Raw genomic sequence first — 52,144 nt, 5'->3', positions numbered from 1 at the left:
CCGAAAAGCGAGAGGGGGCGCGAGGGCCGGAAAATGTCTGGGGATCTGCCCTGACGGGAGCTGCCTGTGCGGTGGGATATGCGCTTTTTGCCCATCCCCTCTGGTGGTTGGGGTATAGCGCCAGCTTCGCCGCCAAGTTGGCCGATACCGTCAGCAGCGAGGTGGGAAAAGCCTACGGACGTCAGACCTTTTTGATCACCACCTTGCAGCCGGTGCCAGCAGGCACTGAGGGAGCCGTCAGCCTGGAGGGATCCCTGGCGGGGGTGGCGGCAGCAGGAGGGATGGCCGCCTTGGCCTGGGGCATTGGCGGAGAATGGGTGGGAGGGAATCTCCTATGGTTGGGAATCTGCTGGCTGGCCGGGATCCTGGCCACTTTGGCAGAAAGCTGGATGGGGGTGGTGTTGCAGCCTCGCTTGGCTTGGATGAGCAATGAAGTGGTGAACGGCATTCAAACGACCCTAGCAGCTCTTTTAGCAGTGGGTCTGGGGGCGCTTTTGGGGATCGGATCCTAAAAAGATGCCCAAGCGCTCCGCGCCGCTGCCCTCACCCCCAGCCCTTCTCCCTCTGGGAGAGGGGAGTTAGAGCGTTGCGTAGCAATAACGAGGCAAAGAACCGTTTCGTTGCTGTTTGAAATGACTGTATTTTTGAGATTGAGAATGGCGCCGTTGCCATTGGGAATGGCTATGCAAAGCAAGAAATTAAAGAGGGAGAAGCTCTCCCTCTGCGCCGATTGGCTGGGAACTAGACCGATTGCTCTGGACCTCTCCTAGCGCAGGCCGCTGGGCTTGTAAACCAAGAAGCTGAGCACCTGGCACTGCTTAATGTTGTCGAAACCCACCACACGGATGAAGCAATTGGGGTAGGCGCTGCGGCAGGCCTGTACCTCGGTCAGCACCTCCTGGGGAGAAGTGGCGCTGAACAGGGGCAATTTCCACAGCGTCCAGTAGTGGTCGGTGGGCTGCGAAGACTCGTTGAATTCGATGGCAGGAATGTAGCCTTGATCCAAGATGTACTGCACCTGCTTGAGGATCTGCAGATCCGTCATCGGAGGCAAGTAGGAAAAAGTTTCGTAGCGGCGCTCTTTCGGCAAGGTTTGCATGACTGAAGTTACTCCGTTTCAGGTGTAGGGTTCTGAAGAGGGGATCCCGCTTCCGGGTGCGTGGCCAGCGGGGATCCCGCTGCTGAGGTAAGCCGTTCCAGGTGGCTACGGCGGTGTTCCATGTTGGCTTGCTGGATGCCGGTCTTGGCCATCTCCGGCAAGTAGTCCACCACCTCCGCCGCAATGTGCTCGCGAACGGTCATGATGCGATAGGCCAGGTCAGGACACTCTGCCAGCAAAGCCCGCAGGTAGGTTTCCCCCTCCTGAAGGTTTTGCCGAGCCGAGAACTGCTGCAGCCACAGGGCCCTGGGAGGATCCGTCTCGCTCAGTTGGGCCAGCACCGTGCGCATTGCCTGATAGGTCAGGTAGCTGATCAAGGTTTTGGCCGTATCTTTGGCGATCTGTTTCAGATCCATGGCCAGTCCAGGGGTAAGCCGAAGCAGCGGGGCAAGAGAACTCTGGGGATCCCTTGCCCCCGGCAGATCTCTAGAGCGTATCGACGGGCTTGAACTCGAACTTGATCTCCTTCCACAGCTCGCAGGCAGCCGCCAGTTCCGGCGACCACTTGGCCGCTTCGCGGATGATCTCGTTGCCCTCACGGGCCAGATCCCGACCCTCATTGCGGGCCTGGATACAGGCTTCTAGGGCCACCCGGTTGGCAGTGGCGCCTGGCGCGTTCCCCCAGGGGTGTCCCAGGGTTCCGCCACCAAACTGCAGCACCGCGTCGTCGCCGAAGATCTCCACCAGCGCCGGCATGTGCCAGACGTGAATGCCACCGGAGGCCACCGGCATCACCCCAGGCATGGAGGCCCAATCTTGGGTGAAGAAAATGCCGCGGGAGCGGTCGGCCTCCACGTAGTTTTCCCGCATGAGATCCACAAAGCCCATGGTGATGGCGCGGTCGCCCTCCAACTTGCCCACCACCGTACCGGCATGCAGGTGGTCGCCGCCGGACATGCGCAAGCACTTGGCCAGCACCCGGAAGTGGATGCCGTGGTTTTTCTGGCGGTCAATCACGGCATGCATGGCGCGGTGAATGTGCAGCAGGATGCCGTTGTCGCGGCACCACTTGGCCAAGCTGGTGTTGGCGGTAAATCCGGCAGTCAGGTAATCGTGCATGATGATGGGGGCACCGATCTCCTTGGCAAACTCCGCCCGCTTGAACATCTCCTCACAGGTGGGCGCCGTCACGTTCAGGTAGTGCCCCTTGATCTCGCCAGTCTCTGCCTGCGCCTTGTGGACAGCCTCCATCACAAAGAGGTAGCGATCCCGCCAGCGCTGGAAGGGCTGGGAGTTGATGTTTTCGTCGTCTTTGGTGAAGTCCAACCCGCCCCGCAGCGCCTCGTACACGGCCCGTCCGTAGTTTTTGGCGGAAAGGCCCAGCTTGGGCTTGATGGTGCAGCCCAGCAGCGGACGGCCGTACTTGTTCAACTTGTCCCGCTCCACCTGAATGCCGTGGGGAGGGCCCTGGAAGGTCTTCAGGTAGGCCACCGGGATCCGCACATCCTCCAGCCGCAACGCTTTCAAGGCTTTGAAGCCAAAGACGTTGCCTACAATCGAGGTGAGCATGTTGGTGACCGAGCCTTCCTCGAACAGATCCAGCGGGTAGGCGACGAAGCAGAAGTATTGATTCTCTTCGCCCGGGACCGGCTCGATGTCGTAGCAGCGGCCCTTGTACCGATCCAAGTCGGTGAGCAGATCCGTCCACACGGTTGTCCAGGTGCCGGTCGAAGATTCAGCCGCCACAGCCGCCCCGGCCTCTTCGGGGGGAACGCCCGGCTGAGGAGTAACCCGGAAACAGGCCAAGACGTCGGTATCCTTGGGCGTGTAATCGGGCGTGTAATACGTGAGTCGGTAATCCTTTACGCCGGCTTGATAGCCCTTTTTGGTTTGGGTTGCTGAGTAGGCCACGTTGATCTCCCTCTAAACGAATCACAAAACCAGAAAATGCCATTCACGGATGCAATCAAGAGGCAAAACTCAGGGCCAAAACCACAGACCACCGAGTTTTCGTGAATGAACTCGCCTCACAACTGTGAGGCCCTACTTGGGCTTCGAGACAGTCTTCATCCAAGCGGATGTAAAGTCCTAAACCCTCCTTTTCAAGCGCTGCCAATCGCTAGCCTCAACCGCCTGGATTTTGGAAATCCAGTGGCGAGATTTCTATACACTGTCTAGGCTAGAACTTTGACAAACACAAGCCTACATTGGTTTAATCCTAAGCTATCATCCGCAAAGACAGGCTGATCGTTACTTTCTTTATGAGTTCGATTAGTTTGATTAAAGTAAGCCCCCTTGGTTGGCGCCGAAAATATAGATTTCTTTGGCTTTCTTAATATCCCTGGGTGGGATCCCTGGAAAAGGCAAAAGCTCCCTTGAGAAGGGAGCTGGGTGGGTTTGTCTGCAGCGGCCAGAGGGGCTAAGAAACGGCGGCCAAGGATGGTTGGGGTCTCCTGGTGATCACCTGGTCGATGAGGCCGTATTCTTTGGCCTGCTCTGGAGTCATAAAGTTGTCGCGGTCGGTATCGCGCTCGATGCGCTCCAGGGGCTGGCCAGTGTGGTAGGCCAGCAGGCTGTTGAGACTGTTTTTGATAAAGAGGATCTCTTTAGCCTGAATCTCGATATCGGTGGCTGGCCCCTGGGCTCCACCGAGGGGTTGGTGAATCATGATGCGGGCGTGGGGAAGGGCAATGCGTTTGCCTTTGGCACCTCCTGCCAGCAAAAAGGCTCCCATGCTGGCGGCCAAGCCAATGCAGATGGTGGAGACATCCGGCTGAATGTGCTGCATGGTGTCGTAGATGGCCATACCGGCATAGACGGAGCCGCCGGGAGAGTTGATGTAGAGGTAAATATCTTTCTCGGGGTCTTCAGATTCCAGGTAGAGCATCTGGGCCACGATCAGGTTGGCAATGTCGTCGTCCACCTGGGTGCCCAAGAAGATGATCCGATCCCGCAATAGACGCGAGTAGATATCAAAGGCGCGCTCGCCGCGTGCAGATTGCTCAATAACGGTGGGAATCATGCCAGTCCAAGCGATGGGTTGTTACTTTTTAGTGTAGTGTAAGCCACTGGACGGCTGCTCCGCCTAGGACGGTTTGCCGCCCTGAGGCTGTGCTGCGTTGCTCGGAGCCAGCAGCCTGTAAAGTTGACAGCTTGAGGCCTAGCATGGATGTGATCCCGGATGAACCCCTCGTGATTGCCGGCTTGCTGGGCCTGGCTCTGCTGGGGATTTTGATCCTGAACTTGGCAGAACGGGACTCGGGAGACGCCGACTAGGAGAGGACATAAGTTTAAGTTGACAAAATTACACCTCTCTCTTTACAATCAGGATCGCGTCACTTCTGGGATGCCCCCATCGTCTAGAGGCCTAGGACACATCCCTTTCACGGATGCGACAGGGGTTCGAATCCCCTTGGGGGTATGAAGGCCGGTGACAAGTGTTGGAGGGGGAAGGTGCTCGGGAGGCGCCTTGAGTCTAGCTTAGCTTCGGCTAGGCCCAAAGGGCCGTAGGCTAGGCTTCTCATCCAACTGCATGGGAATCAACTGCTGGCAGCTAGAGCTTCTGCCGGCGCGGCAGCAGCAACCAGATCGTCTTTGATCAGCTCTGCCAGATCCTGGAGTTGGCGAATGGCTTCTGCCCCTTCTAACTTCATTAGCTCCCGGTCATCCCGCATCTCCGTCCAACTGATGGAGCATTCGGAAACCAAAAAGCGAATCAAGTGCCCCTCCCGTAAGCTGACCATGAAGGAGGCGCTCTCAAATGAGGTGCCGCAGGTGTAGCAAGAAGCCGGGTAGCCCCGCTTCTCCAAAACAATGGCCAGAGCCTGCAAACTCATCACCAGGTCTTGAACGTAGCTGCGGTATTGTTCCGCCAACCGTGCGAACATCACACTCCTCCCATAGCGAGTTGGCCCATCGGGGCGCGTTCTAGTAATTTATGCCTAGTCACTTAGAGTCATATCTAGCATAACGATCGACAAATCCTCAAGAAAGGGATCCGTTTAGCATCTCTCCAGAGACTAAGCAAGACTACTGAGGGCCAAATAGCATGCTAGGCAAAGTCTAAGGCAGGAGGATGTTGTATTTAACACTCCTCTCAGAACAGACATTAAAGTTTACCCTAATTCAAAACTCTTGCCCGCTGGGATCCGATCCCTGCCGAGAACCGGTCAGTTTTCCTTTGGCGGGGCTTGGGCCTTGATCCCGAAGTGCTTTATCGGTGAAGATTTTGCCCACCCTTTGGCCAGGACGATTGTGGCACGTCTAGAAAGGGTTGACCCGTTTGCGAGGTCAAGTGGGCTAGGTCTTACAGACGGATGGAGGTAGGGTAGGTTCCCGAGGAATTGTGGTGGGAAAAGGCTGAGGAATATCACGGATAACTAGAGGGAAACACTCGATGCTGTGGCCTGGGGATTGGGAAGAAGGGAGACTGATTGCTCAAAGAGTCTCAAAGCAGTTGGGGATCGCTGAAGCCTGCTATCGGAGCGGATTTTGAACCCTGAATGGCGATCTTTTCACTGATCTGCTTTGAATCTGCTTCCAGAGCAGGGCGGCAGCTTTTTTAGACAATTGCCGGAAAGCGGCTAAGGCGGACGCAGCAACGGGAGACTGGGGCTGCATCGCTGCTTTATTTTAAGCGGGATCAGGAGCACCTTGAGCAATTCTTAAGAAATTCTGGAGTAGCCGCACTGCCAGATCGGGACGGGATCCCCAGTGAAGGTGCAGATAGGAGGCGTGCAGGCGCTGGCCGGCCCAGCCTTCCCGGTGGGGCGGGGATCCCCAGCTGTAGATTGGGCTGGGGGAGGTGGGGGTGCTGCGGGAGCGGTGAAATTCGTGCCCGCGTAGGCGATCCCCGGCCTCGACCAGCAGGGTGGGGCGCAAAACAGTGGCCTCGCGGTAGCCCAGACACAGCCGGCTGCCCATGTCCACCGTGATGGGCAGCAGCCCGGCCATGGGGTAGGTCTTTCCCTGCAAATCGGTGAGAGATCGTCCCAGCACCATCAGTCCGCCGCATTCGGCATACAGGGGTGGGTGGGCGGGCGGCGGTGGCTGTCGGGCTATTTTCTCAGAGAGGGTGGCGGCAAACAGTTCTGGGAACCCGCCCCCCAAGAGCAGGCCGTCGCAGGGATCCGGCGGCCACAGCCCCACCTGCAGGGGAGAGTACGCCAGCAGCTCGGCGCCACAGGCCCGCAGCAAGTCCAAGTTGTCGGCGTAGTAGAAGTTAAAGGCGGCGTCTTGGGCCACCCCTACCCGAACCCGTTCACGGTGGCGGGACGGAGTCCTTTCCGCGAGAGAGGGGATCCCTGGCCATAGCTCTCCTGCTGCCGGGGGAAGCGTTCGAATCAGCGGCAGCAGCTTGTCCCAATTCAGGTGCTGCTCGGCCAGGTCGGCCCAGGCCTCCTGCCAGTGGGGGAAGTGATCCAGCTCTGAGACGGGCACCAGCCCCAGGTGGCGGCTGGGCAGGCGCAGATCCTCACGGCGGGGCAATTGGCCCAAAACCGGGATCCCTACCGCTGCCGCCGCTTGCTGTAAAATCTGGCCGTGCCGCTCCGAGGCCACCTGGTTGAAAATGACGCCGGCGATGGCCAGGCCGGGATCGAAGCGGCTCAGGCCGTAGAGCAAAGCGGCCACTGTCATTCCCATGCCGCTGCCGTCGATGACCAGCACCACGGGGATCCCCAGCAGGCGGGCCACATGGGCGCTGCTGGCAAAAAAGGGCTCCGTTCTGCTCGTGGGATCTGGCGGGGATGCGGGCGCCCGCCCATCGAAGAGGCCCATCACCCCCTCTACAATTGCCCCATCTTTGCCCTGGCAGTGGTGGCGAAAGCAGCGCTGCACAAAGTTCTCATCGGTTAAAAAGGGATCCAAGTTACGACAGGGGATCCCGCTCACCGCCGTGTGGAACAGGGGATCGATGTAGTCAGGCCCCACCTTGAAGGGCTGGATGCGCAGGCCCCGCCGCCGCAGGGCGGCCAACAGAGCCAACGTGACGGTGGTCTTGCCGCTGCCGCTTGTGGCTGCCGCCAGCAGAATGGCCATCTTGCCCCACCCAAGGACTAGAACTCGATGCCGATTTGCGCTTTGATCCCTTGGTCGCGAAAGGGATGCTTGATCAAGGTCATCTCGGTAACCAAGTCGGCCCGCTCGATCAGGCCTGCCGGCGCGCCCCGCCCAGTTAGGATCACGTGCACTCGCTCCGGTTTCTCGGCCAGGCCGGCCAACACCTGCTCCAGGGAGAGATACCCCAGCTTGAGGGCAACATTGATCTCATCGAGGAGCACCAGGTGGTACTCGCCGCTGCTGAACAGCTCCCGCCCCTTTTCCCAGGCCGCCTGCGCGTGGGCGATATCCCGCTCCCGATCCTGAGTTTCCCAGGTAAAGCCCTCCCCCATGGCGTAAAAGGCAATTTTCCCCAGCTCCAGCTCGGGATGGGCGGCCAACTTGCGCAACAATTTGGCTTCGCCCGGATCCCAGGCCCCCTTGATAAATTGCACCACCCCCACCGATAACCCTTGGCCGAGGGCACGGAAGAGGGTGCCGAAGGCCGCTGTGCTCTTGCCCTTGCCCTGCCCCGTATAGATGATCACCAAGCCCTTGTCGTCGCGCATGCTCGCCAGGCGCTGCCGCTGGATCTGCTGGCGGCGTTGCATCCTTTGGCGGTGTCGCCGGTTTTGTTCGGCTTCCGGCTCGGGGGCCGAGGTGGGCAGGGATCCGGGCGTTTCCGGCAGGGGAGAGGGGGGCATGGCTATGGAGGGTTGGGAAGCCGCAGGAGGGGTCTGGCAGGCCGAAGTTTTCGCTCAGCAGACTGCTCTTCATCCTAATCTGGCTTTCAGGTTTTCAGGTTTCAGGAGAGTTGGGGCAGATGGGTTAGGATCCCTGTCAAGCCAGAAGTTGGGTTTTGCTGCATACTCATCCCCAATTGGGCTGGGATCATGAAAGAGCCGGCTGCCGCTTTTCGAGATAGCCTGCTGATGTACTCTTTCATCTGGGCCGTGCTGGCGATAGGGTGTTTTCAAGTCTTGCCACGCCTGGAAATTGCCTCTGCTGCCCAGTTGCAGCCGTGGCTGGGGCCCGCCTATCTGGCTGGGCTGGGTGGATCCCTGTTGGCGGCTTTGGGATCGATGTTGGCCGTCTTGGCAGAAACAGCCGCGGGCGCTGCCAGCAAAAGACACCTGCATCGCCTAGCTTGGGCGCTGGGGACGGTCGGTTTTCTCGGCGTCCTCTTTCCCTTGGGCTTGGCCAGCGTCTTTTTTCTCAGGGCCGCCCAGTCCACCGACTGGTGGCAGAAGCTGTTGGACTGAGGCTCACTCAGCAACCATTTTTTTGACAAATGCGTCGAGGTTAGGGGTACGATAAGGACAAGTTCCGTTCTTTATCCAGAGCAGACTGAGGGATCAGGCCCAACGAAGCTGCGGCAACCGGCGGAAGCCTCCGCTACGGTGCCAACTCCTGCGGTTAGTCAGTAACCGAAAGATAAAGGAATAAAGCTTTCTCTAGAGGACAGTCCTCTTGCCAGGGGGACTTTTCTGACGACTTCGCCCTTTAGCGCTTCCCAATAGCTCTGGTTGCAGCAGCGGAGCGAGGCTCTATTGCTTCGGCGGCAAAGTCCTCGGTGCGATACGGCGCTCTTGCTCCTGCGTCGGCCACGGCCTAGGTCTGTTCTTCTGCTCGGCTGAGGTGGAAGGGATCCCTGCTCAGGCCGGCGGATGATGAACGGCAGCAGCAGGCTCTGCTTTCTGGGCAGTTCTTGGTTGTATCTGTTTCGTCTTAAGGAGAGGTTCGTTGTCCAAGTCGTTTTTGTTTTCCTCAGAGTCGGTGACAGAAGGGCACCCCGACAAAATTTGCGACCAGATCTCTGACGCCATCGTGGATGCCCTCTTGACGGCGGATCCCTTAAGTCGAGTGGCGGCAGAGGTGGTGGTGAATACAGGCATGGTGATCCTGACCGGGGAGATCACCTCGCAGGCGCATGTCAACTTCACCCGACTGGTGCGGGACAAGGTGGCCGAAATTGGCTATACCGACGCCAAGAACGGCTTCTCTGCAGAAAGCTGCGCGGTGTTGGTGGCTTTCGATGAACAATCCCCCGACATCGCCCAGGGGGTGAACTTGGCTCTGGAAAGTCGCACATCTCAGGAAGATGAATTCGACTTGATCGGGGCCGGGGATCAGGGCTTGATGTTTGGCTTCGCCTGCGACGAAACCCCCGAGTTGATGCCACTGCCCATCAGCTTGGCCCACCGCCTCAGCCGCCAGTTGGCCGCGGTTCGCAAAAACGGCACCCTGCCCTACCTGCGTCCGGATGGCAAAACGCAGGTGACTGTGGCCTATGAGGAGGGGCGGCCGGTGGGCATTCACACCCTGCTGATCTCTACCCAGCACACGCCGACCATCGGTGCCATTACAGAAGAGGCAGCGGTGCAGGAGCGGATCCGCGCCGATCTCTGGGAGGCGGTGGTGCAGCCGGTGTTTGCCGAGCTGCCCATCAAACCCGATGGCAACACCCGCTTCCTCACCAATCCCACCGGCAAGTTCGTCATCGGCGGACCCCAGGGGGATGCCGGCCTGACCGGACGCAAGATCATCGTCGATACCTACGGCGGCTATTCCCGCCACGGGGGCGGGGCCTTCTCCGGCAAGGATCCCACCAAGGTGGATCGCAGCGCCGCCTATGCCGCCCGCTATGTGGCCAAGAACATCGTGGCCGCCGGCCTGGCGCAAAAATGCGAGGTGCAGGTCAGCTACGCCATTGGGGTGGCTCGTCCCATCAACCTTTTGGTGGAAACTTTTGGCACCGGCCGCATCCCCGATGAAGCTCTGCTGCGGCTGGTGCAGCGCCACTTCGACCTGAGGCCGGCGGCCATTCTGGCGCAGTTCCAACTGCGAGAGTTGCCCCGCCAAAGGGGAGGGCGCTTCTATCAAAACGTGGCGGTCTACGGGCACTTCGGGCAAACCCATCTGGATCTGCCCTGGGAGCGCACGGATAAGGCTGCCCTGCTGCGGGAGGAAGCTTTCGCCGGGGCGACCGCCATCCTAGGCTAGGGGGATCAAGGGGGACAGGCTGGGCTCAATGCCTGCCCTGGTGCAGTTGCTCGACAAGTGGGATAGCTCCGGCAGGATAGGCTGTGCACAGCCAGTTCACTGCCGCCGTGGAGCCTGGCGTCGAGAACTCCCGCTCAGCCCTGATAGGCTATGGCGGGAGCTTGACCTTCAACGCCAGTCTTGACTAGACCTGACACTCCTATCCCCCATCCCGCCAAGCTCTGCTGGGGTGGGAGCAGGCCGGAGTTTGTGATGGCAAGGATCCCTGAGGCAAAATCGCAAACTCACCCAGGCTGCCCTTGGGATGGCTGGTCAGGATCCACAGGGTCGGCAAGCTGCAGCTCCAAAGTTACCAAAAGCTCCGTCCCACCAGCGCGAGCCGCCGAGGAGGTCGGCGGGGCAGGATGAACATGAACGAGCAGGTGGCGCAGCTTGGGCGGGAGATCCTGCAGCTCATCCAACAACAAGTCGAGAGAAATGGCCGATTCTCCGGAGAAGAGGGATCCTCTCCTGAGCGGGGCTGGGAGCGGTGAGGGAGGGCGGGCAAAAGAGCTGGCGGCAGTCGAGACCAAAGACCGGATCAGCTCCTGTTGTTCCCGCCACAGGGATTGGCTGATTTCGGGGGGAAAGGTGAGGTAAGGAGCGCCACGGCGCTGCCAGAGGCGGAGGATCTGTTCCACAGAGGTGGCCTTGTAGCGACCCTGGTAGAGGGCTTCCAGCAGGGCCGCCGGGATCCAAGAGGCTGGGAACTGTTTGCTCCAGCGCTCCACCCAGGCCTGACTGGCTTGCCCCTCTAGCTCAAACCCGTAGCGCTCCAAAAAGGTCGCGGGATCCATCAGGGCCCAAGGACACTCAACCCAAGGCTAACCCAGATCCGGCGAGATAAAAGGGAGATAAAGCCTTATCCCCGGATCCCGCAAGACAGCTCCCGTCAGAGGATGCCGCTGTTGGCCTTCCATGCAGGCTCTGTGAAGAGGCCATGAAGCTGCAGTACGGTGAAGACTCAGTGGTCAACAGGCCCCAGCCCCAGCGCTGCCTCCAGAGCGCGATCGCTGTCGGGAAATTGCGCCAGCAGCCGCCCTAGGAAGGCAGCCTCTCCCGTCAGGCCGTCCAGACTCATGAGCACATCCCCGGCATAGCGGCTCTGCGGGAAGCGGGCCAGCAGCTCATTGCCGGCGTAGATTGCCTGGCGGGCATAGCCGTCCCGCAAGGCTTTGGCTTCCAGAAAGTAGCGATCTCCAGGGTCGCCGGGATCCACGTAGTCGGGCAGCGGCGTGTCAAAGGCGTAGCTGCGGCGGCTTGGGTCGGCGGATCCTCCCCAGCGAGCCAATACGGGGTAGGTGAGCGGAAACCAGCGGTCGCTTGGGCCGGGATCGAACGCTGTCACATCTCCATAGCCGGAGAAAGCGGCGTACCGATAGAGGATCAGATCCCGGTGCATCTGCAGCCGTAGCCGCTGCAGAAGGGCGTAGGCCCCGCCAGGAGGCCGGCGGCGAGGGCCAGCGTTGCCACAGGACGAACGGGGAAGCGGCGGGACGAGGGCGCAGCAGGCGGGGTGTCCGGATTCATAAAAACCCAATCCAAATCCAGGCGGGCGCCCCCACTCTACTCGATTCTTTCCGGGCGCGGATAGAGGGCCTACAGCCATTTCGGGCCAGCCGCTTTCGATCACGGCTGCCGACGTAAACACCACACGGCTCCGGGCACGTCGGTTTCTCCCTCTCGCCGCAGGGTAAAGTTCTGGTGATAGACGGGATCCAGCCCTGCCCGTTCTGCCTGCTGCAGCACGTAGGCGGCGGAGTGGGCAGAGCGCCCCGTGGTGGATCCCAGCTCGTAGCCGGGGGCGGATCCCTGCTCGACGGTGAAGGCCAAAAGCCCGCCGGGATTGAGCACCCGCCCACAGGCCGGCAAGACCTGGGCCAGATCCCCCAGATAGATAAACACATCTGCCGCCAGGAGCAAGTCGTAGCGCTCTGAGGTCTGCTGCAGCAGCTCCAGCAAGTCCCCCTGAATCAGGTGGTCGTAGATGCCCTTTTGCCGGGCAATCTCCACCATGCGGGCGGAGAGATCCACACCCCGCAACTATCCAACGTAGGAGCGCACCTGGGATCCCGCCAGGCCGGTGCCACAGCCCAGATCCAGCGCCCGCTCAAACCAAGGAGACGCTCCCCCTGCGGCAGCCAGGATCCCTTGCCGCACAGCCTGTGGCCCCTGGTAGTTCAGTTTTTCCAGCAAATGCTGCTCAAAGCGGGGCGCATATTCGTCAAATAGACGTCGCACCCACTCCGGAGGAGTCCTGTCGGGCAGGGGCAGCTCCCCCACAATGGCCAGCATGTAGCGGGCATCGCTGTGTTCGGGCTGCAGGGCGAGCGCCCGCCGAAACCAAGAGCTGGCCACCTCCACTTGTCCCTGCTTCCAAAAGCCCATGCCGATCTGCTAAGGAATGTCTGCCTCTTGCTGGGATCCCTGCCAGGCCTGCAAATAATGGGCCAGAGCCGCCTCGTATTCTCCTCGCATCTGCAGCAGGTCGGCCAGCTCCACCCGCCCCATCAGCAGCGCTGGATCCCGGGCCAGGGCTTGCTCGAAGAGCCGTTGCGCCTGCTTTTTCTCGCCCATCTGCCGCAGTACTCCCCCCAGCAGCGCATGAACCTCAGCGGCCAAGCTGGCGGGAGCGACAGGCCACGATGGCCTGTTGGTAGTGCAGCATGGCGGCAGGGTAGCGACCGGATCCCTCCTCGATGCGCCCCAAAAGAGCATGGGCTTGCGTCAAGGCAATGGCCTCTTCCAGATCAGACCGGTCGGCAGCGGCGAGGATCTGCTCACAGAGCTGCCGGCAGCCAGCCCATTCCCCCCGCCGGAAGCGGCCTGCCGCCTGTCGGGCCGAGAGGAGCGGCTGTTTTTTCGCCGGTTTTCCAAAGCCCTTAGCCATCTCCCCAGTGTAGGAGAACCTAGCTTTCTCTCACGATATGCCCACGATAGGGGCATTCCAAATTGGCGACAATCTTGAGCACTCCCCAGTTGGGGATCGACACAACAGACAGCTTCGCTATGCTCTGGAACCTGGGTCTGGTTGCGGCTTGGGATGGGTGTAAGGTTGCTCCTCTCAGGCTGTGGCCATGGCCTTCGCGGCCTTTAAAATGAGGTAATCCAACATGCCGGTGTTCTCTTCGCCGCGGTAGTTAAAAGTGGAGCGCACCAGCCACAGCCCCTTCCGAGTTCGGCAACAGAGGTTGAGCAGCGTGCGAGCCAGGATTTGGTGACGTGCCTGTAGGTCTTGGGCTGCATTGAAAACCTCCCCATCCCACTCCGGCGTCAGCACACGGCTGTTGTAAAGCACACGCCAAAGAGAACGGGACCAAAGCGGATTCGTGATGTCGAACCAGAACTGATAATCCGCCTGCAAACCTCGGTTGATATAGGCCACCGGCGTCGCCACCACGAGGTAGCGGGAATAGTCGGGCTCGAAGCGGCTGTTGCTGGGGGTTTGTCCCGAGCGGATCATGGCCAAAAAGGCACGATCCTCTTCCGCAGGAAAGGCCCGGCGAAACCGTTGTGCCGCGTCGATCAGCGCTTGCAGCAGCTCTTGGTCTTGGGGCAAATCCATCCCCTGGGCTAGGTGCTCGGCGAAAAACCGCTGGAAGAAAGCGGCCAGGGAGGGCCCGCCGCGGTAGCTGCGCAGCCAATCCAGCAGCTTCTGGTAGCGCTCCAGGTTGGCAAACCCCACCCGCTCCGGCTGTCGCACGGCGGTCTTGGGCCGCAGGGAACGCCCTACCGGGTCAAGGGTATCTTCGGCCAGCAAAGCCGCCCGGATGGGATCCAGATCCAACACCCTGCCCAGGAGCAGTCGCCAGGCCGGCAAGGTGGGAAAAGCTCCCCACTCGGGATGGGCCACTTCCGCCGCCGTCAGCAAAGCCCGCACCAGTGGGTAGCGGATCAACGCCGGGAAAGGGGCGATCGGCAAGACCTCCGGCAACTGCTCCTGCAAGCTCAAGCTCACCCCCGCATCCATGCGAGGCAGCAGGACGGCGATGCGAGAGGCCGGGATCCCGGCCCGCAAAAGCTGCCGGATCTGGGCAACCATCGCCTCCACCGCCGCGAATTGGGTCTCGCCCTCCAGCACCTGCACCCTTGGCAGCCTCTCTGCCAGAGGCTCCGTCAGGGGATGGTCAAACCGCGGATCCAGCACCCGCGCAATCTGCAGTCCCAGGCGGATCATGCCGGCTGAGCCGCGGTAGCTCCCCTCCAGAAGCTGAACCTGGGTGTTTTCCCTCAGAAAGCGAGCCACGGCCTCTGGGATCCCCGTCAAAGAGACCCCGCCGCCGATGGTATAGCTGAAAAACTGGCTTTGCAGATGGGCTTGCCCTTGCCGGTAAAACTCCAGCGCCACCCCGCAACTGTCCTCCGCCTGATCCACGATCAGGTGATCCCACTCCTGCCAAAACTCCGCCAGCGGCAGGATGTGCTCGCCAAACAGCCGGATTTGCAGGCCGAAGTCCAGGGATCCCAGCCGCAACCCCACCTCCCACAGCCGCTCCACACAACAGCCCATCGCCTGCAAGGCCTCTGCCCGCCCCGGATCCCCCTCCGCCGGCCAGGCCGCCGCCAGCCGGGATCCCACCGCTTCCGCCGCCAAACCCGAAGCCCCCGCAATATAGGCAGCGCTGCTGATCTGATCCCAAATCTGGAACTCCTCCAGCCCAAGATCGGCAAAGACCTCCCCATGCCGCGGACACAAAGCACAGGCTCGCCCACAGAGAAATTGGGCCAGATCCTTGGCCAAGGGAATTGGCTCAAACGAGCGCGGCAACTGGGGAACCCGCTCGCACACCTGCGGCCAGTGATCGGCCAGAGAGCGCCCCACCCGCTGCAAAAACGTCTCGATCCGCCACGGGCCCACCCAGCTCGAGCTGAGCTGCTGTAAGCGCCGCAACACCCCCTCTGCCTGCCGCTGGCTGCGCACCAAAAACAAGATCCGGCCCGGATCGGTTCCCGCCCGCAACAAATCCAGGTAGCGATCTACACAAGCCTGGGTCAGCCCGCTGCCCGCCCACCCCATCACACTCCTAAAAGGAGGTGGCTCTTGCCGTCGATAGCTCTTTTCGCCCACCAGAGCGGCTTTCACAGTCGCTGCCCCCCGACCGAGCCATTTTCTCGGCAAAATCTGGACAAACAGGTCTTCACCTCATTATGATGTACTACTGTTGCCAATTAAGTCCGCCCGCTCTGACGACGGCTCTCGGCAACCTAGCGTACTGCTAAACCAGATACTGCCTCTTTGCAGGTAAGTCTGAGCAGTCTTTGAAAGCAGTTTGGCGTGTGATTTGAGGGTGAATTAAGCAAAGGGAGCAGCGCTGCTGGCGCTGTTTGGCCTGCGGGGATCCAAAGATTCCTTTTCGTTGCTTTTTCGCCTGAGCGGGCAGCCTCAGCTAGTCCTGAGCTTCCTGCTGCCGCGCCGTTGCTGCCTGGATCCGGCTCATTGAGCCAGTTGCAAGCTGACAGAAGCGAGTCGCAGAGGCTCGAGAGGAGGTTCTCGTGGCGCTTGGCATCCTTGGAAGAAAAGTCGGCATGACCCAGATCTTCTCTCCGGAAGGGTTGGCCATTCCGGTCACGGTCGTGCAGGCGGGGCCTTGCACGGTAACCCAGATCAAGACCCAAGCCACAGACGGCTACAACGCCGTGCAGTTGGGCTACTGGCCCACCGCCGAAAAGCACCTCACGCGAGCCCAGCGGGGCCACCTGAGCAAAGCGGGGGTGACGGAGCTGCTGCGCCACCTGCGCGAGTTCCGGGTCGACCAGCCAGAAGCTTACCAGTTGGGGCAAAAGATCACCGTCGAGATCTTCTCTCCGGGCCAGTTGCTGGATGTAGCCGGCACTTCCATCGGGCGGGGGTTTGCCGGCTACCAGAAGCGGCACCACTTTGGTCGCGGCCCCATGTCTCACGGCTCCAAGAACCACCGCCGACCGGGTTCTGTTGGCGCCGGCACAACCCCTGGCCGCGTGTTTCCGGGGCTACGCATGGCGGGCCGGATGGGAGGCTGCCGCGTCACCATTCGCAAACTGCAGTTGGTGCAGGTGGATCCGGAGCGGAACTTGCTGATCATCAAGGGCTCTGTGCCCGGCGTGGAAGGGGGGCTGCTGGAGATTACCCCTGCCAAGCAGGTGGGCAACAAACGCTAGGAAAGGAATCCCTGGCAAAGGCTGACCAGCATCTGCAAAGACGAGGAAACCATGGCAAGTTGTGTGGTGAAAAATTGGCAAGGGGAAACGGTGGGCAGCGCGGAGCTAAGCCTCAAAGTTGCCCGTCCCGAAACGGCCTCCCACATCCTCTATCTAGCTCTTCGCCGGCAGATGACCAACGCCCGCCAAGGCAACGCCCACACCAAGACCCGGGCTGAGGTGCGCGGTGGCGGCCGCAAGCCCTGGAGGCAAAAAGGCACCGGCCGGGCCCGCGCCGGCTCCATTCGCTCCCCCCTTTGGCGCAAGGGTGGAGTGATCTTCGGCCCCCGCAAGCGGGAGTACAACCTGGCCATGAACCGCAAAGAGCGGCAACTGGCTCTGCGCACTGCCCTGCAAAGCCGGGTGGAAGACCTGATCGTGGTGGAAGATTTCCAGGATCAGCTCAACCCGCCCAAGACTCGCGCCGTGGCCCAAGCTCTGCTGCGCTGGGGGGTGATGGAGGATCAGTCGGCACTGCTTATCGTCGCCGAGCGCTCGGAAGCCGTCGAGCGAGCCGTACGCAACATCGCCCGCGTCAAGCTGATCGGCCTGGATCAGCTCAATGTCTTTGATCTGCTCAACGTCGATTGGGTGCTGATTACCACCTCTGCCCTGGAGAAGCTCAAGGCCCGCTGGGGATCCGGCGCGGCAGCAGCAGCTCCAACCCAAGCCGATCGCCTTGAAGATCAGGCTCAGGCGGCAGAGCGAGAAGCTCGGCCAGTCGAACAAGCAGAAGGTCAAAGCCAGGAGCAGGAAGAGCAAGCAGAAGCTCAAGCCCAGCCAGAGGCTCCCCCGGCGCAGGCTGATCAGGCTAATCAAGTAGCTCTAGCAAACCCACAAGTTCAGGAAACCCAGGAGGAAGAGCTGGCCCAAGCACAAGAGCGAGAAGTTCAGGGACAAGCGGAACTAGCCCAAGAAGCAGAGCCCCTTGCCCAGCCGCCAGCTGGCGAGGAGGCCGAAACAGCCGCAGCAGAGGAGGAAGACAATGACTGAGAGCAAGCGGATCCTGGCCGATGTCCTGTTGCGTCCCGTCATCACCGAAAAGGCAACTGCCCTGATGGAACAGCGCAAATACGTCTTTGAAGTGATGCCCACTGCCACCAAGCCGCTCATCCGCGCTGCCGTCGAGGAGATGTTTGGGGTGCGGGTCACCGCCGTCAACACCCTTAAACTGCCCCGCAAGCAGCGGCGGGTAGGCCGTTCTGTCGGCTATCGCAGCCGTCCCAAGCGAGCCATCGTGACCTTGGCCGAAGGCGACTCCATCACCCTCTTCCCCGACACCTAACCAAACCCCTCTTCCCGCTTCGAGTTTTATTGCCACCCGTCCTTCACCCCCCCTCGAGCCATGGGCATTCGTACCTTCCGACCCTATACCCCCAGCACCCGCCACATGACGGTCTCCAACTTCGAGGAGCTGTCGCGGGACGAAAACGGCAAGCGGCCCAGACCGGAGAAGTCGCTGCTGCAATTCATCCACCGCAAAAAAGGGCGCAACAACCGCGGCGTCATCACCTGCCGCCACCGAGGCGGCGGCCACAAGCGGCTCTACCGCATCATCGACTTCCGCCGCGACAAGCGCGGGATCCCGGCCACCGTCAAGACCATCGAGTACGATCCCAACCGCAGCGCCCGCATCTGCTTGGTGGAATACGAAGATGGCGAGAAGCGATACATCCTCGCTCCCCGCAACCTCGAGGTGGGAGCCACCATTATGGCGGGGCCCGATGCCCCCTTTGAGCTTGGCAACGCCATGCCCCTGGAGCGGATCCCGCTGGGGACGGTGGTTCACAACGTGGAGCTGTATCCCGGCCGCGGTGGGCAAATTGTTCGCGCCGCCGGGGCCGGCGCCCAAGTAGTAGCCAAAGAGGGCAAGTATGTCTCCCTCAAGCTGCCCTCCGGCGAAGTCCGCATGATCCGAGGCGAGTGCTACGCCACCATCGGCCAAGTGGGAAATGTTGACCACAGCAACCTCAGCCTCGGCAAAGCGGGGCGTAGCCGCTGGCTAGGTCGCCGTCCCCACGTGCGCGGCTCGGTGATGAACCCTGTCGATCACCCCCATGGCGGTGGGGAAGGAAAAGCCCCCATCGGCCGCAGCACCCCTGTCACCCCCTGGGGCAAGCCCACCCTGGGATACAAAACCCGCAAACGCAACAAACCCAGCAACAAGTTCATCGTGCGCGGTCGCCGTCGTGGCGGCCGCCGGGACAAGAGCGGGAGGGCCGCTCAATAAGAGTCCGGCCATCTGCTGCGCCCCTGAATTTTCTTTTTCTTTCGACCCTTACCAGCTTGCCAGACTGTTGAGGTTGCTATGGGACGTTCACTCAAAAAAGGCCCTTTTGTCGATGCCAAGCTGCTTCTCAAAATCGAGAAGATGAACGAGCGCAATGAGAAGCAGATGATCAAAACCTGGTCGCGAGCCAGCACCATCCTGCCCGTCATGATCGGCCACACCATCGCCGTGCACAACGGCAAGCAGCACGTGCCCATCTACATCACCGATCAGATGGTGGGCCACAAGCTGGGGGAGTTCGTCCCCACCCGTACCTTTCGCGGCCACGCGGGCAGTGACAAAAAAGCTGCCCGCCGTTAAGTCCAGCAACGAACAGAAGAGGCAATAAGCTAGGAGAGCGCCATGGCCGATCCATCCCCTGAAATCAAAGCGGTAGCTCGCTACATCCGCATGTCCCCCTATAAGGTGCGGCGCGTGCTGAACCAGATCCGGGGGCGCACCTATGCCGATGCCCTGATCCTGTTGGAGTTCATGCCCTACGCCGCCTGTGAGCCGGTTCGCAAGGTGCTGCGCTCGGCGGTGGCCAATGCCGAACACAACAACGGCCTGGATCCTCGGGACCTGGTCATCAGCAAGGCCTACGCTGACCAGGGGCCGACGCTGAAGCGATTTCGCCCCCGCGCCCAAGGTCGTGCCTACCCAATCCGCAAGCGCACCTGCCACATTACCATCGCCGTCCGGCCCATAGAACCTGAAGCGGCGACGGCCTCCTAGACGCCTGTACCCCCAGACTTTACCCCTCAACTGACACCACCATGGGACAGAAGATTCACCCCACCGGTTTCCGCCTCGGCGTTATTAAGGAACATCGCAGCCGCTGGTTTGCCGATCCAGCTCGCTACCCAGCCCTGCTGCGAGAGGACGATCTCATCCGCGCCTACCTGACCAAGCAGTTGAGCAGCGCCGGCCTGGCCGACATTCAAATTGAACGCAAAGCGGATCAGATCGACCTCGAGATCCGAGCCGCTCGCCCTGGAGTGGTGGTTGGTCGTGGGGGATCCGGCCTCGACGCCCTGCGCCAGGGCCTGCAGAAAGAGCTGAGCTCACACGGTAGCCCCGAGCGAACCATTCGCATCAATGTAGTAGAGGTCACCCGTGCCGATGCCGAGGCGGTTTTGCTGGCAGAAAACATCGCCCAGCAGTTGGAGCGGCGGATCGCCTTTCGCCGCATCGTGCGCCAGGTCATCCAGCGGGCCCAGCGGGCGGGGGTGCAAGGGATCAAAATTCAAATTGCCGGGCGGCTGAACGGAGCCGAGATCGCCCGCACCGAATGGACCCGGGAAGGGCGGATCCCTTTGCACACCCTGCGGGCAGATATCGACTATGCCGACCACATCGCTCAGACCACCTTTGGTGTCATTGGGGTCAAGGTCTGGGTTTTCAAAGGAGAAGTTCTCCCCGGGCAGGAACGGCCCGAACAAAAAGTTCCCCTGCAACAGCCCAAGCGGCGGCAGCAGCGGCGGCGGCCCACTTTTGAAGACCGCTCAGCAGTGGAGGCCTGAGGGCCAGCACCCGAAAATCCAGGGATCCCCATCGCAGTTGATTTAAGGAACGGCCATGTTAAGCCCCAAACGAACCAAATACCGCAAGCAACAGCGCGGGCGCATGAAAGGCAAAGCGACTCGCGGCAACCGCATCAACTTTGGGGAATACGGCCTTGTGGCTCTAGAACCCGCCTGGATCACCGCGCGGCAGATCGAGGCCAGCCGTCGGGCCATGGCCCGCTACGTCCGGCGGGGAGGCCAAATCTGGATCCGCATCTTTCCCGACAAGCCCGTTACCCAACGGCCTGCCGAAACCCGCATGGGATCCGGCAAAGGCAACCCCGAATACTGGGTTTGCGTCGTCAAGCCGGGCCGTATCCTCTTCGAGATGGGAGGAGTTCCTGAAGCCACGGCCCGAGAGGCGATGCGCCTTGCCGCCCAAAAGCTGCCGATCAAAGTCAAGTTTGTAACCAAGGCTAACTTTGAGGAGCCGGAACCTGTTCAGAAAGCAGCTCCAGAAACAACAGAAGTAGCAGCCAGCGCTATTTGAGGGAGGAGAGTTGAGCCATGCCCATGCCTAAAATTGCCGACGCTCGCGCCCTATCCGACGAAGAATTGAGCCAGGAGATCTACGCCGTCAAGAAAGAGCTGTTCGAGCTGCGTTTGCAGCAGGCCACGCGGCAGTTGAACCAGCCCCATCTCATTCGCCTGCGCAAACACAAGCTGGCCCAACTGCTGACCGTTGAGTCAGAGCGCAAGCGCGGCAAGTCCTTGTCCTCAACTCAGACCCAGAAGGAGGAGTAATGCCTGCTCGCGAAAAGATCGGCGTTGTCGTCAGCAACAAGATGCAAAAGACAGTGGTCGTTGCTGTGGAAAACCGGGTTGCCCACCCCAAATACGGCAAAATCGTCGTCAAAACCAAAAAGTTTAAGGCCCACGACGAAGAGAACCGCTGTCAAGAAGGGGATCTGGTGCGCATTACGGAAACCCGTCCCCTCAGCCGCACCAAGCGTTGGCGAGTGGCCGAAATCATACGGGAGGTCAAGAAACTATGATTCAGCAGCAGACCATGTTAACGGTAGCTGACAACACCGGCGCCCGCAAGCTGATGTGCATCCGCGTCCTGGGCAGCAGTGGCCGTCGCTACGCCAGCCTGGGAGATGTGATCGTTGGCGTCGTCAAAGACGCCCTGCCCAATATGCCGGTCAAAAAATCCGACGTCGTCAAGGCTGTGGTCATCCGCACCGTCGATACGGTACGCCGCCCCGACGGCATGTGCATCCGCTTCGACGACAACGCTGCCGTGATCATCAACGACGACGGCAACCCCCGCGGAACCCGCGTTTTCGGCCCTGTAGCCCGCGAGCTGCGGGAGAAAAACTTCACCAAGATCATCTCCCTTGCCCCGGAGGTTCTGTAATGGTTCGTCCCCTCAAGCCCAGCCAAATTCGACGGCTGATTCGGCAGACCGGCGTTCGCAAGCACCGCAACAGCCTACGCTACAAAATGCGCATCAAGAAGGGAGATACCGTCCAGGTGATCTCCGGCGACGACAAAGGCAAAATCGGCGAGGTGCTGCAGGTTTTTCCCGAACGCAACATGGTCTTGGTGGAAGGGGTAAACATAGTAACCTACCACCGCAAGCCGCAACGGGAAGGCGAAAGTGGTCGCATCGAGACCAAAGAAGCCCCGATCCACGCCTGCAAGGTGATGCTCTATTCCAAGAAGCAGGAAGTGGCCAGCCGTATTGGCTATCAAATCACCGCCGATGGCCGCAAAGTCCGTGTCCTCAAGAAAACCGGCGAGATCCTCGACTAGCCGTCCCTTTTTCGATAGAGCTCTGACCCAGCCCAGAGCCCCCAGGAGAACCGACCATGCCCCAGCGTCTGCAAATCCTCTACAACACCGTCATCGTTCCCAAGCTGCAAAAAGAGTTGGGCTACACCAACATCCATCAGGTGCCGCGTCTGGAAAAGATCGTGATCAATCGCGGCCTGGGAGATGCCTCCCAAAACGCCAAGGCCCTGGAATCCTCCATCGCCGAGATCAGCGCCATCACGGGCCAGCGTCCGGTGATTACCCGCGCCAAAAAGGCGATTGCCAGTTTCAAAATCCGCAAGGGCATGCCGGTTGGCCTGATGGTGACCCTGCGGCGGGAGCGCATGTACGCGTTTTTGGATCGGCTGATCAACATTGCCCTCCCTCGTATCCGCGACTTCCGTGGCGTCAGCCCTAAATCTTTTGATGGGCGGGGCAACTACACCCTTGGTATTCGCGAGCAACTGATCTTCCCCGAAATCAACTACGACTCTGTAGACCAGATCAGAGGTATGGACATCTCCATTGTGACCACCGCCGAAACCGACGAAGAGGGCCGTGCCCTGCTCAAAGAGTTTGGCATGCCCTTTGCCTCTTAAGGTTTGCCCATCTGCAATTGTCTCGACTTGATCGATCTTCCGAGGAGCACCGACCCACCCATGGCCCACACCAACGACACGATCGCCGACATGCTCACCCGCATTCGCAATGCCACCATGGCTCGGCATGAATCGGTGGCGGTCCCGGCCACACGCATGACCCGCAGCATCGCTCGCGTTCTTCATGAGGAAGGTTTTGTGAGCGACTGGAAGGAAGAGGGAGAAGGGATCCACGCTCAGCTTGTGTTGCGGTTGAAGTACAAGGGCAAAGGTCGTAAGCCGATCATCAATGGCCTGAAGCGGGTGAGCCGGCCCGGGCTGCGAGTTTACTGCAACCACAAAGAACTGCCTCGGGTGTTGGGAGGAATTGGGATTGCCATCATCTCCACCTCCAACGGCATCATGACCGACCGGGATGCTCGCAAGCAGGGCATCGGCGGCGAAGTGCTCTGCTACGTCTATTGAGTTGTTCTCTTGCCAGGAGTTGGCCCATGTCTCGCATTGGCAAACGCCCCATCGCCCTTCCTGCCAAGGTAGAGGTTCAGATCGAGGGGCAGCAGATCTCGGTAAAAGGCCCGAAGGGAGAACTGTCTCGCAGTTTGCCCCCCTTGATTGCGGTGCATCAAGAAGCCCAGACGCTCAAGGTCAGCCGGGTCAACGAGTCTCGCCCGGCCCGCCAACTGCACGGCCTCTGCCGCACCTTGGTTGCCAACATGGTGGACGGCGTATCTAGGGGATTTGAGCACAGGCTGGAATTGGTGGGTGTGGGCTACCGGGCTTCCACCCAGGGCAACAAGTTAATCTTGAACGTTGGCTACAGCCACCCAGTGGAGATCCCTTTCCCGCCAGGGATCCAAATAGCGGTTGAGGGCAACAACGTCATCGTCGTCTCAGGTATCGACAAAGAGCTGGTGGGCAACACGGCGGCGCGGATTCGGGCCGTCCGTCCGCCAGAGCCCTACAAGGGCAAAGGGATTCGCTATGTAGGGGAACAGGTTCGTCGCAAAGCAGGTAAATCCGGGAAGGCCAAGAAGTAGCTATGAAAATCACTCGCAAAGCTGCCACCCAACGTCGCCATCGCCGCATTCGCCGCAAGGTCTTCGGGACGCCCGAGCGGCCCCGTTTGGCCGTGTTTCGCTCCCATCGCCACATCTACGCCCAGGTGATCGACGATGTAGCCCAGCACACTTTAGTCTCTGCCTCCACGCTGGACAGGGAGCTGCGGGAAGCCTTCAAAGACATTGGCACGGCCACCCGAGAGGCTGCCGCCGTGGTGGGTCGCTCCGTTGCCCAACGGGCCTTACAGGCAGGCATTTGTCAAGTGGTGTTCGACCGCGGCGGCAAGCTCTACCACGGGCGTGTCCAGGCCCTGGCGGAAGCCGCCCGCGAAGCAGGCTTACAGTTCTAGGCCCTGAGGAGATGGCATATGGCTGAGCAAAGAGAACGTCGCAGAAGCAAAAAGAGCCGCGAAGAGCAGACTAGCGAGTGGCAGGAGCGGGTCATCCAGATCCGGCGCGTCACCAAAGTAGTTAAGGGCGGCAAAAAGCTGAGCTTCCGGGCCGTGGTGGTGGTGGGCAACGAGCGCGGCCAGGTGGGGGTTGGCGTGGGCAAAGCCAACGACGTCATCGGGGCTGTGCGCAAAGGAGTTGTGGATGGCAAAAAGCACCTAATCGAAGTGCCCCTCACCAAGGGTCTGTCTGTACCCCATCCCATGCGGGGATCAGGCGGTGGGGCCACTGTCCTGGTGATGCCGGCAGCTCCCGGGACAGGGGTCATCGCCGGGGGAGCGGTGCGCACGGTTCTGGAGCTGGCGGGCGTGCGCAACAGTTTGGCTAAGCAACTGGGATCCAGCAACCCCCTCAACAACGCCCGTGCCACCATTGACGCGCTGCGGCGGATGCGCACCTTTGAGCAGGTAGCTGAAGATAGAGGGATCGACGTGCGCCGCCTGTTTGGTAAGTAACAGCAAGTTAGCCGGAGGTCAGTATGCGACTAGAAGACATTCGCCCCCAACCAGGTTCGACGCGGCGGCGACGACGCCTGGGCCGTGGCATCGCTGCTGGACAGGGAGCCTCCTGTGGCAAGGGAATGCGGGGACAGAAGGCGCGCAAAGGAGGCGGTCCCCGGCCCGGCTTTGAGGGAGGCCAGACCCCCCTCTATCGGCGGCTGCCCAAGCTCAAGCACTTCCCCCGCTACGTGCGGCGCCCCCAGTACACCCTGATCAACCTGCGCGCTTTGGCCAAGTTGCCCGCTGGCAGCGAGGTCAGCTTGGAAAGCTTGATGGATTTGGGGATCGTGACCACCAACGATGGCCCGCTGAAGATCTTGGGAGACGGGGAAGTGGGCGTGCCCCTGACGATCAGAGCGGCTGCCATCACCCCCTCAGCCCGAGCCAAGGTCGAGGCAGCCGGGGGTCGGGTGGAGCTCGTGGGATCCCAGACTGCTTCCGCTGGATCCTAAAATTGGGCTGCAGTTTGCAGCTTCTCTATTTTGCCGACTTTCCCACCGGCAGCGTAGAGTGGTAAATAGCTCACCTTGCCTTTCCCTTCCGCGAGGTTTTCTAGATTTATGGCTGACCCACGAGGCTCCGCTCCCTCCGCCCAAGAGACCTTCATGCAGATGGCCATGGCTTCTGGCCTGCGCAGACGTCTGTTTCTTACCCTAGGCCTGTTGCTGTTGGTGCGGCTGGGCATTTACATTCCCATCCCCAGTATTGACCGAGCTCGCTTTGCCGCCGAAGCCGCCAACAGCCCTGTGTTTGGCTTTCTGGATGTCTTCTCGGGCGGCGGTATCTCCGCTTTGGGGATCTTCGCCCTCGGCATCCTGCCTTTCATCAACGCCTCCATCATCATGCAACTGCTGGTCTCGGCCATTCCGGCCCTGGAGAACCTGCAGAAAAACGAGGGGGAGCAGGGGCGGCGACAGATTTCCCAGTACACCCGCTACGTTACCCTGATTTGGGCCATCATCCAGGGCATCGGCATCTCCTTCTGGGTGCGGGAGTTCGCCAACACCAGCAACGAGTTGGCCTTTGTGGCCTCCACCACCCTGGCCCTGACGGCAGGTTCCATGTTTGTCATGTGGTTGGGGGAGATGATCACGGAGAAGGGGGTGGGCAGTGGGCCGTCGCTGTTGATCTTCGTCAACATTGTCGCCACGCTGCCCCGCGCTCTGGGCCAGACCATCAGCCTAGCCCGTGCTGATAGCAGCACCATCGGCGGCATCTTGGTGTTGATGGCCGTCTTCCTAGCCACCATTGTCGGCATTGTCTTCGTCCAGGAGGGCAGCCGCAAAATCCCTATTGTCTACGCCAAGCGCCAGGTGGGCAACAAGCTATTCCGTGAGCAGAAGAGCTACCTGCCCCTGCGGCTAAACCAGGGGGGCGTGATGCCGATCATCTTCGCCTACTCGGTGATGTCCCTGCCCTTTGCCTTGGCCCAGTACACCCAGAACCTGACTTTGGTGCAGGTGGCCAACCTTTTGGCCCCTACCTCTTGGTTTTACATTCCCTTCTACTTCGTGCTGATCCTCCTCTTCAGCTATTTCTACGCCTCTTTGATCATTAACCCGGTGGATCTGGCGCAGAACCTGAAGAAGATGGGGGCCAGCATTCCGGGAGTCCGCCCGGGCAAGGCCACTGCTGAGTACATCGAAGGGATCCTCAACCGGCTGACCCTGCTGGGGGCCTTGTTCTTGTGTGCGGTGGCCATCATCCCGACGACGGTGGAGCGGGCGACCGGCATCACCACTTTTCAGGGCTTGGGGGCAACTTCGCTGCTGATCCTGGTGGGGGTGGCGATCGAGACCTCCAAACAGATCCAGACCTACGTCATTTCGCAGCGTTACGAAGGGATGGTCAAGCAATAGTGCCGAGGTTAATCTTTTTGGGGCCGCCGGGAGCGGGCAAGGGCACCCAGGCAGAGCGGCTGGCAGCGATCTACCACACGCCCAAAATTTCTACAGGCGACCTGCTGCGGGCAGAGGTGAAAGCCCAAACGCCGCTGGGGTGCCAGGCTAAGGTGTACATGGATGCGGGAGAGCTGGTGCCTGACGAGGTGTTAATTGGGATGGTGAAGGGCCAGTTGCAACACTCGCCAGCGCAGGGCTGGATCCTGGACGGCTTCCCCCGCACCCTGGCGCAGGCGGAGGCTTTAGAAGAGCTGTTGCGGGAGTTGGGGCAAGACTACGACCACGTTCTCAACCTGGAAGTGCCGGACGACGTGGTGGTGGCACGGCTGTTGGCCCGCGGCAAGGAGCAGGGGCGCAGCGACGATGCCGATGAGGCGGTGATCCTCAAACGCTTGCAGGTGTATCGGGAGCAGACGGCTCCGCTGATCGACTTTTACGAGGCCAGGGGTCGTCTGCGACGGATCGATGGCAACCAGCCGATGGAATCGGTACAAGAACATCTGCGGGCTCTCTTGGAAGGCTTCAGGAGGACAGCGTGATCAAGACGGGGGCGGGAAATCTCTCCCCGCGGCGGGGCATGCAGCTCATTGAGATCAAGTCCCGCCGGGAGGTGGAGAAGATGCGGCGGGCCGGGCGGGTGGTGGCCCAGGTGCTGCAGGAAATTGCCGAGTGTCTGGAGCCAGGCTGGACAACGGCAGACATCGATGCCTATGCCGAGCGGCGGGTAGCGGAGTTGAATGCCCTGCCCAGCTTCAAGGGCTACTACGGCTTTCCCGCCTGTGTCTGTGTCAGCGTCAACCATGAGGTGGTACACGGGATCCCCAGCCCCCGCAAAGTGGTGCAGCCGGGGGACATCGTCAAGGTGGATTTTGGCGCCATGGTCGAAGGCTGGCATGCCGACTCTTGCATCACCATTGGCCTGGAGCCCCTCGGCGATGCCGCCCGCGACCTGATCGACACAGCGGCCAAAGCGCTGCAGACGGGCATTGACCACGTGCGCCACGGCGTCTGGCTGCAGGATGTCTCAGGCGCCATCGAGGACTACATCCAGGGGCGGGGCTACTCCGTGGTGAAGCAGTACGTCGGCCACGGCGTGGGGCGCAACTTGCACGAGGAGCCGCAGTTTCCCCACTACCGCACCCGCGACCTTCCCAATCCCAAGCTGCGCTCCGGCATGACGGTGGCAATCGAGCCGATGGTGAATGCAGGGGGAGAGGCCACGCGGGTGCTCTCGGATGGCTGGACGGTGGTGACGGTGGACGGCTCTTGGTCGGCCCAGTTTGAGCACACGGTCTTGATCACGGACTCTGGGGCTGAGATTTTGACGGATCGCACCCCTTTTCAGTCCTAGGGATCCCTTGCTGAAGGGCGGCAACGGCTAGGATAGAAGAGGTGGAGTATTGTTTCGGCTCTTAACTCGCTCTTAACAGGGCGGGTTTCCTATCGATATTTCTGTTGTGTTGTTTTTTAAGGAGGGTTCCTTGTCTAAAGAAGACGCCATTGAAGTGGAAGGGGTGGTTACCGAGTCCTTGCCCAACGCCATGTTCCGGGTGGACCTGGACAACGGCTTTAACGTCCTTGCCCACATCTCCGGCAAGATCCGCCGCAACTACATCAAGATCTTGCCCGGCGACCGGGTCAAGGTAGAGCTCAGCCCCTATGACCTGAACAAAGGGCGCATCACTTACCGCCTCAAGAAAAAGTAGCCGTCTGGCCTTAGCTGGGGCCGCTGAGCATGAAGGAGCTGAGCCAAGTTCTCAAAACCGGCCTCTGGGTTGCGGCCGGCGGGGTAAGTGCCCTGGCCGTGCTCAACGCCTGGATCGCTTCTCGAACCCAGCCTCTGCCCAGCCTCTTGCCGGGGGAGGAGAGGCACTATTTTTGGCGCGGCCACCGTCTGTTTTACAAGGTTGCGGGATCCGGCCAGCCCTTGTTGCTGCTGCACGGCATCGGGGCCGGCTCTTCCAGCTACGAGTTTCGCGCCGTGATGGCGGAGTTGGGCCAGCACTATCAGGTTTACGCTTTGGATTTGTTGGGTTGGGGCAACTCGGAGCGCCCCGATCTGGAGTACACCGGCCACCTATATGTCCGGATGATCGGGGATTTTGTCGGCCAGGTGATCGGGCGCCCCTGCCACGCCATTGCCAATTCTCTCTCGGCAGGGTTTGTGCTGCGCTCGGCCCGGCTGCAGCCTCAGCACTGGCAGAAGCTGCTGCTCATCGCCCCTCTAGGAGACAACAGCCTTGTCCCCGAGGCGCTAGGGATCCCTTTGGCTGAGGCGGTGTATGGTCTTCTCAGCTTGCCGGTTTTGGGGCTGGCCTTTTACAACGTCATCACCACCCCCTGGAGTGTACGTCTATTTACGGAGCAGAGCCTGTTCTCCCCTGGGTACGCTCTGGATGAGGCGGTGGTGGACTACTACTATCAGGCGGCCCACCAGGCGGGGGCCCAATTTGCCCCCCGTTCTTTTTTGACCGGCAAGCTTAACTTGCCCATTCAGGAGGACTTTCGCGTGGTGGACAAGCCGATGGCTCTGGTCTGGGGAGAAAACAACCGCCTTACTGGATCAGAACAGGCGGAGCGGTATCGTGCCTTGCGCCCAGAGGTGCCGATCTATCGACTGCCAGGGGCTGCTTTTCCCCACATCGAAGCGCCGCAAGCTTTTTTATCGGTGGCTTTGCGCTTTTTGGCCGAGGCCGATCCTGCCCTGCCAACCTAGGGGATCCCCGAGCAGGGAAAACTCACGCCTTTGCCGACTTTTTGCGGCGACTGTCCGGTCAGTCTGGTTTTTTCCAATCCAGGAAGAGTTCTCAGGCTCAGGCGCTCCGGCTGACATGGGGTCACCCCTAGGCCGTCACTTTGGGAGAGAGGAGCGAAGCCGGGCTCAGAGCTCAGGTTGGCTCCCCGGTATTCTCCTCCCAGGGGTCCCTATCCAAAGGGGAGCTGGGAGCGGCCGGGGCAGAGTCAGGAGCTGGCTCGGAAGGGGGGGCTTCTGCTTTGACGTACTCTTGCTCCCATTCTGGCTGCTCGGCAGCAGGAGCAGGCTCGGGCCGACGAGGAGGCGCCGCCTCGGCCTGGGGTTCAGGCTCTGCTTCGGGATATTCCTCTTCTTCGCCCTCGTATTCTTCGTCGTATACTTCCTCGTAGTTTTCCTCGACGGCAGGTTCATCAACGGCCCTGGGCAGGGCGGGGGCGGAGCCAGTGTCGACCAGCCAGGAGGGCTTGCCCAGGCCGAGGGTTTCCAAGATCCCTTTGGTCAGTTGGGCTAGGCGGGTTTCGGCGCCATCGGCCACGATGAGGCGATCGCCGCCGATGGAGACGATTTCATCAGCAGAGAGCAGGTAGGTGCTGAGGATAAAGCCGGGCAAAAAGGTCAGGCCGAGGTTGGAGAGGATCAAACCGGTGATTAGGCCGGAGACGGAGTTGAATTCGAAATCTTTGACTTTTCCAAGGCGGATCCCTTCTTCGGTAATCACCTCGCTGCCGACTACCCGGCTGAGACCCTCCAACTCCAAGTCCTCGAAGACTTCATCGCTGGGGACGAGGATGGCGTCTTGTCCTAGGGCCGTGACCTGCCGCAGCTCCAGAAAACGGGGCGATCCGGCAAAGGCCTTTTCCAGCACTCCTAGCACCAGGACTTGCCTAGCTTCCAGATCTGCCCAAACTTCGCTAACTACTCCAAGCCGGGCGGCATTGGCTTGGCTGATCACCTGCGTTCCCAGAACCTGTGACCGCCGACGAACCTCTGATCGCACCAGCGCAACAGATTCTTTCCCAGTCGTCATGGTGGTTTCCCCGTCGTGAGTCGAAGTGTCCGCGTCAGTGGGCTGGTCATCCGGCCCCAGGCATCAAAATCAAATAGTACCATTGCCTGTCTTCTCCCTAGCGGGCTGCCGGGATCGGATCCTGGACAATTTGCTCGCTCCAGGCCAGAAACCGCTCTGTCATGGCCTGCAGGGAATAGTGCTCTTCTGCGTGCTGTCGGCAGCGGCTTCTAGCGATCTGATCCAGGCGTTCCACCGCTGTTGCCAGAGCTGCCACGTCGTCTGGCTCCACCACCCAGCCGGTCTCGCCATCGCGGACAATTTCCGCCGGCCCGCCGCGGCGGTAGGTGATCACCGGCACACCGCAGGCCAAGGCTTCCACCGCCACCAGGCCGAAGGCTTCCACCCACTTAGGGGTCATGATCAAGGCCGAGCAGTGGCCCAAGAGCCGCTGCATCTGAGAGGTGGGCAAAAACCCCCGGTAATCCAATTGAGCCCGCGGGTACTGTTCTCGAATCTGCTGCCAGTAGGCCGGGTCTTGCAGGTGGCCCAGGATCAGCACCGGCCTCCCCGTCTTCTCGGCCAGGGCGGCGCAGTCTTCCAGGCCCTTTTCGGGGGCAATGCGGCCAACCCAGCACAGGGATCCGTTCCCCTCTGGCACAAACTCGTAGCGGCTGAGGTCGACGCCGCAGGGCAAATAGACAAAGGGAGCCCGACCAGCCGCCATCTGGGCCCGGGCAAAGGCAAAGGTCTGGGCTTGGGCTCGCGAGTGTACCGCCAGCCGGCCAGGATAGGTGCGCGCGATGCGCTCCAAGGCCTGGTCAACGGCATCGCTAAGGGAGCCCATGCTGACGATATGGGCCACCGGCGTGCGGAAAAAATCGGTCAGGTAGAACGAGAGCCAGTCGTAGCTCCAGTTCACGATGAGCTCAAACTCATCCTGCAGTTGGGCAGCCCGCCGCCAGAGGTTGGCCAACAGAGAAGGGATGGAAAGGCAAACCGGCTCGTCACGGCGCTGGCTCTGGGCATAGGGCGGGGGGAGGCCGGCCACCGCCTCGATCACCCCTTCCGGCAAGTCGACACTGCAGGAGCCCTCAGGGGCCAGCACGCGCACTTGGGCTCCCCTCTCAAGCAGGCTCCGCGCCAAGTTGACAAGGTTGAGCTCCACCCCGCCGCCAGCTCCCGATCCCAGGGGCCCAACGGGGGTGGAGACAAACAAGAAGCGGTAGGTACGAGGCATGGGCGCCCTAGCAGGCTCGACCCCTTGCTGGCTAGTCTGGTTGACCCTGGGGGGACAAGGTCAGGTTCTGGCCACGAAGATTTCCCCTTTCTCCACCTTAACTTTGTAGGCGGTCAGGTCGGCATTGGCCGGGCCACGGGTACGGCTGCCATCGGCGGCAAAAACTGAGCCATGGCAGGGGCAGACGAAGTTCTCCCCCCGCCAGTCCACGTCGCAGCCGGCATGGGGACAGGCTGCATCCAGAGCCAGCAGCGAGTCTTCCTTTTGGGGATCCCCGACTAGCCAAAGGGTGGCGGTGTTTTTCCCAAAGGCGTCTTCTACCTTGAAGGGGCCTTCTTTAAGATCTTCTAGCGTTGCCACTTTAACGAACTCCGGCTCAGCCGCTTTGGGGCCCGAAGCAGCACCCTGGGCAATGGCACGGTTAAAACGGCGCTGAGCCAAGGCAGGCAACAGGCCCACCAGCGAGCCAAAACCAAGCGCCAGCCAACGAAGAAAACCGCGACGATTGTTGTACATGGCCATGTGTCCCGAGATGGATGCAAGGTGTCGGTTAGGAACCAATCCAAGCGTGGCCTCCCAAACGGGACGCTAGCCCGGCGGCTCCTCTTAATATTTTGTTACACTAGGACAGCTTCAGCCAGCGCGAAACCGCACTTTTATGGGATTCTGGCGAAGGTCGGTCGGGCCTGTCCCTAGATTATGGGGAAGAACCGCCCACCCCTTCTAAGCATCGCCAGTCGGTTTCTTGGTCTGAGAGTGGGGAGGGTGTCAACGGGCTTGCTGTGGAGGGGGGATAGGTCGGAAATATCTTGGAGCAATCGCAGTCCCACTCACGAGATCTCGCGAAGGTAGCGGCGGCGCTCCTCGTATTCGGCGCGGGTAATCAAGCCCTGCTTCAACTGGATCTCCAACTGCTGCTCGGGATCCCGGACTTCCCGACTTTTCGCACTGGTCCAGTCCAGCTCGATGAGATCTCGATTGAAGCGAAAATCGAAGTCCTCATTGGTCATGGTGAGAAACCACAGCCCTTCCAGCAAACAAAGGGCGCGTACCCCGTAGCCGAGGAGCTGCAACGGGATGGAAGGAACGAACACCATCAGCCCCAGCACCAAGTAGCCCCAGCCCCAGCGCCTGTGGCCCATGTAAAAACGCTGCAGCCCTGGGATCAGCACCCCCAGCACCGCCAGCCAACCGGCCACCTCGCGCACCAGGCGCTGACGTTTCTGAAGGGGGGTATCAGAGCTTTTGCTCTCCGCCATCGTCTGCCCCACCTACACGTGCCACTAGGCTAGCTCAAGTGGCACGCGGCTCTGTCAAGCTACAGTTTGAGCAGGATCCTGCCGCATATACTTTATGGGGGCAGAGTCTGGGGGGAACATGGCAGAACGAGATCTGGCGGTGGCGATCCTGGCGGCGGGCAAGGGCACCCGCATGCGGTCGCAGTTGCCCAAGGTGCTGCACAAGCTGGGATCCCTGTCTTTGATCGAGCGGCTGCTGCGCACAGTGCTGACGTTGAAACCCCAGCGCTGTCTGGTGATTGTGGGGTACGGGCAGGAGCAAGTGCGCCGAGCTCTGCAGGAGTACCCGGTCGAATTTGTGGAGCAGGCGCAGCAATTGGGCACTGGACATGCGGTGCAGCAGCTTCTGCCCGTTCTGGAGGATTTTCAGGGGGATCTGCTGGTGGTCAACGGGGATGTGCCTCTGTTGCGGGCGGAAACCCTGCAGGCGCTGCTGGAGCGCCACCGCCAAGTTCAACCGGATGTGACCTTGCTCTCGGCCCAGGTGGCGGATCCCTACGGCTATGGGCGGGTGTTTTGCGATGCCCAGCAGCGGATCCTGGAGTTGGTGGAAGAGCGAGACTGCACCCCGGCCCAACGGCAAAATCGCCGCATCAACAGCGGGGTGTACTGTTTCCACTGGCCGGCCCTAGCAAGGGTGCTGCCCCGTCTGGGCCGGAACAACGCCCAGCAGGAGTACTACCTCACCGAGGCCGTTAAACTTCTGGACACCGCCATCGCCCTGGACGCCGAGGATGCGCGGGAAATCGTCGGCATTAACGACCGCCGCCAACTGGCCCAAGCCTACCAGATTCTGCAGGATCGCCTCAAGGAAGCCTGGATGGAAGCCGGGGTCACCTTTGTGGATCCCGACAGCGTCAGCCTGGAAGAGACGGTGGAATTGGCCCCCGATGTGGTGATCGAACCCCAAACCCACCTGCGGGGCGTCTGTCGCATTGGGCCACGCACTCGTCTAGGGCCGGGCAGTTGGATCGAGTCCAGCACCATCGGCTCCGATTGCCACATCCTCTACTCGGTGGTCAGCCACAGCCAGATCGGGGATCGCGTCTGGGTAGGCCCCTACGCCCACGTGCGCCCTCACAGCCAGATCGGCGACGGCTGCCGCATCGGCAACTTTGTGGAAATCAAAAACGCCCAGATCGGATCCCATACCAACGCCGCCCACCTGGCCTACCTGGGCGACGCCAAGCTGGGATCCCAGGTCAACATTGGCGCCGGCACGATCATCGCCAACTACGACGGCCAGCAGAAGCACTTGACCGAAATTGGGGATCGCAGCAAGACAGGCGCCAACTCGGTGCTGGTGGCCCCCCTCAAGGTGGGATCCGATGTCACCATTGCCGCCGGCTCCACCATTCCCGCCCGCTATCCCGTGCCGGACGACTGCCTGGTGATCGCCCGCGCCTACCCGGTGGTCAAGCCGGGCTGGCGACCGGGGAGCGCTGCTGCTGGCCGCCCCCAGCCTCTACCCACGGGATCCCTGCGCGTCTACCCCTTGCGCCTGCTGCCCGGCCAAGACCTAAAGCAGGAATTGGAGCGCTTTGCCCGCCAGCAACCCCTGCAGGCGGGGTTTGTCCTCAGCGCCGTCGGCAGCCTCAGCCAAGCCACCCTGCGCCTGGCCGATCAAACCGAGGATTACCTATTGTCGGAACGCCTGGAGATCCTGGCTTTGAGCGGATCCCTGTGCCCGGACGGAGTCCATCTTCACCTCGCCGTTGCCGATGCCCAGGGCCGAACTTGGGGAGGGCACCTGCGCCCCGGCTGCCTCATCTACACCACCGCCGAGATCGTCCTCGCCGACAGCCTGGAGTACCGCTTCTCCCGCCAGCCGGATCCGGCCACCGGCTACTTGGAGCTGCACATTGAAAAGGTGGCAGAAGCAACCCCACCCTCTCCCCAGAGGGCAGATGGGACAGGGGTGGGGATCCCTTCTTGCCCGCCGTGAGCCGCAAGCGGCTGTAGATGGACGGTATAATGGCCAACATTTAGCATTGAGTCATTAGCACCTCGTTTGGCAATCAAGGGTTGCTGAAATAAACTCGGCAATTGGGGGTACCCGGCCATGCCCCGAGTGACCACTGCAGAGGAGCTGCTGGCAGAATATGCCGCCGGCGAGCGCAACTTTCAAGAATCCAACCTGGTGGGCGTGGATCTGGTGCGCGCCACCCTGCAGGGGGCGAATCTGAGAGGGGCCAACCTTTCCTTTGGCAAGCTGAGTGGAATTAACTTGCAGGAGGCCGATCTGCGGGGGGCCGATCTCAGCTCCGCCAACCTGATGGGGGCCAACCTGCGCGGGGCCAACCTTTGGGAAGCCAACTTGATCGGCGCCGATCTCAGCTTTGCCGATTTGCGGGAAGCCAACTTGCACGGGGCCTACCTTTGGGAAGCCAAGCTAACCCGCGCCCAACTGCAGGGATCCGACCTGAGCGGGGCAAAAATAGGCGGAGCAGTGCTGACGGGCGCTGACCTGAGCGGCGCCATCCTGCCCGATGGCACAGTGCAGCCCTGGGCTGCTCCGTCGGCCAGCAAGGCAGAATAGAACTGTTGCGACGGGATCCCTCATGCTGCTGCTGTTCAACCTGGCCTTGACACTGCTGCTGGCTTTGGGAGTGGCAGTCCTGGCCGGACAAAACCCCACCCCCCTGACCGTCCATTTTTTAATTTGGCGCTCGGTGGAGCTGCCCTTGGGATTGCTCATCGCCGTGGCCATCGGCCTGGGCCTGTTGACGGCGGGGCTGGGCTCTTTGCTTTGGCCGGGGCGCAGCTTCTCCCTGACTGCCCGTCAGCTCCAGGAACGGCTGCAGCAACTGGAAAGGCAAGATCAGCCGCTGCCTTAGCCGCCCTGGCTCTTGCCGATCGAGTCTGGGATCCCTTCAGATTTTTGTGGGCTGTCCTGCCGCCGGAGTGACCCACGCACTCAAGACAGGGCGTAAGCTGAGAGAGGATCCCTTTGCTGTTAGCGGTGCACAGCCCGAGTGACAACCATGCCTCATTCCCAACCCTCTTCCCCGGCTAGCTCCCCCCAGGATCCGCGCGCCCTGCGCAAGGCCCTGCGCAGCTCCAGCAACTACTTTGCCAAAGGGTTTGAAGAGCACAAGGATCAGGCCCAACGGGAGCTGCAAACCACCTACAAAAGCCCCCTGGTGGAGCAGATCCGCGCCCAGTCCTACTGCTATCGGCAGGGGGATATCACCATCCATCTGGCCAAGGCCTTTGGCTTCTGCTGGGGGGTGGAACGGGCGGTGGAATATGCCTACGAAGCGCGGCGCCGCTTTCCGGATCGCCAGATCTGGATCACCAACGAGATCATCCACAACCCCCTGGTCAACCGCCACCTGCAGGAGATGGGGATCCGCTTTGTGGAGAAAGGCCCGGACGGCAAGAAAGACTTTTCCCAGATCCGGCCTGAGGACGTGGTGATCTGGCCTGCCTTCGGGGCAAGTGTCTCAGAAATGGAGTTTTTCCGGTCGCAGGGCAACGAGATCGTCGATACCACCTGCCCCTGGGTATCCCGTGTCTGGAACCAGGTGGACAAGCACCGCGCCGCTCAATTCACCTCTGTGATCCACGGCAAGTACAACCACGAAGAAACCGTGGCCACCAGCTCCTTTGCCCAAAAATATCTGGTGGTGCTGAACCTGGAAGAGGCGGAATGGGTCGCCCGCTACATTTTGCACGGCGGAGATGCGGCAGAATTTCGGCGCCGCTTCGGCAAGGCCACATCTCCCGGCTTCGATCCGGATCGGGATCTGGAGCGGATCGGCATCGCCAACCAGACCACGATGCTGGAAGGGGAAACGCGCGCCATTGCCAAGCTGTTTGAGACCACCATGCTGCGCAAATATGGCCCCCAGGAGCTGGACAAGCACTTCATGAGCTTTAACACCATCTGCAACGCCACCCAAGAACGGCAGGACGCCATGTTCGAGCTGCTGGAGCGGCCCTTGGACGTGGTGGTGGTAATCGGCGGGTTTAACTCCTCCAACACCACCCACCTGCAGGAAATTGCCCTGGCCAAGGGGCTGCCCTCCTATCACATCGATGGCCCCGACTGCATCCAGCCCCCCAACCGCATCCGCCACAAGCCCCTCCACCAAGACCCAATTGTTACCGAGGGGTGGCTGCCCGACGGGCCAGTGCAGATTGGTATTACCTCCGGTGCCTCTACCCCCGACCGCGTCGTGGAGGAGGTGATCCTACGCATCTTTGCCCTGCGCGAACAGCCGCAGACCCCTCCGCAGGGATCCCTTCCCCTCGGCTTCTAGAAGGCGTGCTCACCACTCTTTTTCAGGTCTACCTCCCCCTGCTGGGCTGGACGCTGCTGGGGTTTGTCCTGCAGAGAGGGCTACCTCCCCCCTGGCGCCATTGGCTAAATCCCCAAGCGCTGGGCCGCTTCATGTTTTGGGTGGGGGTTCCCCTGGGCACCCTTGGGTTTATGCAGACGGCGGACCTCTCTGGCCAGCTCTGGGCGGCCCCTTTGGTCTGCTGGCTGGCCACAGGGCTAGGGTATGCCCTGGCCAGTGCCTGGCTGCAGTGGCAGCACCACACCTGGCAGGGGAAGAAAGAGGGGGATCCCTGGCTTTGGAGCAGAGCCCGGCGAGGCAGCTTTTACCTGACAGCCACCCTGGGAAATACGGGTTATTTGGGCTACCCCATCTGCTTGGCGGTGGGCGGGAGCGCCTACTTTGGCTGGGCTTTGTTTTACGACCTGTTGGGCACCCTCTTGGCCGCCTACGGTCTGGGAGTCTGGGTTGCCAGCCGCTACAGCGCTTCCTTCACCCCTCCCTGGCAGGCCACGCTCCGCGTCCTAAGCAGTCCCACTCTCTGGTCTTTCTTTGTCGGCCTGGCAATGGCTCGCCACCCTCTCCCAGAATGGCTGGCCCAAGGGCTGACTGCCTTTGCCTGGAGCACGATTCCCTTGAGCTTAATCCTTTTGGGCATACGGCTAGCCCACGTGCCGCACTGGGGATCTCTTCGCCCCGCCGCCGCGGCCCTCTTCATCAAAATTGTTGTCCTGCCCCTTTTGGTGGGCCTGGGGTTAGCCTTGACCCCCTATCCCCCCTTGGCCAAGCTGGTGCTGGTCTTGCAGACCGGCATGCCTCCTGCTATTGCCACCCTGGTGCTGGCGGAGGAATACGACTTGGATCGGGAGCTAACAGCAACAGCCTTGGCCCTAGGCTACGTGGCGGCCCTGCTGACCCTACCTTTCTGGTTGCTGCTGTGGGGAACCTAGTAGGCCAGGTGAGAGAGGGTTTGCTCCAGGTAGCGATGTACCAGACGATCCAGGTCAGCCTCCTGGCTGGGCAGTTCCCGTCCTTGGAGCCATCCGCGGAAGCCCGAGCTTTCCACGATGGCCTGGCGCAACGGCTTCCAAACCGCTTGGGCGCGCCGTTCTGTATCGGGGCTGAGAGCAGGACTGGTCATGGTTTCTGAAGAGGAAGCTGAGAGCAGACTGAACTCAGGATAGCCCGGATCCCTGTTGGCTTTAGCTCTCTAGGATACAAATCTGCCTATCTCTCTCCCTGAGGGAGAGGGGCTGGGGGCAAGGGGATCCCTAAACGAACAATTGGCTGCGCTGCTCGACCCGCAAAGTTGGCCCCAAGGCATTGAGAAGAGAGACGCCGTAGCTGCGGACGATAATGCGGCTATCCAAAATGGCCACCCATCGGGTGGATGAGCTGGAATCTTCTCCCGAATCAGAGCTTTGCCGCAGAGGCGCAACAGCCCGTTGCAACTGGGCAGCGGCCACCGGCAAAAGGTACTGACGGAACCAGTCCTGCTGGGTGCGTTGCAGATATTGCACCCGTCCGGCCACCCTCGGGTCTTCCACAGAAGGGAAGGGCAAAGTGGCGATCACCATCAGCTCAGGGCGCGGCAAGCCAGCCTTGTGGTGCAGCCAGTAGGGCCAGTCGCAGACCAAAATGCCCTTTTCGCCGGGGAACGGGCTGTTTACCCGCACCCGTGAGCCGAATTCGGCAGCCAAAGCCGCCCCCACCTGTGCCTGCAGAGGTTGATCCGACACCAACACCACCACAAAGCCTTGCGCTTGAGGGATCAAGTTTTTCAGCTCTTGCAGCAGGTGATCCCGAAATAGAGGGCTGTTGGGCAGGGGGAGGCGCGGCAAGTAAAGGGAAAGCTCCGCCCCGCCAGAACGTGGCCAACCCTCGCCTGAGGCAAACCGCAGCGGCGTCAGATCCGGCAAGCCCAACCGTCGCCGATAGGTTTCCGCCTGGCGATCCAGATCCAGCGCTTCCCCAATAATCACCACCGGCTGTGTGGCCCAAATGGGGGCCAACCAATCCTGCAGAGCCGTCGGGCTGTGGTGAAGGGTGAGGCGACCGGTTTCTCGGTCGGTTTCGGCCCACCAAATCCATTTGGAGACGGGATCCCCATCAGAGCTGAGCCGCCGGCGGATTTGATCCCAGGGATCCGGCAGCCAGCCGGGGTAGCCTGTCACCAAAGACAGCACAGCATCCAGGTGAACCTGTTCATCCGCATGAAGCAGACAGCGGGAAAGAGGCCGCCGCAAAAGCTGAAGGGACAAATTGACCTGAACCTGGGAGAGCTGCTCCGCCTCGGCAGGGAAGATTTGCCGGAGCTGTTGCCAATGGCTGGCTTCCAGGGTCACCGTTAGCGCCTGGTAGGCCCAATCTTCCAGGTCTTCGGCTCCATCCAGGATCAGAGGGATCCCTGTCGGCACTTGCGAGGATCCCTTTCTCAGGCGAGCTTGCAGCCAATCCAGGGGATCCACCAACAGCAACCCCTGGAAATCGGGATCCGGCCAACGGTCTTTTTGCAGGACGGGCTTATGCAACTGCAGGGTGTGCTGTAGCCAGGGGATCTCTTCCCCCAAAATTTGCGCCTGCACAGGAGCTGTGGCACAGAGCAAGGTGGGGTTGGGCCACATCAGGGCCGGCAGCAGATAACTGAGGCGGTGCTGACCCCCAGCAGGCACCTGGATCAAGGTGCTGCGACCCAACCGCAACCCTCGCGCCACCATGCGAGCCATCGTCAACTGGTGGGGCCACAGGGCTTCGGGAGACTGCCGCAAAAGCTGCCGCAACTGTTGGTGGACTTCAACCTCAATCACAGTTCAGTACGCCGGGGATCTGCCACAAACGGTAGGGTGAACTAGCCTATTCTAGGGTAGAGAAGAAAACCAAATCCCATCTCTGGGGTGAGCGATGTCTCTTCTTTCTGCTGTTCCCACAGAGGGCCAACCCGTTGCACAGACGGGATCCCTGCTTCTAGACCGCTCCGGGTGGGGCCGTTTGCGCATGAAGGGATCCCCAGGCTTGGACTATCTGCACAACCGAAGCACCCAAAATCTGAAGGCCCTCAAGCCAGGGCAGGGGGCCGACACGGTTTTCGTGACCCCCACCGCCGGCATCCTGGATTTGGCAACGGTGTACGTGGGAGAAGAAGACTGCTGGATCTGGACTTCACCTCAGCGGCGCAGCCTGCTGATGCAGAGTTTGGGGCGCATGCTGCCTTTGGTGCGGGGAGCACAGTTGCAAGATGAGACAGATCAGACCTTTGGCTTTGGATTGCTCGGCTCCCAGAGTCAGGCTCTCCTGGAGAAGGTGGTGGGCTCAGAAAGGATCCCGACCGGGCCTCATGAGCACTGCGCCGTGGAGATCCAGGGGATCCCTGTCCATCTGGCTTGTGGCACGGGTCTTGCCCAGCCGGGGTTTACCCTCTGGGGCACCATTGACCAGAAAGTCGCTCTTGAAGAATGCTTGCTCCAAGCCGGAGCCAAGCTGGCCCCACCTGAGCTGTGGGAAGTCCTCCGCCTAGAAGCGGGTCGCCCCGCCGCCGACCGAGAGCTGACCTCAGACTACAACCCCCTAGAAGCCGGCCTGTGGCGAGCTGTTTCCCTTGACAAAGGTTGCTACGTTGGCCAGGAAGTCTTGGCCAAGCAGGTAACCTACCGGCGCATTCGGCAAACTTTGTGGGGGATCCGCCTTCAAGGAGAAGCTCGTCCTGGCACAGAGATTTTGCGGCAGGGGGAAAAGATTGGGCTGCTGACCAGTGCAGGCCAAACTTCGCAAGAGTACCTGGGATTGGGATACGTGCGCACCAAGTTTGAGCCCGCCGAAGGTCTACAAGTAGAAGTCGGCTCGGTGCCGGGAGTCCTGACTCGAATGCCGTTTTTGAGCTTTCCGCCTATTGTCTGAGGTTGTTTTTGCAGACCTCTCTCCTCTCTTTTCTAGAGGGAGAAGCGTAGGCGAAACACCGCAACTCACCAGTCAAAGTGGCGGCGAAAGCGGGGATCCCGTCGATCCTTTTTGCGTCGGTTGCAGGTTTTGCACAACGTTTGCAGATTGCTGATATCGTTACTGCCCCCTTGGGCAATGGGGATGATGTGATCGATCTGAAGCTGAACCTCTGGGGGCGACTTTCCGCAACCGCGACAACGGAAGCCGTCTCTTTGGAAAACATACTCCCGCACGGCTGCTGGAATTAGAATCCTTTCGCCGGATTTTCTTTCTTTCATCGTTATTCATCCATACTGCGAAGATCGTCCAGTGGAGACTTTTCATCTAGAGGTTCTAATATCTCTTGGTCGGGTTCTTTTATCAGAAATTCAGGATTGTCAGGATAAAAGTCAATCGTAACTTCTACTCTTACTTTTACTCTACCGGTCTGCCAACCGTTAGTTTTAGGAGAAAGAATCGAGCATGGAACTCCTTTATAGAAAAAATGAACCTGATCTTCATGGGGAATACCTGTTTGTATCTCAGACGAACTCAAGTGACTGTTTAGTCCGCTTCCCATTTGGTCAAACCTCAGGAAATAAGAATTGATAGAATCGCAAAGCTTGGAAATCATGTAGACTTTCTGCTTATTGTTCTTGTTGATAAAAGTGATAACTCCGTCTCCCAGTTGGCTAAGATTAATGGATGTTTTTGTCATCTTATCGACCTCAAGACATAGAGACAACAATCCACGGTGAGCCAGGACGTAAGAGTTTAGCAGGAATTCCTTTCACGTTAGTTATTCCGTTCAAGTTGCTCCATAGAATCGAGACTCCCTTTTCGCTAAGTTTGCTGGATAAGTAGGATCTGATACTCTCATAAACAATCTCTGAGTACACCTGAGCAAACTCTTGCGAGTAGATTAGGCGTCCTCCTATATCAATGACAGTATTTTGGAAAATATCTAGCTCAACAAAGCACTCCTGAGATTGATCATTACTTGACACTTGCCCAACCCCCTCTATGTCTCTCTGGCTTAGGCTAGCTCTCACTTTCGCGAAGGTCATCCAGAGGGGATCCGCTGCTGCTCTCTGAGCCTGTATCCTCTGGCTCAAACTCTACAATGATCCGCAATCTGACTCTGCCTTTTTCCCAATCCTTCTTGCCTGGCACCAAGAGCTGACAAGCAAGTCCCTGCCCAAACCACTTCGCTTCTTGCAACAATTTTTCTTCTGGCTTGGGAGCAAGAAGGCTACTGGCAATGTTGAGCAAGTCTTCCGGCGGCAGGATCCCTGAGGATCTCAAGGCCGCAATGAACAAGCGATGCAGCTCTTCTTTCTTGGTCAAGTCCTCTTGGGCTGCTTTGACCAAGTTGGCAACCTTGAAAGTTTTCTCCCTTACAGAGAGGATCCCTTCTGGGTGCTGCTGTAGAGGTATCGATTTGGATCCCATGACTTTATCTGGATCAAGTGAAAGGCCAAAAACAAAGACAAGCCGCTCTATCTCAAATCATCGAGAATGCTATCCAACTCTGGAAAACTCTCGTCTATGGGTGTAGAACGACCAAGAGCGACTGCTTCGCTTGCATTGCTGTCACCTACTTGCTGTTCAGGAAGACTTGCCAAAATCTGAACTGACTCACCAACAGAGGAAGGTTCAGGACGAGTAATCAAGGGCAGCATCTCGCGATTGAGGCCCAAAGCCTGCAGGCAGAGGTTGATCCCAGAAACAGCTTGGTTGTACTTGTCTATGCTTGCCTCCAGTTCTTTCAGCCGCTGTTGGTTAAGCGCAATTTTCTCTTCAGCCTCTTTTCTGAGAGTTGCTTCCATGAACTGCTTTGCTTCTGGGTACTTTTGCAAAATCTCATCGGCTACTTGCTTGGCAACCGGCAATAGCTGAGTTTTTAGAGTATTGTTGGTCTCTTGTCGGAAGCTAGAACGCACTGTCTGGTTAACTTTCTGCTCGAAGTCAAGCTTAAGTAATTGTCGGATTCCAGGCTCTGCGTCGCGAATAGCAGAGATGTCATAAGATTGGCTGGTTTGCTTTAGGACTTCTCGAAACTGGTAGATCGAGAATGTTCCTTCGTCGTAGAAGCGGGGACTTTCTCTGAGGTAGCGGTCGCACTCTTTTCGGGCACCATTGACAAGAGAACTCAAGGTTACCTCCTTAACCAAAAGAAGCTTTTTCTCTAAGTCTCCATCGGATCCCAGTAGGCGAAACAACTGCCTGTAGTAGCTCGAGCTGCGAACTTCATCAACAAGGCGACGAAAGAAGTTCTCTACAAGCGTGCTGGCTGATTCTACCAGGATGTCCTCTAGATGGTTGGACAAATAATAAAAGGCTTCGACCAATACAGCTAAGAATGGAGCTGTGGAGTTGCGGGGACGAATGCGAACGGCTTGACTGTAAACATTGTCCAACGAAAAAGTATCCAAAAGCTCATCTAGCCTCCGTACCATCCTAGTCTTCAATTTATGGAAATCGTTCTCAAATTCTTTGTTTTCTCCGTTAATAACTTTATTGACTACTGTCTGGATATGCTCGTCAAACTCTCGGCCAATACTGGCTAGCTGCTGATTGATCAGCGTCAGCTCATAGGAAATCATGCTGTCAATCTCTTTGGGCTGGCTATCAATGTCTCGGTAGAGATCTAGATAGGACTTCCTCATCTCGATGCAGAGAGGTTGCAAATCATCGGCCAGCGCGGAAAATAGCTGTGGCCGCTTTTCTTCCGTTAAATAACGAGTGATCCCAGCCCGAAAGTCTTCAATACCGCTATCTTTAATCATATACTCAATCAAAGGTTTTCCCCACTCCCTCAGAATCCGAACGTAGTTATTTATGGGTGTGTCGTACCCATGTACAGAAGGGCGGAACGGGGATCCAACTAGCCTACCCGACGTGCAGTACTTATTAAACTCGCTGACAAACTGGGGCGTTTCTTCCTCACCACCCAATTCTTTGATGCTTTCTGAAAAAATCGTATCCAGTCCAAATCGATCCTCGGGGGTAGTTGCCTTGATCTGGGAACCATAGAAGCCGAGAAGGCCGCTTGTCTTAAATACGCGGAGTTGACGAAACTGCTGGTCGATAATGTTTTCTAGTCTCTGCTTTAGTTGTGCGTTGTACCAAGTCTCGTCAATCCGGTTAAATACATAGAAGACCCGATCCCTGATGCTATCATTACTTTGAATATGCTCAATAAGCTCTGTCTCTTCCTTGGTCAGCTCACCCGTTGCAGCACACTTGAGAACGCAAACAACTGCGGACGTATCCGGATCGGCAATTTTTCGATAAGTACGCTCTGCATCCGCTTTGACTGGAGCATCGATCCCAGGAGTATCGACAATAACGTTTCCATCTTCCAGCAAGGGGTGGTGGCAATAGTATTCCACCTTTCGCAAAACTGCGCTATTGGCGCCGCGCCGGGCAAAACCCGCAGCTTCTCTTAGGTTGCCGAAGTTGAGCTGCTCCATCGAGAAGACTTTGTTCTCGGTAGGGTGAATTTTGTCCCGGTTCTGCTGGAAACCTGTAATCAACAAGCGGAGGGCATCCGCCTGCTTTGCCCGCTCTGACTTGCTTTTACCTCCCTCCTGTTGAATAATAGCCTCAGCACGCTCCTTCAGGGGATTCAGTGCAGTGTCTTCCAGCCTGCTGAGTGACGGAGCCAAGTTTAGGAAAGCGCAGAAGGCGGTCATCTGTTCTTGCACTTCCTGCTCGCTGAGAAAAGTGAGCACCACTCTCTCAGCATTTGGCTCTGCGTAGCCAATGTAGCACTCTGTCCCTGTGGCGTGTCCTTCGGCGCTGTAGAGAAGCTCCCTTTCTAGCAAAGCGTTGATCAACATCGACTTGCCGGCGCTAAAAGCACCGGCGAAGACAATCTCAAAGGTTGGGGAAATAGCCTTGCTCAGCGAAGCTTGAATTCGGGTTGTATCTTGTTTTCCTGAAAGGGTGGGATCCTGCTGCCAGAGGTTTAGAATCGTTTCAACGTGCTCCCGTAAGTTTTCGCACTGAGGCAAGAGTTGCACAGCCATCTCAGGGATCTCCGCTAGGGCTGGGGAGATTATAACGCCCTCAGCCCTAAGGGGAAGGTTCTCATGCTACTTTTCTTCAGATAAGGCACCCTTTGATGGCTAACAGCACAGAACCTAGCTTGCCAGGGCAAAGAGGTCGCTCCACTCGCGGTTGGGAACGCCGGGCTTGGCGATGATCTCGAAGATGCGGTTTTTCGCTGCCGGTTGAAACAAGCTTTCGACAGCTACCTGGGCAACTTTGATGCGAGGGACGCTGCCCTCAAAGAGGGTATCGGCCTTGGAGAGGACAATGCCATCTTCGTTGTCCTGGTTTTTCAGGCCCCCTGGCCGAATGATGGTGTAGGTGAGGCCGCTTTTTTGCAAGTATTCTTCGGCTTGCTTTTTCCACACCAAGATCAGCCAAAACAAGTTGAGAGGATGGAACAACTGAGACACGCACAGAGAAGAAATCAAAACAAAGTGTTGGATCCCTTTGGCCTTGGCTACATCCACTAAGTTCTTGGTGCCTTGGTAGTCCACTCGGTAGGGCAGAAAGGGATCCCAACTGGGCCTAGCGCCAGTAGCGCAGAGCACCACCGTGCATCCTTCCATGCCGGCTTCCAGCGTGGCCGGATCCAGCACATCTCCCACCACCACTTCTGCTTCGGGGGGCAGAACCCGAGCGGCCAACTCGCGGCTGCGCACCAGCGCCCGTACCGGGATGCCGCGGCCCACCAACTCTTGGACAATGCGCCGCCCTGTTTCTCCTGTAGCCCCTGCAACAAAAGCCTTCATCCTCTCCCCCTGCCAAACTGCTTAATGTGACGGTGGCGGTTCCAGGTTCCATGCTGGCCTTGCTAAGACCATTATCTTCCCAAAATCCGCCCAGGCAGGGATCCTGTCCATGCGACAGGGGTAGTCGCGGCAACCGCGGGCGCCAGCTTCGATCCCGGCAGCCGGCCAGCTCCAAAACATCCTCCGCTCCACCGCCGGGTAGACCTGCGGTTCAAAGGGAAGGGATCTTGAAAGTCTTGAAGCTTTATTGAATAGGTTTGGCCACATCCCCCACCTTAAAGCCAGAGCTGCTGAGAATGCGGCCCACACTGGATCCCTGATCCACCTCTGTCAGTTGGATCTGGCCAGCGGGCTCAGTCAATTTGCGCAGGACTGCCCCCGTGGCCGGATCTTTAACCTCGCGAACGACGCGCTCCACAGACAGGATCAATCCCACGCGGTAGCCGTCGCTGCTGCCCTTGTTCAAGATCACCTGGTTACCATAGACATCCGCCACCAAGGCATCGACGGTCGGCAAAGAGCGGGGCTGGGCCGCTAAGCGACTGGCAAAACCGGCCAACTGCTGGGCAATTTGCTCCACCGCCTGTTGGCTGGCCAAAACCAGCAGCTTTTCTTCGTTGCTGGTGGCCGATCCCCCGCCAAAGTCGGCAACCGTGACGGTGCTATCCGACTGGCTGACGTTGCCCCGGCCCTCGACCACGGCCAAGATCTCCGCCGTGCTGGTGCTCACCAGACGGGCATTGAGCTGCACGTTGGCATCAGCATCCACCACCTCGGCCCCCACCGCCAGCGGGAAGCTGCCGAAGGGGGTCAAGACCCGCGCCTCACCCCCAGAACGGCGCACCGACACATCGAACTGGGTAACACTGCCGAGGATCACAGCATCGACCCCGAGGATCCGGCCCACCTGAGCGGCGGTGTTGGCATCTAAGCGCCCCGATAGCCCCAAGTTCTGCTCGGCCAAGATCGCGTCCAGCCGCGAGGGCTCGATAACCGAAAAGGTGCCATCTCTCACCAGCCGATCCACCAGCAGATCGCTCACCCCCCGGGATGCCTCGCGCAGGCTTTAGGAATTGCTGAGGCTGCTGAAATCAAAATCCAAAACCGCAACGCGCGGGCGAGTGGTGGGTTGAGGCGCTTGTCCTACCTGGCTGGGGGCAGAGAGATTGCAGCGAAGGTCTTGGGGAAACTTCTGGCACAGCTCCGGATTGGTGGATTGGGCAGCCACCGGGATCCCCATCCAACCCAAGCTCAGCAGCGGGATCCCGAACAGCAGAATGGAAGAGAGGCTGCGCATGGTTGAGCGATCTCCTAGATCGAAGAGGTGGCCACAGTCCATTCTCAGCTTGCACCCAAAAGCGGGGCGGTGACCGGCATCACCTGGGCGCCTGTTCCCAGAAGATGTCCTATACTCTACCGATTCCAAGGCCATTGGGAGAAGGGATTGAGAAGGTTGGCACAGAGGAGTTGACAGATCTCAACAGTTAAGACTGAGCAGAGATGCTCGCCCTTTGTGAGTTGCCGGAAAAAGCTTGACCCGCTTTATTGGGCCGGGTTTAGATTGGGATCGAGCGTGCAAACTCAGTGTTAGCCTAGTAAAGCTGTGTTTTTGTACAAGCTATGCCTGTTCCTAAGAAGAAAACCTCCAAAGCCCGCAGTCGCAGGCGGTATGCGGTTTGGCTGGGCAAAGCCAAGCTTCAGGCCCAGCGGGCGATGACCATTGGGCGCGCCATCCTCAGCGGTCGCAACACCGGCTTCTACTACCCCAAAGCCAAGTCGGAAGAAGAGGAGGGAGAAGAATAGGGATCCCCATAGCCGGAAGAGTGGTTTACATTGGGGTCAGGCTCTCTTGAGAGCTGTTCTGCTACCTCCCAGTCTTGGCTGTTCAGCGACTTGCATGCGCTCGTTGACCTCTCTTACCTACTACCAGCGGCTGGGCTTGTCTCCAGGGGCCTCTCCTGAGGACATTCGGCGGGCCTACCGGCAGTTGAGCAAACGCTACCATCCCGACACTTCTCCTCTGGCGCCAGAGGTGGCGATTCGTTGCTTCCAAGAACTCCAGGAAGCCTACCTTGTCCTCAGCAACCCGGCAAAACGGGCCATCTACGATGCCAGCCTGCGGGCGGTGACGGCCAACATGGGATCCCCCGGTGCTGATTCTCTGGAGCTGCGCATGGAAACCCGGCCTCTCTCGGCGGGCGAGCTCTGCGCCCTGCTGCTGATGGGCTCCACCTTCGTGGCGTGTTTGGTGTTGGCGGTTGCTTTGGCCTGGCTACGGGAGGGTGGGGTGGGCTGACCAACTCCGGTTGCTTGTGGATGAGGTTAAGACAAAGCGCTCAGGGCTTCCCATTGATAAGGTGCTTGAATGGAATAGGTTGTTAACTTTTGTTTTGTTCGACGGCTTCTCTGCGCGCCATCTCGCCATGCCTTTGCCTCCTGCAACTACGCCTCTCTACAATCACCCGCTCCACGCCATCGAACGCTGGCTGGAGGATCAGGGCTGCACCCGTGACCCGCAGGATGTGGAGCAGTGGTTTTGCGAGCGGCCCGGCTGGAAAGCCTGCCTGCGCCTGGAGGAGACCAGCATTTGGGTGCGCTATACCTATCCTGATGGCAACACCAAAACTCTGTCTTTTCCCTATTCGCTAAGCCGCCAGGATGTAGAGCAGGCCATTTTTGAGGACTAGCCGGCTATGCGCATTCTGCAACTGCCTGCCCTGCGCGACAACTACATCTATCTGCTGCACGATCCCGAGACGGCCACGGCAGCGGTGGTGGATCCGACAGTGGCCGAGCCGGTGCTGGATAAACTGGCTGAGCTAGGGGCGGAGCTGGTGGCCATCTTCAACACCCACCACCACCACGACCATGTAGGGGGCAACCTGCAACTTTTGGCCCGCTACCCCCGTGCCGTCGTCTACGGCAGCCAGGCGGATCGGGGACGGATCCCGGGCCAGACGGTGGAGCTGCAGGCGGGAGAGACGGTGGCATTTGCGGGCCGGCAGGCGAAGGTGCTGTTTGTGCCCGGCCATACGCGGGGACATGTTGCCTACTACTTTCCCGAAAGCGGGGATCTCTTCTGCGGCGATACCCTGTTTGCCGGGGGATGCGGGCGCCTCTTTGAGGGCACCCCGGAGCAGATGCTGGGATCCCTGGATCAACTGCGGCAGTTGCCGGAAGCCACGCGGGTCTGGTGTGCCCACGAATACACCTTGAACAATCTCAAGTTTGCCCTGACGGTGGATGGGGACAACCCCGACTTGCAGGCGCGCTACCAACAGGTGGTGGCCCTGCGCCAGGCGGGATCCCCAACTGTCCCCAGCACCATCGGCGAAGAGCGCCGCACCAATCCTTTTTTGCGCTGGGATCAGCCGGCTTTGCGGGCGGCTACGGGCGCTCAAGATCCGGTGCGGGTTTTTGCCCGGCTGCGGGGTATGAAGGATCAATTCTAAGGCTGGCCGGAACGCGAACGGGGCCGAGTTGTGATTGGGATCCTGTCCTGACGCTGGGGATTCCCAGTTTGCTTTCCGTAAGATTGGCTTCTTTTTTCGGGAAGGCGGGACATACTGCTAAGTAAGATAGGTAACCTCGGTGGGCCTGCATGGCTACTCCCTAAGCCCCCATGTCTTGTCTTGACTGCCCAGCTCTGCCCACCTTTTTGCAGGAGGCAGGGCGTTTGTTTCTCTGGCTGCCCACTCCTCATACCCACCGGAAAATCTGGCAGGCCCTGGAGGCCAAGACAGAGGTTCCCGTTCAACTTTTGGAAGACCTTGGCCTAGTTGTTGCCATTGCCCAGGGGGCCCTCAAGAAGACCCTGGAGACAATGGCCGAGGTTCTCTCCCAAGAAGAGATGCAGGCCAGCCGCGCCTTGTTTTTGCCTGGGGATAGGGATCCCTGCTGGCAAGATTGCGCCCGGGTGGAGTCGTTGCTGCAGTTGTTCCACCGCACCCAAGCCGAGCTGTTGTTGGAATTGTTGAAGGAAAACCGCCTCACCACCTATTTCCAGCCCATTGTCCGGGCGCGGGATCCCGCTTGGGTGGTGGGCCACGAAGCGCTGGTGCGGGGGTTGGACAGAGAGGGCAAGGTCATTGGCCCGGACTTGCTTTTTGCCACGGCCCGCGAAGCCGGGTCGCTCTATCACCTGGACTTGGCTGCCCGCCGCACGGCCATTGCTGCCGCCACCCAGCACCGCCTCGAGGGGGATCTGTTCATCAACTTCAGCCCCACGGCCATTTACGACCCAGCCTTTTGCCTGCGCTCTACTGTCTGGGCCATCAGCCGCGCCGGGATCCCGCCAGAACGGGTGGTGTTTGAGGTCAATGAATCCGACCGCAGCCCCGATTTGGGTCATTTGCAGCGGATTTTGCGGTTTTACCGGCAGGCGGGCTTTCGGGTGGCGCTGGATGACCTGGGCGCCGGCTACGGATCCCTAAACCTGTTGCACCGGTTGCAGCCAGATGTCATCAAGCTGGATAGGGAGCTCATTCGCGGCGTAGATGGGGATCCCTACAAGGCGGTGATTGCCCAAAAGGTGCTGGAGCTGGCCCAAGAGCTGGGGATCGTCACCCTGGCCGAAGGGATCGAGACGGCAGAGGAGCTGCAGTGGGTGCGCGACCACGGGGTGGACCTGGTGCAGGGCTTTTTCATCGCCCGGCCCCAGCCTGTTCCCCCAGGATTAGGATCCATAGGATAGCTGCCCCCACGGCTTGAGCGGCTACTGAGAAGATGACCAAAGCTGGGAGGAAGAGATCGTAGAGCACCCCCATCAGGGCGCTGCCCAAAAACCAGGCCAGGCCGTAGAGGCTGGTAAACAGCCCAAAGGCAAAGCCCCTCGCCTGGGGAGCCACCATGCCGGCTACTGCCGCCTTCATGACCGATTCCTGAGCCCCCAAGCCAATCCCCCAGAGCACTATGCCCACCACCGCCAGCCCGTAGCTGCCGGAAAAGGCCAGCGGCGCAAAACCGGCAGACAGGACCACCGCCCCCAGCAGGCTCCCCAGCCGGATGCGGTCAAACAGCCAGCCACAGCCCAAGGCCGCCAAGGCATCCACCCCCATGGCCAGGGCGTAGAGCAAGGGGATCCCTGCCTCCTCGCTCCCCGACTGTCGTTGCAGATGGAAAGCAATGAGGGGAAAGTCGGCAAACCCCACGGCCACACAGGCCGCTGCTATGAGATAGAGCCAAAAGACCCTGGAAAAGCCTTGTGCTGGAGCGGTTTCCGGCTCCGGCTCAAAGTCGCGCGGGGTGGGATAGAGCCATCGGGCCAGCCCCAGCACCCCCAGCCCCAGGGCCGCCGGGATCCCCAAGGCCAAGAATCCACCCCGGAACCCGTAGCCGGCGGCAACCATCCCTGCCACCAGCAGCGGCCCCCCCACCGCCCCGATTTGATCCAAGGTCTCGTGCAGGCCAAACCCAATGCCCTGGCCCACCTGCAGAGCCGCATGGGAGAGCAACACATCCCGCGGCGGGGTGCGGATCCCTTTGCCCAGGCGCTCGGCCAGCAAAAGCAAAGCGGCCCAAGGCCAACTGTCCACCCAGGCCAAAGCGGGGATCGCCGCCGTGTTGACAACATAGCCCAGGGTGGTGAGCTGCCAGTGCCCTCGACTGGGCCGAGAGGGATCCCTACTGAGCCGGTCGCTCCAGTAGCCCACGCCCAGGCGCAGCCCATAGGCCAACAATTCTCCCCCGCCGGCCACCAGCCCCACCACCGTGCCGCTGGCCCCCAGGGATCCCAAAAAAGCTCCGGAGATGCTGCGGGCCCCCTCGTAGGTGGCGTCAGCGCAGAGGCTGACGATCCCGAGGAGGAAGATAAAGCGCCAAGCAGAATCGGACATAGCCAGCTCCTGAGGACGGGCAATCCAACTGGGGATCGGGACTATGGCTGGGGCTGAGGAGCGTGATGGAATACTTGGACGCTGTGGCAAGTAACTAGACCGTCGCGCACCAGGTTTTTGACATCCGGCAGAAAGGCCTTGATTTTCTCCGGCGTGTCGATAAACGTTACCAAAATGGGCAGATCTGTGTAAAGCTCGAGAAGGTTGCTGCTGCGAATGTGACTGTTGTGGCCAAAGCTGGCAATGGCTCTCACCATGGTACCGCCCGCCATGCCCCGCCGACGGGCCAGCTCCAGCAGAGCCAGGTAGAGAAGCTTATTTTGTCAGTGATCCGACTCGCCAATGTAGATACAGCCTTTTAATTTAAAATAGGGTACAGGTATTCAAGAGGAAGGAGAGAAAGAAATGCCGACTCATTCTTTGGATTTGCGGCAAAGAGTTGTAGCAGCCTATCAGGCAGGTAACACCTCCATCCGCCAGGTAGCTAAACGCTTCATGGTTACCAAAAGAACAGTACACCGCTGGGTGCGTCAGTACCAACAAACTCA

At 59.8% G+C, this 52,144-nt stretch carries 65 protein-coding genes, 1 tRNA gene, 3 pseudogenes and 1 riboswitch (1 of these 70 cut by a window edge); of the genes and pseudogenes, 40 read left to right on the top strand and 29 right to left on the bottom strand.

The window, feature by feature from the left end; translation table 11 throughout:
• On the top strand, positions 1–512 hold the 3' portion of the coding sequence (locus tag ACVW0R_RS06285) for a DUF92 domain-containing protein (RefSeq protein WP_041438244.1). Its footprint begins 247 nt before the window's first position; 512 of the gene's 759 nt are visible here — the last part of the coding sequence; the start codon falls outside the window, past its left edge; the stop codon is at positions 510–512.
• Positions 513–766: 254 nt separating this feature from the next.
• Here ACVW0R_RS06285 and ACVW0R_RS06280 read toward each other — a convergent pair whose 3' ends face one another.
• The 4 genes from ACVW0R_RS06280 to clpP all read right to left on the bottom strand — a co-directional run bounded on the left by ACVW0R_RS06280 (position 767) and on the right by clpP (position 4,121).
• Positions 767–1,099 carry a ribulose bisphosphate carboxylase small subunit gene (locus tag ACVW0R_RS06280; protein ID WP_011430063.1) on the bottom strand — a complete coding sequence of 111 codons (333 nt, stop codon included), beginning with the start codon at positions 1,097–1,099 and terminating at the stop codon, positions 767–769.
• Positions 1,100–1,107: 8 nt separating this feature from the next.
• Positions 1,108–1,515: a RuBisCO chaperone RbcX gene (gene rcbX / locus ACVW0R_RS06275; RefSeq protein WP_414346776.1), complete on the bottom strand. Its 408-nt coding sequence runs from the start codon at positions 1,513–1,515 to the stop codon at positions 1,108–1,110.
• Between the two features lie 70 nt (positions 1,516–1,585).
• Complete coding sequence (locus ACVW0R_RS06270) at positions 1,586–3,010, bottom strand: form I ribulose bisphosphate carboxylase large subunit (RefSeq protein ID WP_011430061.1); 1,425 nt, start codon at positions 3,008–3,010, stop codon at positions 1,586–1,588.
• A gap of 508 nt (positions 3,011–3,518) precedes the next feature.
• Complete coding sequence (clpP, locus tag ACVW0R_RS06265; RefSeq protein WP_011430060.1) at positions 3,519–4,121, bottom strand: ATP-dependent Clp endopeptidase proteolytic subunit ClpP; 603 nt, start codon at positions 4,119–4,121, stop codon at positions 3,519–3,521.
• A 326-nt stretch (positions 4,122–4,447) separates the two neighbouring features.
• On the opposite strand from clpP, the gene ACVW0R_RS06260 reads away from it, so the two are divergent.
• Positions 4,448–4,520, top strand: a tRNA-Glu gene (locus tag ACVW0R_RS06260).
• A gap of 118 nt (positions 4,521–4,638) precedes the next feature.
• Here ACVW0R_RS06260 and ACVW0R_RS06255 read toward each other — a convergent pair.
• From ACVW0R_RS06255 to cobO, 3 genes are all read right to left on the bottom strand, one after another.
• Complete coding sequence (locus ACVW0R_RS06255; protein WP_011430058.1) at positions 4,639–4,986, bottom strand: DUF1815 family protein; 348 nt, start codon at positions 4,984–4,986, stop codon at positions 4,639–4,641.
• A 745-nt stretch (positions 4,987–5,731) separates the two neighbouring features.
• Positions 5,732–7,138 carry a cobyrinate a,c-diamide synthase gene (locus ACVW0R_RS06250; RefSeq protein WP_099812197.1) on the bottom strand — a complete coding sequence of 469 codons (1,407 nt, stop codon included), beginning with the start codon at positions 7,136–7,138 and terminating at the stop codon, positions 5,732–5,734.
• Between the two features lie 17 nt (positions 7,139–7,155).
• Positions 7,156–7,842, bottom strand: coding sequence for a cob(I)yrinic acid a,c-diamide adenosyltransferase (gene cobO / locus ACVW0R_RS06245; RefSeq protein ID WP_011430056.1), 687 nt, complete (start codon positions 7,840–7,842; stop codon positions 7,156–7,158).
• Positions 7,843–8,031: 189 nt separating this feature from the next.
• Here cobO and ACVW0R_RS06240 point away from each other — a divergent pair, with 189 nt between their 5' ends.
• On the top strand, positions 8,032–8,400 hold the full coding sequence (locus tag ACVW0R_RS06240) for a hypothetical protein (RefSeq protein ID WP_011430055.1): 369 nt from the start codon (positions 8,032–8,034) through the stop codon (positions 8,398–8,400).
• Between the two features lie 68 nt (positions 8,401–8,468).
• A riboswitch (SAM riboswitch) is annotated at positions 8,469–8,579 on the top strand.
• Between the two features lie 302 nt (positions 8,580–8,881).
• A complete protein-coding gene (gene metK / locus ACVW0R_RS06235) occupies positions 8,882–10,141 on the top strand; it encodes a methionine adenosyltransferase (RefSeq protein WP_041438239.1) in 1,260 nt (419 codons plus the stop codon).
• A gap of 284 nt (positions 10,142–10,425) precedes the next feature.
• On the opposite strand, the gene ACVW0R_RS06230 is transcribed toward metK, so the two are convergent.
• From ACVW0R_RS06230 to ACVW0R_RS06195, 8 genes are all read right to left on the bottom strand, one after another.
• Positions 10,426–10,977, bottom strand: coding sequence for a hypothetical protein (locus ACVW0R_RS06230; protein WP_457501812.1), 552 nt, complete (start codon positions 10,975–10,977; stop codon positions 10,426–10,428).
• A gap of 167 nt (positions 10,978–11,144) precedes the next feature.
• Entirely contained in the window at positions 11,145–11,582 is a 438-nt protein-coding gene (locus ACVW0R_RS06225; protein WP_041438237.1) for a tetratricopeptide repeat protein, read from the bottom strand.
• A complete protein-coding gene (locus ACVW0R_RS06220) occupies positions 11,567–11,710 on the bottom strand; it encodes a hypothetical protein (protein WP_168173612.1) in 144 nt (47 codons plus the stop codon). Before ACVW0R_RS06220 ends, ACVW0R_RS06225 begins: the two co-directional genes overlap by 16 nt.
• 99 nt (positions 11,711–11,809) lie before the next feature.
• Positions 11,810–12,214 (bottom strand): class I SAM-dependent DNA methyltransferase, encoded by a 405-nt coding sequence (locus tag ACVW0R_RS06215; RefSeq protein WP_143597405.1) that lies wholly within the window; start codon positions 12,212–12,214, stop codon positions 11,810–11,812.
• A gap of 9 nt (positions 12,215–12,223) precedes the next feature.
• Positions 12,224–12,568: a class I SAM-dependent DNA methyltransferase gene (locus tag ACVW0R_RS06210; protein ID WP_049749740.1), complete on the bottom strand. Its 345-nt coding sequence runs from the start codon at positions 12,566–12,568 to the stop codon at positions 12,224–12,226.
• A gap of 9 nt (positions 12,569–12,577) precedes the next feature.
• Complete coding sequence (locus ACVW0R_RS06205) at positions 12,578–12,898, bottom strand: tetratricopeptide repeat protein (RefSeq protein ID WP_457501811.1); 321 nt, start codon at positions 12,896–12,898, stop codon at positions 12,578–12,580.
• Positions 12,792–13,070 carry a hypothetical protein gene (locus ACVW0R_RS06200; protein ID WP_457501810.1) on the bottom strand — a complete coding sequence of 93 codons (279 nt, stop codon included), beginning with the start codon at positions 13,068–13,070 and terminating at the stop codon, positions 12,792–12,794. Before ACVW0R_RS06200 ends, ACVW0R_RS06205 begins: the two co-directional genes overlap by 107 nt.
• 174 nt (positions 13,071–13,244) lie before the next feature.
• The gene (locus tag ACVW0R_RS06195; protein ID WP_143596958.1) at positions 13,245–15,263 is read right to left on the bottom strand and encodes a PD-(D/E)XK nuclease family protein; all 2,019 of its coding nucleotides are present in this window, start codon (positions 15,261–15,263) and stop codon (positions 13,245–13,247) included.
• A gap of 410 nt (positions 15,264–15,673) precedes the next feature.
• Here ACVW0R_RS06195 and rplC point away from each other — a divergent pair, with 410 nt between their 5' ends.
• The 23 genes from rplC to ACVW0R_RS06080 all read left to right on the top strand — a co-directional run bounded on the left by rplC (position 15,674) and on the right by ACVW0R_RS06080 (position 29,173).
• Positions 15,674–16,318, top strand: coding sequence for a 50S ribosomal protein L3 (rplC, locus tag ACVW0R_RS06190; protein WP_011430047.1), 645 nt, complete (start codon positions 15,674–15,676; stop codon positions 16,316–16,318).
• Positions 16,319–16,369: 51 nt separating this feature from the next.
• Positions 16,370–17,350: a 50S ribosomal protein L4 gene (gene rplD / locus ACVW0R_RS06185; RefSeq protein WP_011430046.1), complete on the top strand. Its 981-nt coding sequence runs from the start codon at positions 16,370–16,372 to the stop codon at positions 17,348–17,350.
• Positions 17,343–17,642 (top strand): 50S ribosomal protein L23, encoded by a 300-nt coding sequence (locus tag ACVW0R_RS06180; protein ID WP_011430045.1) that lies wholly within the window; start codon positions 17,343–17,345, stop codon positions 17,640–17,642. Before rplD ends, ACVW0R_RS06180 begins: the two co-directional genes overlap by 8 nt.
• 60 nt (positions 17,643–17,702) lie before the next feature.
• Positions 17,703–18,587, top strand: coding sequence for a 50S ribosomal protein L2 (gene rplB / locus ACVW0R_RS06175; protein WP_011430044.1), 885 nt, complete (start codon positions 17,703–17,705; stop codon positions 18,585–18,587).
• 78 nt (positions 18,588–18,665) lie between these two features.
• Positions 18,666–18,947 (top strand): 30S ribosomal protein S19, encoded by a 282-nt coding sequence (gene rpsS / locus ACVW0R_RS06170; RefSeq protein ID WP_457501809.1) that lies wholly within the window; start codon positions 18,666–18,668, stop codon positions 18,945–18,947.
• A 42-nt stretch (positions 18,948–18,989) separates the two neighbouring features.
• A complete protein-coding gene (rplV, locus tag ACVW0R_RS06165; RefSeq protein WP_011430042.1) occupies positions 18,990–19,361 on the top strand; it encodes a 50S ribosomal protein L22 in 372 nt (123 codons plus the stop codon).
• A 41-nt stretch (positions 19,362–19,402) separates the two neighbouring features.
• Positions 19,403–20,149: a 30S ribosomal protein S3 gene (gene rpsC, locus ACVW0R_RS06160; RefSeq protein WP_011430041.1), complete on the top strand. Its 747-nt coding sequence runs from the start codon at positions 19,403–19,405 to the stop codon at positions 20,147–20,149.
• Positions 20,150–20,204: 55 nt separating this feature from the next.
• The gene (gene rplP, locus ACVW0R_RS06155; RefSeq protein ID WP_011430040.1) at positions 20,205–20,681 is read left to right on the top strand and encodes a 50S ribosomal protein L16; all 477 of its coding nucleotides are present in this window, start codon (positions 20,205–20,207) and stop codon (positions 20,679–20,681) included.
• A 17-nt stretch (positions 20,682–20,698) separates the two neighbouring features.
• Positions 20,699–20,935, top strand: coding sequence for a 50S ribosomal protein L29 (gene rpmC / locus ACVW0R_RS06150; RefSeq protein WP_011430039.1), 237 nt, complete (start codon positions 20,699–20,701; stop codon positions 20,933–20,935).
• On the top strand, positions 20,935–21,186 hold the full coding sequence (rpsQ, locus tag ACVW0R_RS06145; protein ID WP_011430038.1) for a 30S ribosomal protein S17: 252 nt from the start codon (positions 20,935–20,937) through the stop codon (positions 21,184–21,186). The genes rpmC and rpsQ overlap by 1 nt, the downstream gene beginning before the upstream one ends.
• Complete coding sequence (gene rplN, locus ACVW0R_RS06140; RefSeq protein ID WP_011430037.1) at positions 21,183–21,551, top strand: 50S ribosomal protein L14; 369 nt, start codon at positions 21,183–21,185, stop codon at positions 21,549–21,551. Before rpsQ ends, rplN begins: the two co-directional genes overlap by 4 nt.
• Positions 21,551–21,949: a 50S ribosomal protein L24 gene (gene rplX, locus ACVW0R_RS06135; RefSeq protein WP_011430036.1), complete on the top strand. Its 399-nt coding sequence runs from the start codon at positions 21,551–21,553 to the stop codon at positions 21,947–21,949. Before rplN ends, rplX begins: the two co-directional genes overlap by 1 nt.
• Positions 21,950–22,005: 56 nt before the next feature.
• Positions 22,006–22,548, top strand: a complete 543-nt coding sequence (gene rplE, locus ACVW0R_RS06130; protein WP_011430035.1) for a 50S ribosomal protein L5 — start codon at positions 22,006–22,008, stop codon at positions 22,546–22,548.
• A gap of 60 nt (positions 22,549–22,608) precedes the next feature.
• Entirely contained in the window at positions 22,609–23,013 is a 405-nt protein-coding gene (gene rpsH / locus ACVW0R_RS06125; protein WP_011430034.1) for a 30S ribosomal protein S8, read from the top strand.
• Between the two features lie 26 nt (positions 23,014–23,039).
• The gene (gene rplF, locus ACVW0R_RS06120; RefSeq protein ID WP_457501808.1) at positions 23,040–23,585 is read left to right on the top strand and encodes a 50S ribosomal protein L6; all 546 of its coding nucleotides are present in this window, start codon (positions 23,040–23,042) and stop codon (positions 23,583–23,585) included.
• A 2-nt stretch (positions 23,586–23,587) separates the two neighbouring features.
• The gene (gene rplR, locus ACVW0R_RS06115) at positions 23,588–23,956 is read left to right on the top strand and encodes a 50S ribosomal protein L18 (protein ID WP_011430032.1); all 369 of its coding nucleotides are present in this window, start codon (positions 23,588–23,590) and stop codon (positions 23,954–23,956) included.
• Between the two features lie 18 nt (positions 23,957–23,974).
• Positions 23,975–24,511, top strand: a complete 537-nt coding sequence (gene rpsE, locus ACVW0R_RS06110; protein ID WP_011430031.1) for a 30S ribosomal protein S5 — start codon at positions 23,975–23,977, stop codon at positions 24,509–24,511.
• A 23-nt stretch (positions 24,512–24,534) separates the two neighbouring features.
• Entirely contained in the window at positions 24,535–25,008 is a 474-nt protein-coding gene (rplO, locus tag ACVW0R_RS06105) for a 50S ribosomal protein L15 (RefSeq protein WP_011430030.1), read from the top strand.
• A 108-nt stretch (positions 25,009–25,116) separates the two neighbouring features.
• Positions 25,117–26,415 carry a preprotein translocase subunit SecY gene (secY, locus tag ACVW0R_RS06100; protein WP_099812200.1) on the top strand — a complete coding sequence of 433 codons (1,299 nt, stop codon included), beginning with the start codon at positions 25,117–25,119 and terminating at the stop codon, positions 26,413–26,415.
• Positions 26,415–26,996, top strand: coding sequence for an adenylate kinase (locus ACVW0R_RS06095; RefSeq protein WP_011430028.1), 582 nt, complete (start codon positions 26,415–26,417; stop codon positions 26,994–26,996). The genes secY and ACVW0R_RS06095 overlap by 1 nt, the downstream gene beginning before the upstream one ends.
• Positions 26,997–27,034: 38 nt before the next feature.
• Positions 27,035–27,808 carry a type I methionyl aminopeptidase gene (map, locus tag ACVW0R_RS06090; protein ID WP_011430027.1) on the top strand — a complete coding sequence of 258 codons (774 nt, stop codon included), beginning with the start codon at positions 27,035–27,037 and terminating at the stop codon, positions 27,806–27,808.
• 130 nt (positions 27,809–27,938) lie between these two features.
• Positions 27,939–28,163: a translation initiation factor IF-1 gene (gene infA / locus ACVW0R_RS06085; protein ID WP_011430026.1), complete on the top strand. Its 225-nt coding sequence runs from the start codon at positions 27,939–27,941 to the stop codon at positions 28,161–28,163.
• A 29-nt stretch (positions 28,164–28,192) separates the two neighbouring features.
• The gene (locus ACVW0R_RS06080; RefSeq protein ID WP_011430025.1) at positions 28,193–29,173 is read left to right on the top strand and encodes an alpha/beta fold hydrolase; all 981 of its coding nucleotides are present in this window, start codon (positions 28,193–28,195) and stop codon (positions 29,171–29,173) included.
• A gap of 172 nt (positions 29,174–29,345) precedes the next feature.
• Here the strand turns inward: ACVW0R_RS06080 and ACVW0R_RS06075 are convergent, their stop codons facing one another.
• The 4 genes from ACVW0R_RS06075 to ACVW0R_RS06060 form a co-directional block, all read right to left on the bottom strand.
• Positions 29,346–30,239 (bottom strand): PRC-barrel domain-containing protein, encoded by an 894-nt coding sequence (locus ACVW0R_RS06075; protein WP_011430024.1) that lies wholly within the window; start codon positions 30,237–30,239, stop codon positions 29,346–29,348.
• 97 nt (positions 30,240–30,336) lie between these two features.
• Complete coding sequence (locus tag ACVW0R_RS06070) at positions 30,337–31,458, bottom strand: glycosyltransferase family 4 protein (RefSeq protein WP_457501807.1); 1,122 nt, start codon at positions 31,456–31,458, stop codon at positions 30,337–30,339.
• A gap of 60 nt (positions 31,459–31,518) precedes the next feature.
• Positions 31,519–31,980 (bottom strand): QcrA and Rieske domain-containing protein, encoded by a 462-nt coding sequence (locus ACVW0R_RS06065; RefSeq protein ID WP_228375465.1) that lies wholly within the window; start codon positions 31,978–31,980, stop codon positions 31,519–31,521.
• A 308-nt stretch (positions 31,981–32,288) separates the two neighbouring features.
• On the bottom strand, positions 32,289–32,717 hold the full coding sequence (locus ACVW0R_RS06060; RefSeq protein ID WP_099812202.1) for a hypothetical protein: 429 nt from the start codon (positions 32,715–32,717) through the stop codon (positions 32,289–32,291).
• Positions 32,718–32,835: 118 nt separating this feature from the next.
• Between ACVW0R_RS06060 and glmU the strand changes: the two are divergent.
• The 6 genes and pseudogenes from glmU to ACVW0R_RS06030 all read left to right on the top strand — a co-directional run.
• Positions 32,836–34,200 (top strand): annotated as a pseudogene (gene glmU, locus ACVW0R_RS06055) (bifunctional UDP-N-acetylglucosamine diphosphorylase/glucosamine-1-phosphate N-acetyltransferase GlmU); the annotation flags it as partial.
• Between the two features lie 51 nt (positions 34,201–34,251).
• Complete coding sequence (locus ACVW0R_RS06050; RefSeq protein WP_228375505.1) at positions 34,252–34,701, top strand: PPC domain-containing DNA-binding protein; 450 nt, start codon at positions 34,252–34,254, stop codon at positions 34,699–34,701.
• Positions 34,702–34,818: 117 nt separating this feature from the next.
• On the top strand, positions 34,819–35,295 hold the full coding sequence (locus tag ACVW0R_RS06045; protein WP_011430019.1) for a pentapeptide repeat-containing protein: 477 nt from the start codon (positions 34,819–34,821) through the stop codon (positions 35,293–35,295).
• 22 nt (positions 35,296–35,317) lie between these two features.
• Complete coding sequence (locus ACVW0R_RS06040; protein WP_011430018.1) at positions 35,318–35,593, top strand: lipopolysaccharide assembly protein LapA domain-containing protein; 276 nt, start codon at positions 35,318–35,320, stop codon at positions 35,591–35,593.
• Between the two features lie 147 nt (positions 35,594–35,740).
• Positions 35,741–37,021, top strand: coding sequence for a 4-hydroxy-3-methylbut-2-enyl diphosphate reductase (locus ACVW0R_RS06035; protein ID WP_011430017.1), 1,281 nt, complete (start codon positions 35,741–35,743; stop codon positions 37,019–37,021).
• A gap of 5 nt (positions 37,022–37,026) precedes the next feature.
• Positions 37,027–37,989, top strand: a complete 963-nt coding sequence (locus ACVW0R_RS06030; RefSeq protein WP_457501806.1) for an AEC family transporter — start codon at positions 37,027–37,029, stop codon at positions 37,987–37,989.
• On the opposite strand, the gene ACVW0R_RS06025 is transcribed toward ACVW0R_RS06030, so the two are convergent.
• Positions 37,986–38,180 carry a hypothetical protein gene (locus ACVW0R_RS06025; RefSeq protein WP_099812204.1) on the bottom strand — a complete coding sequence of 65 codons (195 nt, stop codon included), beginning with the start codon at positions 38,178–38,180 and terminating at the stop codon, positions 37,986–37,988. The genes ACVW0R_RS06030 and ACVW0R_RS06025 overlap by 4 nt on opposite strands.
• 130 nt (positions 38,181–38,310) lie before the next feature.
• On the bottom strand, positions 38,311–39,846 hold the full coding sequence (locus ACVW0R_RS06020) for a hypothetical protein (RefSeq protein WP_457501805.1): 1,536 nt from the start codon (positions 39,844–39,846) through the stop codon (positions 38,311–38,313).
• A 94-nt stretch (positions 39,847–39,940) separates the two neighbouring features.
• Here ACVW0R_RS06020 and ygfZ point away from each other — a divergent pair, with 94 nt between their 5' ends.
• Positions 39,941–40,933: a CAF17-like 4Fe-4S cluster assembly/insertion protein YgfZ gene (gene ygfZ, locus ACVW0R_RS06015; RefSeq protein WP_457403015.1), complete on the top strand. Its 993-nt coding sequence runs from the start codon at positions 39,941–39,943 to the stop codon at positions 40,931–40,933.
• A gap of 65 nt (positions 40,934–40,998) precedes the next feature.
• On the opposite strand, the gene ACVW0R_RS06010 is transcribed toward ygfZ, so the two are convergent.
• From ACVW0R_RS06010 to ACVW0R_RS05985, 6 genes and pseudogenes are all read right to left on the bottom strand, one after another.
• Positions 40,999–41,253, bottom strand: coding sequence for an HNH endonuclease (locus ACVW0R_RS06010; protein ID WP_011430012.1), 255 nt, complete (start codon positions 41,251–41,253; stop codon positions 40,999–41,001).
• Positions 41,254–41,255: 2 nt separating this feature from the next.
• Positions 41,256–41,672, bottom strand: a complete 417-nt coding sequence (locus tag ACVW0R_RS06005; protein ID WP_049749739.1) for a KGK domain-containing protein — start codon at positions 41,670–41,672, stop codon at positions 41,256–41,258.
• A 323-nt stretch (positions 41,673–41,995) separates the two neighbouring features.
• The gene (locus ACVW0R_RS06000; protein WP_011430011.1) at positions 41,996–42,406 is read right to left on the bottom strand and encodes a KGK domain-containing protein; all 411 of its coding nucleotides are present in this window, start codon (positions 42,404–42,406) and stop codon (positions 41,996–41,998) included.
• Positions 42,407–42,453: 47 nt separating this feature from the next.
• Positions 42,454–44,988, bottom strand: coding sequence for a dynamin-like GTPase family protein (locus ACVW0R_RS05995; protein ID WP_011430009.1), 2,535 nt, complete (start codon positions 44,986–44,988; stop codon positions 42,454–42,456).
• 114 nt (positions 44,989–45,102) lie between these two features.
• The gene (locus ACVW0R_RS05990; RefSeq protein WP_099812211.1) at positions 45,103–45,762 is read right to left on the bottom strand and encodes an SDR family oxidoreductase; all 660 of its coding nucleotides are present in this window, start codon (positions 45,760–45,762) and stop codon (positions 45,103–45,105) included.
• Between the two features lie 244 nt (positions 45,763–46,006).
• A pseudogene (locus ACVW0R_RS05985) lies at positions 46,007–47,059 on the bottom strand (CsgG/HfaB family protein).
• A 323-nt stretch (positions 47,060–47,382) separates the two neighbouring features.
• Here ACVW0R_RS05985 and ACVW0R_RS05980 point away from each other — a divergent pair.
• From ACVW0R_RS05980 to ACVW0R_RS05960, 5 genes are all read left to right on the top strand, one after another.
• On the top strand, positions 47,383–47,565 hold the full coding sequence (locus ACVW0R_RS05980; protein ID WP_011430004.1) for a 50S ribosomal protein L32: 183 nt from the start codon (positions 47,383–47,385) through the stop codon (positions 47,563–47,565).
• 94 nt (positions 47,566–47,659) lie between these two features.
• Positions 47,660–48,058: a J domain-containing protein gene (locus ACVW0R_RS05975; RefSeq protein ID WP_011430003.1), complete on the top strand. Its 399-nt coding sequence runs from the start codon at positions 47,660–47,662 to the stop codon at positions 48,056–48,058.
• Positions 48,059–48,185: 127 nt separating this feature from the next.
• Positions 48,186–48,449, top strand: coding sequence for a DUF3143 domain-containing protein (locus ACVW0R_RS05970; RefSeq protein WP_041438969.1), 264 nt, complete (start codon positions 48,186–48,188; stop codon positions 48,447–48,449).
• Positions 48,450–48,455: 6 nt separating this feature from the next.
• On the top strand, positions 48,456–49,214 hold the full coding sequence (gene gloB, locus ACVW0R_RS05965; protein ID WP_011430001.1) for a hydroxyacylglutathione hydrolase: 759 nt from the start codon (positions 48,456–48,458) through the stop codon (positions 49,212–49,214).
• Positions 49,215–49,384: 170 nt separating this feature from the next.
• Positions 49,385–50,455 (top strand): EAL domain-containing protein, encoded by a 1,071-nt coding sequence (locus ACVW0R_RS05960; protein WP_457501804.1) that lies wholly within the window; start codon positions 49,385–49,387, stop codon positions 50,453–50,455.
• On the opposite strand, the gene ACVW0R_RS05955 is transcribed toward ACVW0R_RS05960, so the two are convergent.
• Both ACVW0R_RS05955 and ACVW0R_RS05950 read right to left on the bottom strand, forming a co-directional pair.
• Positions 50,406–51,596, bottom strand: coding sequence for an MFS transporter (locus tag ACVW0R_RS05955; protein WP_011429999.1), 1,191 nt, complete (start codon positions 51,594–51,596; stop codon positions 50,406–50,408). The genes ACVW0R_RS05960 and ACVW0R_RS05955 overlap by 50 nt on opposite strands.
• Before the next feature lie 41 nt (positions 51,597–51,637).
• A pseudogene (locus ACVW0R_RS05950) lies at positions 51,638–51,904 on the bottom strand (DUF190 domain-containing protein); the annotation flags it as partial.
• A 97-nt stretch (positions 51,905–52,001) separates the two neighbouring features.
• Between ACVW0R_RS05950 and ACVW0R_RS05945 the strand changes: the two are divergent.
• The coding region (locus tag ACVW0R_RS05945) for a transposase (protein WP_457501733.1) at positions 52,002–52,144 on the top strand (143 nt) is incomplete at its 3' end.

It is taken from the genome of Thermostichus sp. MS-CIW-15 (genome assembly GCF_054060575.1).
This window is presented reverse-complemented; position numbering and strand designations above follow the sequence as displayed.

What these genes read in the sequence shown, in the direction of transcription:
- ACVW0R_RS06040 (WP_011430018.1), top strand. Translation starts at nt 35,318, where the DNA reads ATGCTGCTGCTGTTCAACCTGGCCTTGACACTGCTGCTGGCTTTGGGA.
- ACVW0R_RS06010 (WP_011430012.1), bottom strand. Translation starts at nt 41,253, where the DNA reads ATGAAAGAAAGAAAATCCGGCGAAAGGATTCTAATTCCAGCAGCCGTG.
- ACVW0R_RS05990 (WP_099812211.1), bottom strand. Translation starts at nt 45,762, where the DNA reads ATGAAGGCTTTTGTTGCAGGGGCTACAGGAGAAACAGGGCGGCGCATT.
- rplN (WP_011430037.1), top strand. Translation starts at nt 21,183, where the DNA reads ATGATTCAGCAGCAGACCATGTTAACGGTAGCTGACAACACCGGCGCC.
- rplX (WP_011430036.1), top strand. Translation starts at nt 21,551, where the DNA reads ATGGTTCGTCCCCTCAAGCCCAGCCAAATTCGACGGCTGATTCGGCAG.
- ACVW0R_RS05975 (WP_011430003.1), top strand. Translation starts at nt 47,660, where the DNA reads ATGCGCTCGTTGACCTCTCTTACCTACTACCAGCGGCTGGGCTTGTCT.
- rpsC (WP_011430041.1), top strand. Translation starts at nt 19,403, where the DNA reads ATGGGACAGAAGATTCACCCCACCGGTTTCCGCCTCGGCGTTATTAAG.
- ACVW0R_RS06180 (WP_011430045.1), top strand. Translation starts at nt 17,343, where the DNA reads ATGACTGAGAGCAAGCGGATCCTGGCCGATGTCCTGTTGCGTCCCGTC.
- map (WP_011430027.1), top strand. Translation starts at nt 27,035, where the DNA reads ATGCAGCTCATTGAGATCAAGTCCCGCCGGGAGGTGGAGAAGATGCGG.
- clpP (WP_011430060.1), bottom strand. Translation starts at nt 4,121, where the DNA reads ATGATTCCCACCGTTATTGAGCAATCTGCACGCGGCGAGCGCGCCTTT.
- rplV (WP_011430042.1), top strand. Translation starts at nt 18,990, where the DNA reads ATGGCCGATCCATCCCCTGAAATCAAAGCGGTAGCTCGCTACATCCGC.
- ACVW0R_RS06070 (WP_457501807.1), bottom strand. Translation starts at nt 31,458, where the DNA reads ATGCCTCGTACCTACCGCTTCTTGTTTGTCTCCACCCCCGTTGGGCCC.
- rpsE (WP_011430031.1), top strand. Translation starts at nt 23,975, where the DNA reads ATGGCTGAGCAAAGAGAACGTCGCAGAAGCAAAAAGAGCCGCGAAGAG.
- ACVW0R_RS05955 (WP_011429999.1), bottom strand. Translation starts at nt 51,596, where the DNA reads ATGTCCGATTCTGCTTGGCGCTTTATCTTCCTCCTCGGGATCGTCAGC.
- ACVW0R_RS06255 (WP_011430058.1), bottom strand. Translation starts at nt 4,986, where the DNA reads ATGTTCGCACGGTTGGCGGAACAATACCGCAGCTACGTTCAAGACCTG.
- rpsH (WP_011430034.1), top strand. Translation starts at nt 22,609, where the DNA reads ATGGCCCACACCAACGACACGATCGCCGACATGCTCACCCGCATTCGC.
- rpsQ (WP_011430038.1), top strand. Translation starts at nt 20,935, where the DNA reads ATGCCTGCTCGCGAAAAGATCGGCGTTGTCGTCAGCAACAAGATGCAA.
- ACVW0R_RS06045 (WP_011430019.1), top strand. Translation starts at nt 34,819, where the DNA reads ATGCCCCGAGTGACCACTGCAGAGGAGCTGCTGGCAGAATATGCCGCC.
- rcbX (WP_414346776.1), bottom strand. Translation starts at nt 1,515, where the DNA reads ATGGATCTGAAACAGATCGCCAAAGATACGGCCAAAACCTTGATCAGC.
- rpmC (WP_011430039.1), top strand. Translation starts at nt 20,699, where the DNA reads ATGCCCATGCCTAAAATTGCCGACGCTCGCGCCCTATCCGACGAAGAA.
- ACVW0R_RS06000 (WP_011430011.1), bottom strand. Translation starts at nt 42,406, where the DNA reads ATGGGATCCAAATCGATACCTCTACAGCAGCACCCAGAAGGGATCCTC.
- ACVW0R_RS06005 (WP_049749739.1), bottom strand. Translation starts at nt 41,672, where the DNA reads ATGACAAAAACATCCATTAATCTTAGCCAACTGGGAGACGGAGTTATC.
- ACVW0R_RS05995 (WP_011430009.1), bottom strand. Translation starts at nt 44,988, where the DNA reads ATGGCTGTGCAACTCTTGCCTCAGTGCGAAAACTTACGGGAGCACGTT.
- ACVW0R_RS06225 (WP_041438237.1), bottom strand. Translation starts at nt 11,582, where the DNA reads ATGCACCGGGATCTGATCCTCTATCGGTACGCCGCTTTCTCCGGCTAT.
- ACVW0R_RS06035 (WP_011430017.1), top strand. Translation starts at nt 35,741, where the DNA reads ATGCCTCATTCCCAACCCTCTTCCCCGGCTAGCTCCCCCCAGGATCCG.
- ACVW0R_RS06240 (WP_011430055.1), top strand. Translation starts at nt 8,032, where the DNA reads ATGAAAGAGCCGGCTGCCGCTTTTCGAGATAGCCTGCTGATGTACTCT.
- ACVW0R_RS06080 (WP_011430025.1), top strand. Translation starts at nt 28,193, where the DNA reads ATGAAGGAGCTGAGCCAAGTTCTCAAAACCGGCCTCTGGGTTGCGGCC.
- rplE (WP_011430035.1), top strand. Translation starts at nt 22,006, where the DNA reads ATGCCCCAGCGTCTGCAAATCCTCTACAACACCGTCATCGTTCCCAAG.
- ygfZ (WP_457403015.1), top strand. Translation starts at nt 39,941, where the DNA reads ATGTCTCTTCTTTCTGCTGTTCCCACAGAGGGCCAACCCGTTGCACAG.
- rplB (WP_011430044.1), top strand. Translation starts at nt 17,703, where the DNA reads ATGGGCATTCGTACCTTCCGACCCTATACCCCCAGCACCCGCCACATG.
- secY (WP_099812200.1), top strand. Translation starts at nt 25,117, where the DNA reads ATGGCTGACCCACGAGGCTCCGCTCCCTCCGCCCAAGAGACCTTCATG.
- ACVW0R_RS06200 (WP_457501810.1), bottom strand. Translation starts at nt 13,070, where the DNA reads ATGGCTAAGGGCTTTGGAAAACCGGCGAAAAAACAGCCGCTCCTCTCG.
- ACVW0R_RS06230 (WP_457501812.1), bottom strand. Translation starts at nt 10,977, where the DNA reads ATGGATCCCGCGACCTTTTTGGAGCGCTACGGGTTTGAGCTAGAGGGG.
- ACVW0R_RS06060 (WP_099812202.1), bottom strand. Translation starts at nt 32,717, where the DNA reads ATGGCGGAGAGCAAAAGCTCTGATACCCCCCTTCAGAAACGTCAGCGC.
- ACVW0R_RS06205 (WP_457501811.1), bottom strand. Translation starts at nt 12,898, where the DNA reads ATGCTCTTTTGGGGCGCATCGAGGAGGGATCCGGTCGCTACCCTGCCG.
- ACVW0R_RS06280 (WP_011430063.1), bottom strand. Translation starts at nt 1,099, where the DNA reads ATGCAAACCTTGCCGAAAGAGCGCCGCTACGAAACTTTTTCCTACTTG.
- cobO (WP_011430056.1), bottom strand. Translation starts at nt 7,842, where the DNA reads ATGCCCCCCTCTCCCCTGCCGGAAACGCCCGGATCCCTGCCCACCTCG.
- rplR (WP_011430032.1), top strand. Translation starts at nt 23,588, where the DNA reads ATGAAAATCACTCGCAAAGCTGCCACCCAACGTCGCCATCGCCGCATT.
- ACVW0R_RS06075 (WP_011430024.1), bottom strand. Translation starts at nt 30,239, where the DNA reads ATGACGACTGGGAAAGAATCTGTTGCGCTGGTGCGATCAGAGGTTCGT.
- ACVW0R_RS06065 (WP_228375465.1), bottom strand. Translation starts at nt 31,980, where the DNA reads ATGGCCATGTACAACAATCGTCGCGGTTTTCTTCGTTGGCTGGCGCTT.
- rpsS (WP_457501809.1), top strand. Translation starts at nt 18,666, where the DNA reads ATGGGACGTTCACTCAAAAAAGGCCCTTTTGTCGATGCCAAGCTGCTT.
- ACVW0R_RS06220 (WP_168173612.1), bottom strand. Translation starts at nt 11,710, where the DNA reads ATGAATCCGGACACCCCGCCTGCTGCGCCCTCGTCCCGCCGCTTCCCC.
- ACVW0R_RS06250 (WP_099812197.1), bottom strand. Translation starts at nt 7,138, where the DNA reads ATGGCCATTCTGCTGGCGGCAGCCACAAGCGGCAGCGGCAAGACCACC.
- ACVW0R_RS05980 (WP_011430004.1), top strand. Translation starts at nt 47,383, where the DNA reads ATGCCTGTTCCTAAGAAGAAAACCTCCAAAGCCCGCAGTCGCAGGCGG.
- rplP (WP_011430040.1), top strand. Translation starts at nt 20,205, where the DNA reads ATGTTAAGCCCCAAACGAACCAAATACCGCAAGCAACAGCGCGGGCGC.
- gloB (WP_011430001.1), top strand. Translation starts at nt 48,456, where the DNA reads ATGCGCATTCTGCAACTGCCTGCCCTGCGCGACAACTACATCTATCTG.
- ACVW0R_RS06210 (WP_049749740.1), bottom strand. Translation starts at nt 12,568, where the DNA reads ATGGGCTTTTGGAAGCAGGGACAAGTGGAGGTGGCCAGCTCTTGGTTT.
- rplD (WP_011430046.1), top strand. Translation starts at nt 16,370, where the DNA reads ATGGCAAGTTGTGTGGTGAAAAATTGGCAAGGGGAAACGGTGGGCAGC.
- rplF (WP_457501808.1), top strand. Translation starts at nt 23,040, where the DNA reads ATGTCTCGCATTGGCAAACGCCCCATCGCCCTTCCTGCCAAGGTAGAG.
- ACVW0R_RS06025 (WP_099812204.1), bottom strand. Translation starts at nt 38,180, where the DNA reads ATGACCAGTCCTGCTCTCAGCCCCGATACAGAACGGCGCGCCCAAGCG.
- ACVW0R_RS05970 (WP_041438969.1), top strand. Translation starts at nt 48,186, where the DNA reads ATGCCTTTGCCTCCTGCAACTACGCCTCTCTACAATCACCCGCTCCAC.
- ACVW0R_RS05960 (WP_457501804.1), top strand. Translation starts at nt 49,385, where the DNA reads ATGTCTTGTCTTGACTGCCCAGCTCTGCCCACCTTTTTGCAGGAGGCA.
- rplO (WP_011430030.1), top strand. Translation starts at nt 24,535, where the DNA reads ATGCGACTAGAAGACATTCGCCCCCAACCAGGTTCGACGCGGCGGCGA.